The organism is Stenotrophomonas sp. YJH_SMC_133 (assembly GCF_059370655.1).
On the sequence record NZ_JCAFTW010000003.1, the window covers coordinates 111,663 to 165,794 of the forward strand.

The 54,132-nt window shown below is 67.4% G+C and carries 62 protein-coding genes (2 of these 62 running past the window's edge); 47 read left to right on the top strand and 15 right to left on the bottom strand.

Annotation, left to right across the window (positions count from 1 at the left end):
* Positions 1–567 carry the 3' portion of a YceB family lipoprotein gene (locus AC5P78_RS04940; protein ID WP_005408439.1) on the top strand. The gene continues 30 nt to the left of window position 1, outside the view, so the window shows 567 of its 597 coding nt (coding positions 31–597); its start codon lies off the left edge, out of view; its stop codon occupies positions 565–567.
* A 38-nt stretch (positions 568–605) separates the two neighbouring features.
* On the opposite strand, the gene AC5P78_RS04945 is transcribed toward AC5P78_RS04940, so the two are convergent.
* Both AC5P78_RS04945 and AC5P78_RS04950 read right to left on the bottom strand, forming a co-directional pair.
* Entirely contained in the window at positions 606–1,148 is a 543-nt protein-coding gene (locus tag AC5P78_RS04945; RefSeq protein WP_012479370.1) for a type 1 glutamine amidotransferase domain-containing protein, read from the bottom strand.
* Positions 1,149–1,310: 162 nt separating this feature from the next.
* Entirely contained in the window at positions 1,311–1,778 is a 468-nt protein-coding gene (locus tag AC5P78_RS04950; protein ID WP_012479369.1) for an SET domain-containing protein, read from the bottom strand.
* A gap of 208 nt (positions 1,779–1,986) precedes the next feature.
* Here AC5P78_RS04950 and AC5P78_RS04955 point away from each other — a divergent pair, with 208 nt between their 5' ends.
* The 6 genes from AC5P78_RS04955 to AC5P78_RS04980 are packed head-to-tail and all read left to right on the top strand — an operon-like array spanning position 1,987 to position 7,618.
* The gene (locus AC5P78_RS04955; protein WP_005408436.1) at positions 1,987–2,442 is read left to right on the top strand and encodes an SUF system Fe-S cluster assembly regulator; all 456 of its coding nucleotides are present in this window, start codon (positions 1,987–1,989) and stop codon (positions 2,440–2,442) included.
* A gap of 17 nt (positions 2,443–2,459) precedes the next feature.
* Positions 2,460–3,935: a Fe-S cluster assembly protein SufB gene (gene sufB, locus AC5P78_RS04960; protein WP_005408435.1), complete on the top strand. Its 1,476-nt coding sequence runs from the start codon at positions 2,460–2,462 to the stop codon at positions 3,933–3,935.
* Positions 3,932–4,336 (top strand): hypothetical protein, encoded by a 405-nt coding sequence (locus AC5P78_RS04965; RefSeq protein ID WP_495201285.1) that lies wholly within the window; start codon positions 3,932–3,934, stop codon positions 4,334–4,336. Before sufB ends, AC5P78_RS04965 begins: the two co-directional genes overlap by 4 nt.
* A gap of 2 nt (positions 4,337–4,338) precedes the next feature.
* Entirely contained in the window at positions 4,339–5,103 is a 765-nt protein-coding gene (gene sufC, locus AC5P78_RS04970; RefSeq protein WP_012479368.1) for a Fe-S cluster assembly ATPase SufC, read from the top strand.
* Positions 5,103–6,365: a Fe-S cluster assembly protein SufD gene (gene sufD / locus AC5P78_RS04975; RefSeq protein WP_414498236.1), complete on the top strand. Its 1,263-nt coding sequence runs from the start codon at positions 5,103–5,105 to the stop codon at positions 6,363–6,365. The genes sufC and sufD overlap by 1 nt, the downstream gene beginning before the upstream one ends.
* Complete coding sequence (locus tag AC5P78_RS04980; RefSeq protein ID WP_010483557.1) at positions 6,362–7,618, top strand: cysteine desulfurase; 1,257 nt, start codon at positions 6,362–6,364, stop codon at positions 7,616–7,618. The genes sufD and AC5P78_RS04980 overlap by 4 nt, the downstream gene beginning before the upstream one ends.
* A gap of 15 nt (positions 7,619–7,633) precedes the next feature.
* Here the strand turns inward: AC5P78_RS04980 and AC5P78_RS04985 are convergent, their stop codons facing one another.
* The gene (locus AC5P78_RS04985) at positions 7,634–8,284 is read right to left on the bottom strand and encodes a transposase (RefSeq protein ID WP_227415302.1); all 651 of its coding nucleotides are present in this window, start codon (positions 8,282–8,284) and stop codon (positions 7,634–7,636) included.
* 207 nt (positions 8,285–8,491) lie between these two features.
* On the opposite strand from AC5P78_RS04985, the gene AC5P78_RS04990 reads away from it, so the two are divergent.
* From AC5P78_RS04990 to AC5P78_RS05050, 13 genes are all read left to right on the top strand, one after another.
* Positions 8,492–9,031, top strand: a complete 540-nt coding sequence (locus AC5P78_RS04990; protein WP_054171175.1) for a GNAT family N-acetyltransferase — start codon at positions 8,492–8,494, stop codon at positions 9,029–9,031.
* A complete protein-coding gene (locus tag AC5P78_RS04995; RefSeq protein ID WP_012479365.1) occupies positions 9,028–9,360 on the top strand; it encodes a non-heme iron oxygenase ferredoxin subunit in 333 nt (110 codons plus the stop codon). The genes AC5P78_RS04990 and AC5P78_RS04995 overlap by 4 nt, the downstream gene beginning before the upstream one ends.
* Positions 9,361–9,562: 202 nt before the next feature.
* Positions 9,563–9,967 (top strand): hypothetical protein, encoded by a 405-nt coding sequence (locus tag AC5P78_RS05000; protein WP_111197988.1) that lies wholly within the window; start codon positions 9,563–9,565, stop codon positions 9,965–9,967.
* Positions 9,968–10,119: 152 nt separating this feature from the next.
* On the top strand, positions 10,120–12,426 hold the full coding sequence (locus AC5P78_RS05005; RefSeq protein ID WP_241876071.1) for a TonB-dependent receptor: 2,307 nt from the start codon (positions 10,120–10,122) through the stop codon (positions 12,424–12,426).
* Positions 12,427–12,494: 68 nt separating this feature from the next.
* Positions 12,495–13,214, top strand: coding sequence for a tetratricopeptide repeat protein (locus tag AC5P78_RS05010; protein ID WP_012479363.1), 720 nt, complete (start codon positions 12,495–12,497; stop codon positions 13,212–13,214).
* 10 nt (positions 13,215–13,224) lie between these two features.
* Positions 13,225–13,902 carry a Fe2+-dependent dioxygenase gene (locus AC5P78_RS05015; protein WP_012510312.1) on the top strand — a complete coding sequence of 226 codons (678 nt, stop codon included), beginning with the start codon at positions 13,225–13,227 and terminating at the stop codon, positions 13,900–13,902.
* 164 nt (positions 13,903–14,066) lie between these two features.
* Positions 14,067–14,468 carry a hypothetical protein gene (locus AC5P78_RS05020; protein WP_044569619.1) on the top strand — a complete coding sequence of 134 codons (402 nt, stop codon included), beginning with the start codon at positions 14,067–14,069 and terminating at the stop codon, positions 14,466–14,468.
* 146 nt (positions 14,469–14,614) lie between these two features.
* Positions 14,615–17,035 (top strand): TonB-dependent receptor domain-containing protein, encoded by a 2,421-nt coding sequence (locus tag AC5P78_RS05025; protein WP_099498040.1) that lies wholly within the window; start codon positions 14,615–14,617, stop codon positions 17,033–17,035.
* Positions 17,036–17,234: 199 nt separating this feature from the next.
* Positions 17,235–17,873, top strand: a complete 639-nt coding sequence (locus AC5P78_RS05030; RefSeq protein ID WP_323157102.1) for a PepSY-associated TM helix domain-containing protein — start codon at positions 17,235–17,237, stop codon at positions 17,871–17,873.
* A gap of 26 nt (positions 17,874–17,899) precedes the next feature.
* Positions 17,900–18,418 (top strand): DUF2271 domain-containing protein, encoded by a 519-nt coding sequence (locus AC5P78_RS05035; protein ID WP_005408420.1) that lies wholly within the window; start codon positions 17,900–17,902, stop codon positions 18,416–18,418.
* Between the two features lie 122 nt (positions 18,419–18,540).
* Positions 18,541–19,344, top strand: a complete 804-nt coding sequence (locus AC5P78_RS05040) for a DUF4198 domain-containing protein (protein ID WP_005408419.1) — start codon at positions 18,541–18,543, stop codon at positions 19,342–19,344.
* Between the two features lie 53 nt (positions 19,345–19,397).
* Positions 19,398–20,369 carry an FAD:protein FMN transferase gene (locus AC5P78_RS05045; protein ID WP_414498234.1) on the top strand — a complete coding sequence of 324 codons (972 nt, stop codon included), beginning with the start codon at positions 19,398–19,400 and terminating at the stop codon, positions 20,367–20,369.
* Positions 20,366–21,970: a sulfite reductase subunit alpha gene (locus AC5P78_RS05050; protein WP_323157103.1), complete on the top strand. Its 1,605-nt coding sequence runs from the start codon at positions 20,366–20,368 to the stop codon at positions 21,968–21,970. The genes AC5P78_RS05045 and AC5P78_RS05050 overlap by 4 nt, the downstream gene beginning before the upstream one ends.
* Before the next feature lie 147 nt (positions 21,971–22,117).
* Here AC5P78_RS05050 and AC5P78_RS05055 read toward each other — a convergent pair whose 3' ends face one another.
* The 4 genes from AC5P78_RS05055 to AC5P78_RS05070 all read right to left on the bottom strand — a co-directional run bounded on the left by AC5P78_RS05055 (position 22,118) and on the right by AC5P78_RS05070 (position 25,268).
* Complete coding sequence (locus AC5P78_RS05055) at positions 22,118–22,726, bottom strand: HutD/Ves family protein (protein ID WP_005412516.1); 609 nt, start codon at positions 22,724–22,726, stop codon at positions 22,118–22,120.
* A gap of 34 nt (positions 22,727–22,760) precedes the next feature.
* The gene (locus tag AC5P78_RS05060) at positions 22,761–23,486 is read right to left on the bottom strand and encodes a murein L,D-transpeptidase catalytic domain family protein (RefSeq protein WP_005408415.1); all 726 of its coding nucleotides are present in this window, start codon (positions 23,484–23,486) and stop codon (positions 22,761–22,763) included.
* Between the two features lie 17 nt (positions 23,487–23,503).
* Positions 23,504–24,589 (bottom strand): L,D-transpeptidase, encoded by a 1,086-nt coding sequence (locus AC5P78_RS05065; RefSeq protein ID WP_012479357.1) that lies wholly within the window; start codon positions 24,587–24,589, stop codon positions 23,504–23,506.
* Positions 24,590–24,941: 352 nt separating this feature from the next.
* The gene (locus AC5P78_RS05070; protein WP_024958219.1) at positions 24,942–25,268 is read right to left on the bottom strand and encodes a ComEA family DNA-binding protein; all 327 of its coding nucleotides are present in this window, start codon (positions 25,266–25,268) and stop codon (positions 24,942–24,944) included.
* A 199-nt stretch (positions 25,269–25,467) separates the two neighbouring features.
* Between AC5P78_RS05070 and AC5P78_RS05075 the strand changes: the two genes are divergently transcribed.
* The 4 genes from AC5P78_RS05075 to murU all read left to right on the top strand — a co-directional run bounded on the left by AC5P78_RS05075 (position 25,468) and on the right by murU (position 29,096).
* Complete coding sequence (locus AC5P78_RS05075; RefSeq protein WP_005408412.1) at positions 25,468–26,961, top strand: M20 family metallopeptidase; 1,494 nt, start codon at positions 25,468–25,470, stop codon at positions 26,959–26,961.
* Positions 26,962–27,029: 68 nt separating this feature from the next.
* On the top strand, positions 27,030–27,299 hold the full coding sequence (locus AC5P78_RS05080) for a GlsB/YeaQ/YmgE family stress response membrane protein (protein WP_323157104.1): 270 nt from the start codon (positions 27,030–27,032) through the stop codon (positions 27,297–27,299).
* Between the two features lie 64 nt (positions 27,300–27,363).
* Positions 27,364–28,389, top strand: coding sequence for an aminoglycoside phosphotransferase family protein (locus AC5P78_RS05085; protein ID WP_111193266.1), 1,026 nt, complete (start codon positions 27,364–27,366; stop codon positions 28,387–28,389).
* Positions 28,386–29,096, top strand: a complete 711-nt coding sequence (murU, locus tag AC5P78_RS05090) for an N-acetylmuramate alpha-1-phosphate uridylyltransferase MurU (RefSeq protein WP_323157105.1) — start codon at positions 28,386–28,388, stop codon at positions 29,094–29,096. Before AC5P78_RS05085 ends, murU begins: the two co-directional genes overlap by 4 nt.
* Before the next feature lie 529 nt (positions 29,097–29,625).
* Here the strand turns inward: murU and hda are convergent.
* Genes hda through AC5P78_RS05105 form a run of 3 tightly spaced genes read right to left on the bottom strand, consistent with a single transcriptional unit; the run spans position 29,626 to position 32,638 of the window.
* A complete protein-coding gene (hda, locus tag AC5P78_RS05095; RefSeq protein WP_005408408.1) occupies positions 29,626–30,333 on the bottom strand; it encodes a DnaA regulatory inactivator Hda in 708 nt (235 codons plus the stop codon).
* Positions 30,333–31,502: an AI-2E family transporter gene (locus AC5P78_RS05100; RefSeq protein ID WP_005408407.1), complete on the bottom strand. Its 1,170-nt coding sequence runs from the start codon at positions 31,500–31,502 to the stop codon at positions 30,333–30,335. The genes hda and AC5P78_RS05100 overlap by 1 nt, the downstream gene beginning before the upstream one ends.
* Positions 31,499–32,638, bottom strand: coding sequence for a DUF2066 domain-containing protein (locus AC5P78_RS05105; RefSeq protein WP_005412509.1), 1,140 nt, complete (start codon positions 32,636–32,638; stop codon positions 31,499–31,501). The genes AC5P78_RS05100 and AC5P78_RS05105 overlap by 4 nt, the downstream gene beginning before the upstream one ends.
* 99 nt (positions 32,639–32,737) lie before the next feature.
* On the opposite strand from AC5P78_RS05105, the gene purM reads away from it, so the two are divergent.
* The 7 genes from purM to AC5P78_RS05140 all read left to right on the top strand — a co-directional run bounded on the left by purM (position 32,738) and on the right by AC5P78_RS05140 (position 37,662).
* Positions 32,738–33,796, top strand: a complete 1,059-nt coding sequence (gene purM / locus AC5P78_RS05110) for a phosphoribosylformylglycinamidine cyclo-ligase (protein WP_005412508.1) — start codon at positions 32,738–32,740, stop codon at positions 33,794–33,796.
* Between the two features lie 23 nt (positions 33,797–33,819).
* Positions 33,820–34,308, top strand: coding sequence for a hypothetical protein (locus AC5P78_RS05115; protein WP_323157106.1), 489 nt, complete (start codon positions 33,820–33,822; stop codon positions 34,306–34,308).
* Positions 34,305–34,727, top strand: a complete 423-nt coding sequence (locus AC5P78_RS05120) for a hypothetical protein (RefSeq protein ID WP_049397534.1) — start codon at positions 34,305–34,307, stop codon at positions 34,725–34,727. The genes AC5P78_RS05115 and AC5P78_RS05120 overlap by 4 nt, the downstream gene beginning before the upstream one ends.
* A gap of 41 nt (positions 34,728–34,768) precedes the next feature.
* Positions 34,769–35,431, top strand: a complete 663-nt coding sequence (locus AC5P78_RS05125) for a DUF2238 domain-containing protein (RefSeq protein WP_049451050.1) — start codon at positions 34,769–34,771, stop codon at positions 35,429–35,431.
* A complete protein-coding gene (gene purN / locus AC5P78_RS05130) occupies positions 35,428–36,087 on the top strand; it encodes a phosphoribosylglycinamide formyltransferase (RefSeq protein WP_005412505.1) in 660 nt (219 codons plus the stop codon). The genes AC5P78_RS05125 and purN overlap by 4 nt, the downstream gene beginning before the upstream one ends.
* 67 nt (positions 36,088–36,154) lie before the next feature.
* A complete protein-coding gene (locus AC5P78_RS05135) occupies positions 36,155–36,976 on the top strand; it encodes a DUF3108 domain-containing protein (RefSeq protein WP_076739869.1) in 822 nt (273 codons plus the stop codon).
* Between the two features lie 2 nt (positions 36,977–36,978).
* Complete coding sequence (locus AC5P78_RS05140) at positions 36,979–37,662, top strand: DUF3108 domain-containing protein (protein ID WP_323157107.1); 684 nt, start codon at positions 36,979–36,981, stop codon at positions 37,660–37,662.
* A 113-nt stretch (positions 37,663–37,775) separates the two neighbouring features.
* On the opposite strand, the gene AC5P78_RS05145 is transcribed toward AC5P78_RS05140, so the two are convergent.
* From AC5P78_RS05145 to AC5P78_RS05155, 3 genes are read right to left on the bottom strand one after another with little or no spacing between them, the layout of a single operon-like run.
* A complete protein-coding gene (locus AC5P78_RS05145) occupies positions 37,776–38,102 on the bottom strand; it encodes a hypothetical protein (RefSeq protein WP_049459898.1) in 327 nt (108 codons plus the stop codon).
* Positions 38,099–39,370: a UDP-N-acetylglucosamine 1-carboxyvinyltransferase gene (gene murA, locus AC5P78_RS05150; RefSeq protein ID WP_049459899.1), complete on the bottom strand. Its 1,272-nt coding sequence runs from the start codon at positions 39,368–39,370 to the stop codon at positions 38,099–38,101. Before murA ends, AC5P78_RS05145 begins: the two co-directional genes overlap by 4 nt.
* 21 nt (positions 39,371–39,391) lie before the next feature.
* Positions 39,392–39,622 carry a BolA family protein gene (locus tag AC5P78_RS05155; RefSeq protein ID WP_005408396.1) on the bottom strand — a complete coding sequence of 77 codons (231 nt, stop codon included), beginning with the start codon at positions 39,620–39,622 and terminating at the stop codon, positions 39,392–39,394.
* A gap of 54 nt (positions 39,623–39,676) precedes the next feature.
* Between AC5P78_RS05155 and AC5P78_RS05160 the strand changes: the two genes are divergently transcribed.
* The 16 genes from AC5P78_RS05160 to AC5P78_RS05235 all read left to right on the top strand — a co-directional run bounded on the left by AC5P78_RS05160 (position 39,677) and on the right by AC5P78_RS05235 (position 53,035).
* A complete protein-coding gene (locus tag AC5P78_RS05160) occupies positions 39,677–40,678 on the top strand; it encodes a KpsF/GutQ family sugar-phosphate isomerase (RefSeq protein WP_049459900.1) in 1,002 nt (333 codons plus the stop codon).
* A 66-nt stretch (positions 40,679–40,744) separates the two neighbouring features.
* A complete protein-coding gene (locus tag AC5P78_RS05165; protein ID WP_012479346.1) occupies positions 40,745–41,293 on the top strand; it encodes a KdsC family phosphatase in 549 nt (182 codons plus the stop codon).
* Positions 41,290–41,865, top strand: a complete 576-nt coding sequence (lptC, locus tag AC5P78_RS05170) for an LPS export ABC transporter periplasmic protein LptC (protein WP_012479345.1) — start codon at positions 41,290–41,292, stop codon at positions 41,863–41,865. The genes AC5P78_RS05165 and lptC overlap by 4 nt, the downstream gene beginning before the upstream one ends.
* 103 nt (positions 41,866–41,968) lie before the next feature.
* Positions 41,969–42,520, top strand: a complete 552-nt coding sequence (gene lptA, locus AC5P78_RS05175; RefSeq protein ID WP_005408392.1) for a lipopolysaccharide transport periplasmic protein LptA — start codon at positions 41,969–41,971, stop codon at positions 42,518–42,520.
* Positions 42,520–43,239: an LPS export ABC transporter ATP-binding protein gene (gene lptB, locus AC5P78_RS05180; RefSeq protein ID WP_005408391.1), complete on the top strand. Its 720-nt coding sequence runs from the start codon at positions 42,520–42,522 to the stop codon at positions 43,237–43,239. The genes lptA and lptB overlap by 1 nt, the downstream gene beginning before the upstream one ends.
* A 39-nt stretch (positions 43,240–43,278) precedes the next feature.
* Entirely contained in the window at positions 43,279–44,700 is a 1,422-nt protein-coding gene (locus AC5P78_RS05185) for an RNA polymerase factor sigma-54 (protein ID WP_012479344.1), read from the top strand.
* A 58-nt stretch (positions 44,701–44,758) separates the two neighbouring features.
* Positions 44,759–45,076, top strand: a complete 318-nt coding sequence (gene hpf / locus AC5P78_RS05190; RefSeq protein ID WP_004147311.1) for a ribosome hibernation-promoting factor, HPF/YfiA family — start codon at positions 44,759–44,761, stop codon at positions 45,074–45,076.
* A 21-nt stretch (positions 45,077–45,097) separates the two neighbouring features.
* On the top strand, positions 45,098–45,550 hold the full coding sequence (locus tag AC5P78_RS05195) for a PTS sugar transporter subunit IIA (RefSeq protein ID WP_005408389.1): 453 nt from the start codon (positions 45,098–45,100) through the stop codon (positions 45,548–45,550).
* Positions 45,547–46,497: an HPr(Ser) kinase/phosphatase gene (hprK, locus tag AC5P78_RS05200; RefSeq protein ID WP_005408388.1), complete on the top strand. Its 951-nt coding sequence runs from the start codon at positions 45,547–45,549 to the stop codon at positions 46,495–46,497. Before AC5P78_RS05195 ends, hprK begins: the two co-directional genes overlap by 4 nt.
* Before the next feature lie 27 nt (positions 46,498–46,524).
* Positions 46,525–47,409: an RNase adapter RapZ gene (rapZ, locus tag AC5P78_RS05205; RefSeq protein WP_049459989.1), complete on the top strand. Its 885-nt coding sequence runs from the start codon at positions 46,525–46,527 to the stop codon at positions 47,407–47,409.
* 412 nt (positions 47,410–47,821) lie between these two features.
* The gene (locus AC5P78_RS05210) at positions 47,822–48,214 is read left to right on the top strand and encodes a PTS sugar transporter subunit IIA (protein ID WP_005408386.1); all 393 of its coding nucleotides are present in this window, start codon (positions 47,822–47,824) and stop codon (positions 48,212–48,214) included.
* Positions 48,207–48,476, top strand: a complete 270-nt coding sequence (locus tag AC5P78_RS05215; RefSeq protein WP_005408385.1) for an HPr family phosphocarrier protein — start codon at positions 48,207–48,209, stop codon at positions 48,474–48,476. The genes AC5P78_RS05210 and AC5P78_RS05215 overlap by 8 nt, the downstream gene beginning before the upstream one ends.
* 2 nt (positions 48,477–48,478) lie before the next feature.
* Positions 48,479–50,248, top strand: coding sequence for a phosphoenolpyruvate--protein phosphotransferase (gene ptsP, locus AC5P78_RS05220; RefSeq protein ID WP_012479341.1), 1,770 nt, complete (start codon positions 48,479–48,481; stop codon positions 50,246–50,248).
* A 228-nt stretch (positions 50,249–50,476) separates the two neighbouring features.
* Positions 50,477–51,838 carry a magnesium transporter gene (gene mgtE, locus AC5P78_RS05225; protein ID WP_005408383.1) on the top strand — a complete coding sequence of 454 codons (1,362 nt, stop codon included), beginning with the start codon at positions 50,477–50,479 and terminating at the stop codon, positions 51,836–51,838.
* Between the two features lie 62 nt (positions 51,839–51,900).
* A complete protein-coding gene (locus tag AC5P78_RS05230; protein WP_043034205.1) occupies positions 51,901–52,167 on the top strand; it encodes a hypothetical protein in 267 nt (88 codons plus the stop codon).
* Between the two features lie 70 nt (positions 52,168–52,237).
* The gene (locus AC5P78_RS05235; RefSeq protein ID WP_043034206.1) at positions 52,238–53,035 is read left to right on the top strand and encodes a carboxylesterase family protein; all 798 of its coding nucleotides are present in this window, start codon (positions 52,238–52,240) and stop codon (positions 53,033–53,035) included.
* Between the two features lie 120 nt (positions 53,036–53,155).
* On the opposite strand, the gene AC5P78_RS05240 is transcribed toward AC5P78_RS05235, so the two are convergent.
* Complete coding sequence (locus AC5P78_RS05240; protein WP_235643291.1) at positions 53,156–53,647, bottom strand: REP-associated tyrosine transposase; 492 nt, start codon at positions 53,645–53,647, stop codon at positions 53,156–53,158.
* Positions 53,648–53,944: 297 nt separating this feature from the next.
* On the bottom strand, positions 53,945–54,132 hold the 3' end of the coding sequence (locus AC5P78_RS05245) for an aspartate carbamoyltransferase catalytic subunit (RefSeq protein WP_088431363.1). The gene runs 763 nt beyond the window's last position; only the last 188 of its 951 coding nucleotides appear in the window; its start codon lies off the right edge, out of view — the gene reads right to left on this strand; its stop codon occupies positions 53,945–53,947.

Consider the following 54,132-nt stretch of genomic DNA (forward strand, 5'->3'; position numbering starts at 1 on the left):
GCCGCCTCCACCGTGCTGATCGCCGCCGCGATCGGCGCGCAGGCCGCCCCATCCATTTCCGGCCGCGAACTGTCGGTCGGCGCCAGCGATGTGCAGCAGTATCTCGATGGCAGCTTCCCGCGCACCCAGGACGCGTTGGGCGGACTGATCGCCCTCACCATGAGCCACCCCCAGCTGAGCCTCCCGGCCGGCGAGCGCTTGAACCTTGGCATGGACGTGGCACTGGCCACTGCCGGTGGCAATCCGGCCAAACTGGGTACGGTGAAGCTCAGCAGCGGCCTGCGCTACGACGCGCAGACCCAGGGATTCCACCTGCAGCAGCCGAGCGTGGATGACTTCACACCGGCCAACCAGGGCGGTCGTCTCGACTCCCGTACCCGTGGCCTGCTAAACGCCTGGCTGAGCGACTACGCCCAGCGGGAGCCGATCTACAAGCTGGACCCGGCCGTGGCCGGCGTGCTTGGCGCGCTGCAGGTGCAATCGGCACAGGTGAAGAACGGCAAGCTGGTGGTCACCTTCAACCAGAACCTGGGCAACCTGGTGCCGGCAGGCGTGCTGGGCAAGTAAGGTGGTGCCGGCCAGCGGCCGGCACTACCGGCAGCGCATCAGGCGGCGAGTGCCTTGACCACCGCCTCACTGAAGGCTGGGATGTCGTCCGGCTTGCGGCTGGTGATCACGTTGCCGTCGACCACGACCTCGGCATCGCGCCAGTTCGCCCCCGCATTGGTCAGATCCTGCTGCAGGGACGGCCAGGACGTCAGCTCGCGGCCATCGGCGAGGCCACTGTTGATCAGCAGCCACGGGCCATGGCAGATCGCCGCCACAGGCTTGCCGGCTTCGTCTACTGCGCGGACGAAGCCGAGTACAGCCTCGTCGATACGCAGCGTGTCCGGATTGATGACCCCTCCCGGCAGCACCAGGGCATCGAAGCTGGCCGGATCGGCCTCATCCAGCGGAATATCCACTGCAACGGCGTCGCCCCAGTCCTTCTCTTTCCAGCCCTTGATCGTCGCCTCCTTTGCAGGCGACACGACGCTGACGCGCGCGCCTTCGGCTTCCAGCAGACGCTTGGGTTCGGTCAGTTCGGACTGTTCAAAGCCGTGGGTGGCAAGGATGGCAATCTGCTTGCCCTTCAATCGTTCTGCCATGGGTGCACTCCGGTTGGGGGTGCCGACAGAATGGAAGAACGGCCCTTGCACGGCGGTGACCCTGCCGTGCACGGCAGGTGGAGAGCCTCCGGGTGGTGCCGGCCGCTGGCCGGCACCTGGACTGCGCCTTGCCGGCCAGCGGCCGGCACTACCCGGTACCGGTCAGCGCTTGGGCTGCAGCATGGTGCCGGTGCACTTGGGCGAGCCGCAGCGGCACTCCCAGATCTTCTTCAGCTTGGCGGTGTGACGCTCGGCCAGGGTGATGCCGTAGTTGTAGGTCAGCTCTTCACCGGCCTTGATGTCACGCAGCGCCTCGATGAACACCTTGTCGCCACGGCTGTCACCGTCCTCGTCTTCCTCGATCACCGCCTCGCAGTTCGGATCGCAGCTGTGGTTGATCCAGCGCGCATCGTTGCCCTTGTAGTTGGCATCGATCACCCAGTCATCGTTGAGGGTGAACAGGAAGGTGTGGCCGCTTTCGACGTCGCCGCTGTCATCGGCATCAACGTCGCCGTGGCTGCGCAGCAGGCCCTTGTACTGGATCACGCGCTCGCCCTGCTTGATCGGGGCCACGGCGAACACGCCGTTGCCATGGATGGCGGACTTGCGGGCTTGGATCTTCTTCGGCATCGGCACGGGCTGTTTGCAGCGGATGGAACCGGGATTCTCGCCCATTCCGGGTGATTGCGAAAATCACCCCGTTGGCGCAGCATGGCGCCCCGGCGGTGGCCCCGGTGCGTCGTCCCGGTCCGTCCCAGCGCCGGCTGAATGCCCGGGTTGGATGCCGGCGAATAAAAGCGTACAATTTCAGTCCGCTTTAAGAACCGCTCGCATTCCCATGTTGCGTGTCACCAAGCTCACCGATTACGCCACCGTGGTGCTGACCGTGCTTGCCGCCCGTCCGGGCGAGGTGCTCAGTGCCACCGAGCTGGCCGAATTCACCGGCCTGGAGCCTCCCACCGTCAGCAAGGTGCTCAAGCCGCTGGCGCAGGCCGGCCTGGTCGAAGGCCTGCGCGGTGTCCGTGGCGGCTACCGCCTGACCCGCCCGGCCATCGAGATCTCGCTGTTCGAAGTGGTCGAAGCGATGGAAGGGCCATTGGCCCTGACCGAATGCAGCCACGACCACCACCAGTGCGGCATGGCGCCCAAGTGCGGCGCGCGCAGCAGTTGGCGGCTGATCAACGACGTGGTCTCCGAGGCCCTGCGCGATGTCACCCTCGCCCAGATCCTGCCCCCTCTTCCCCTTGCCGATGACGAACAGCGCCGCACCATCGCTGTCGACGTCGTCTCCTGATCCACAGGCAGCCCCCCATGGCCACCGAAACCATCGAAAACGTCGCCCACGACGACACCCCCAACCGCGAGATCCACGAGCAGCTCGGCCGCAAGTATTCGGCCGGCTTCATCACCGAGATCGAATCGGACTCCCTGCCGCCGGGCCTGGACGAGGACACCATCCGTGCCCTGTCGGCCAAGAAGGACGAGCCGGAGTGGATGACGCAGTGGCGCCTGGACGCCTACCGCCACTTCCTGACCATGCCGATGCCGGACTGGGCCAAGCTGGAGATCGCGCCGATCGACCTGCAGGCGCTCAGCTACTACTCCGCGCCCAAGGGCCCGAAGTACGCCTCGCTGGATGACGTGCCAAAGGAACTGCTCGACACCTACGACAAGCTGGGCGTGCCGCTGCACGAGCGTGCCAAGCTGGCAGGCGTGGCGGTGGACGCGGTGTTCGACTCGGTGTCCGTCGGTACCACGTTCCGCAAGGAACTGGCCGAGAAGGGCATCATCTTCTGCTCGATGTCCGAGGCCATCAAGGAACATCCGGAACTGGTCCGCCAGTACCTGGGCACCGTGGTGCCCGTAGGCGACAACTACTTCGCCGCGCTCAATTCGGCGGTGTTCTCCGATGGCAGCTTCGTGTTCATTCCCAAGGGCGTGCGCTGCCCGATGGAACTGAGCACCTACTTCCGCATCAATGCCGGCCACACCGGCCAGTTCGAGCGCACCCTGATCGTGTGCGAGGACAAGGCCTACGTGTCCTACCTGGAAGGCTGCACCGCGCCGATGCGCGACGAGAACCAGCTGCACGCGGCGGTGGTCGAGCTGGTCGCGCTGGAAGACGCGGAGATCAAGTACTCCACCGTGCAGAACTGGTACCCGGGCGACGAGAACGGCGTCGGCGGCATCTACAACTTCGTCACCAAGCGTGCCGAATGCCGTGGCGCGCGCAGCAAGGTCACCTGGACCCAGGTCGAAACCGGTTCGGCGATCACCTGGAAGTACCCGTCCTGCGTGCTGCTCGGCGACGACTCGGTCGGTGAGTTCCACTCCGTGGCGCTGACCCATCACCGCCAGCAGGCCGACACCGGCACCAAGATGATCCACGTCGGCAAGCGCACCAAGAGCAAGATCGTCAGCAAGGGCATCAGTGCCGGCCGTGGCCAGAACACCTACCGCGGCCTGGTGCGGGTGGACCGCAACGCCGATGGCGCGCGCAACTACACCCAGTGCGATTCGCTGCTGATCGGCAAGCAGTGCGGCGCGCACACCTTCCCCTACATCGAGGTGAAGAACCCGGGCGCCACCGTCGAACACGAGGCCACCACCTCGAAGATTTCCGACGACCAGCTGTTCTACTGCCGCGCCCGTGGCATCAGCCAGGAAGACGCGGTGTCGATGATCGTCGACGGCTTCTGCAAGCAGGTGTTCCGCGAACTGCCGATGGAGTTCGCGGTGGAGGCCAAGAAGCTGCTGGAAGTCTCGCTGGAAGGAAGCGTCGGATGATGCGTACGTCTTTGCCCGCACTGTTGCTGCTGGGCCTTTCGCCCTGGGCCCTGGCCAACGCGTCCTGCCCCCCCGAAGACCTGGTGGGTGCCACCCCGGTCAGATTGCCCGCCAGCACGGTCATCTCCGCGCCGAAAGAATTTTCGATAGTGCTGACAACGGGGCAGGACGGCAGCTTCGGCGCGATCCGGGCTCGCCTGAGCTCGGGCAACCGTGAGCTGGATCGCGCCGCTGCCGAATCCATCCGACAGGCCTCCCTCGCAGTCTCCTGCCTGCAAGAACCCGGTGAAGAGATCATCGTGGTTTTCTCCGCCCTCCCCGCTCAACCTGGGCAGCCCGGCAACGGCACGGTGCAGATCGTCCGCATCGCCCCCGCAGCCCCGAAACCTACCAAGCCATGACCATGCTGAAGATCGAAAACCTCCACGCCCGCATCGGCGACAAGGAAATCCTCAAGGGCCTGTCGCTGGAAGTGAAGCCCGGCCAGGTGCACGCCATCATGGGCCCCAACGGCGCCGGCAAGTCCACCCTGGGCAATGTCCTGGCCGGCCGCGACGGCTATGAAGTCACCGAAGGCAGCGTGCAGTTCGACGGCGTCGGCCTGCTGGAGCAGGACCCGGAAGCGCGCGCCGCCGCCGGTCTTTTCCTCGCGTTCCAGTACCCGGTGGAAATCCCGGGTGTGAACAACACCTACTTCCTGCGCGCCGCGCTGAACGCGCAGCGCAAGGCGCGTGGCGAGGACGAACTGGACTCCATGCAGTTCCTCAAGCTGGTGCGCCAGAAGCTGGCCGTGCTGCACCTGAAGGACGAACTGCTGCACCGTGGCGTCAACGAGGGCTTCTCCGGTGGCGAGAAGAAGCGCAACGAGATCTTCCAGCTGGCCGTGCTGGAGCCGAAGCTGGCGATCCTGGACGAAACCGATTCGGGCCTGGACATCGACGCGCTGAAGAGCGTCGCCGACGGCGTCAACGCGCTTCGCGGCGCCGACCGCTCGTTCCTGGTCATCACCCACTACCAGCGCCTGCTGGACTACATCAAGCCGGACGTGGTGCACGTGCTGGCCGATGGCCGCATCGTCAAGACCGGTGGCCCGGAACTGGCGCTGGAACTGGAAGCGCACGGCTACGATTTCCTCAAGGATCGCGTGGTGCGCGAGGCGGCGGTCTGATGAGCGCCCTGCTCGACTCCATGGCCCAGGCCTTCTGCGGCAGCGACGCGCGCCGCGAAGTGCTGGACGCGGCCCTGCGTGACGGCCTGCCTGCCGCCCGCAACGAAGCCTGGAAGTACACCTCGCTGCGCCAGCTGGAACGCCGTGCGTTCGCGGCTGCACCGCTGCAGGGCCCGGCGCTGGACGCCGCGCTGCTGGAGGACATCCCGGCACCGCGCCTGGTGTTCGTCAACGGCCGCCTGGATGCCGTGCTGAGCGATGTGCAGAGCCTGCCGGCCGGCGTGCAGCTGCAGCCGCTGTCGGCCGCACTGGCCTCCGGCGAAGACGCCGTGCGTTTCCTTGGCCGCCGCTACGAGCGCAGCGAAGAGATCTTCGCCCGCCTGAATGCCGCGCTGGCCGATGAAGGCGTGGTGCTGCGCGTGGAAGAAGGCGTGCAGGTGGAAGCGCCGCTACAGCTGGTGTTCGCCAGCGTCGCCGGCGAGACCGACCTGGCCTGGCACCACCGCCACCTGATCGAACTGCGTGCCGGCGCCAGCCTGGGCGTGGTCGAGCACCGCTTCAGCGTGGGCGATTCGGCGCACCTGGACAACACCGTGCTGCACGCCCATGTCGCCCGCGATGCCGTGCTCAAGCACGCCCGCGTGCAGGCCGGCAGCGCGCGCCAGACCAGCTTCCTGCGTACCGACGCGGTGCTGGCCCGCGACGCGCAGTACCACCGCGTCGACCTGGAACTGGGCGCAGCGCTCAGCCGCCACGAACTGAACGTGCGCCTGGAAGGCGACAGCGCCCAGCTGACCGCCAACGGCGTGCTGCTCGGCAATGGCCGACGCCACGTCGAAACCCGCCTGGGCATCGACCACATCGCACGCGATACGAGTTGCGAGCTGCTGTGGCGTGGCGTTGCCGCCAACCGCAGCCGCGTGGTGTTCCATGGTGGCATCCAGATCCGCGAAGGCGCCGACGGCACCGATGCGAACCTGTCCAACAAGAACCTGCTGCTGTCGGCCGACGCCGAGATCGATACCCAGCCGACGCTGGTCATCGACGCCGATGAAGTGAAGGCCGCGCATGGCGCCACCGTCGGCCAGCTCGATGCCAACGCGCTGTTCTACCTGCGCTCGCGCGGCCTGCCGCAGGCACAGGCGCAGGCACTGCTGAGCGCCGCGTTCTGCCACGAGCCGCTGAAGATCCTGCCGGAAGCCCTGCGCGAGCAGCTGGCACGCCGTTTGGACAAGGCCCTGGCCGAGGCGGGTGTGGCATGAACCTGTCCACCCCGCGCCCGATCGAAGAACGCACCGGCGCGCCCGATTGGGATCGCGTCCGCCTCGACTTCCCGCTGCTGATGCGTGAAGTGCACGGCAAGCCGCTGGTCTATTTCGACAATGCCAACACCGGCCAGAAGCCGGTGCAGGTGATCGGCGCGGTGGACGAGTTCTACCGCCGCTACAACGCCAACGTCAGCCGCGCGGTGCATGCACTGGGCAGCGAAGCCACCGACGCCTACGAAGGCGCGCGCAACACGCTGGCACGCTTCCTCAACGTGCGCCCCAGCGACCTGGTGCTGTGCAGCGGCACTACCTTCGCCATCAACCTGGTGGCGTATTCGTGGGCCCTGCCGCGGTTGAAGGCCGGCGACGTGATCCTGATCACGCGCATGGAACACCACGCCAACATCGTGCCGTGGCAGCTGGTCGCACAGCGTACCGGCGCCACCATCCGCGTGGCCGAGATCACGCCTGACGGCGCACTCGATCTGGATGCGCTGCGCGCGGCAATGACCCCGGAGGTCAAGCTGCTGGCGGTCACCCACGTGTCCAACGTGCTGGGCACGGTCAACCCGGTGCGCGAGATCTGCCGTGAAGCGCGCAAGCGCGGCATCATCACCGTGGTTGATGGCTCGCAGGCCGTGCCGCACCGCAAGGTCGACGTGGCCGCGATCGGCTGTGACTTCTACGCCATCACCGGCCACAAAATGTGTGGTCCGACCGGCACCGGTGCGCTGTGGGCGCGCCGCGAGCACCTGGATGCGATGCCGCCGTTCCTTGGCGGCGGCGAGATGATCAAGGAAGTCAGCTTCGACGGCACCGTGTTCAACGATGCCCCGCACAAGTTCGAAGCCGGCACCCCGAACATCGCCGGCTTCATCGGCCTGGGCGTGGCCGCCGACTACCTGCAGCAGCTTGGCCAGGAGAACGTGGAAGCACGCGAGGCTGAACTGCTGGCGCATTTCACCGAAGAGCTGCGCCGCGTCGACGGTCTGCGCATCATCGGCGAAGCACCGGAGAAGGCCGCCGTGGTCTCGTTCCTGATCGACGGCGCGCATGCCCACGACCTGGCAACCCTGCTCGACCTGGAGGGTGTGGCCGTGCGGTCAGGCCAGCACTGCGCGCACCCGCTGCTGCAGTACTTCGGTGTGGCGGCCACCTGCCGTGCCTCGCTGGCGTTCTACAACACCCACGCCGAGATCGAGCGCTTCATGACCGCGCTTACCAAGGTGCGCAAGCTGCTGGGCTGAGCCGGCACACCGGGGTCAGAGCCCTTTCGCGATGCGAAAGGGCTCTGACCCCACCAGCATTCCCGACAGCCGCCGTTGCGACTGCAATGCCCGCCGGATCGCCAGCAGATCCCCCGCCGGAATGCCCGCCTCGATGAACTCCACATAGCGCCTGCGCCGTTCATCCGCATCAGAACCCATCAGCTCGAATGCCGAATGCGGCTCGAGCAGCGCATTGGGCCTGCCACGCGCATTGGCGCGATAGCTGGACCAACGATAGTCGCCGGGATGCGCCACCTTCCCCGCCCGAACCGGGTTGAGCTCTATGTAGCGCTGGCAGGCCAGCAGATAGCGATCCGAATCCACCACCGTGGAGTGGAAGCGCCCCTCCCATAACGTGCCGGTGCGGCCCTGCCGATCATTCACCCGACGTACGTAGGCCCGGCTCACGGCCTGCATCATCCGGGACAACCCGCCGGATGCATCAGGCGTTGCCAGAAGATGGACGTGGTTGCCCATCAACACATAGGCGTGAACCCGGCAATGCTGCTGGTGCGCGTGATGACACAGCAGGCGAAGGTAGGCGGCGCGGTCGCCATCGGTGAAGAACACGGGCTGGCGATTGTTGCCGCGCTGGACGACATGTTGCGGGTATCCGGGCGCATCGACCCGTCGTGGCCTCGGCATGGGCAGCTCCTGGTAACAGAGGGTCAGAGCCCTTCGCTGCGCAAAGGGATCTGACCCCGAGCATCTGCCGATTCCGCGCCCGTGCCAGTCGGTCCATGGCCTGCCGTTGGGTCAGTAGACGCCGGGGGCAGAGCTCCTCCGCGTTGCGAAAGGGATCTGCCCCCTCCCCCCATTTGCGCCCGCCCACGCCCCACCTAGAATGGGGCCATGAGCACCCTGACCTTCCGCGCCGCCACGCCGGCCGACATCCCCGCCCTGATCGCCCTCGTCACCTCGGCCTACCGTGGCGACGCCAGCCGCGTTGGCTGGACCACCGAAGCCGACCTGCTGGATGGCGCCCGCATCGACGCCGAAGGCATCCAGGCCGACCTTGACCGCCCGCGCTCCACCATCCTGCTGGCCGAGCGCGGGGACCAGCTGGTGGCCTGCGCCCACGTCGCCGATGTCGACGGCAAGGGCTACTTCGGCATGTTCTCGGTCGATCCGGCCCAGCAGGGCGGCGGCGTCGGCAAGCAGCTGATGGATGCCGCCGAAGCACACGCCGCGCGCGAATGGAACGTACCGGTGATGCAGATGACCGTCATTGACGTGCGCGACGAGCTGATCGCCTTCTACGAGCGCCGCGGCTACAGCCGTACCGGCATCAAGAAGCCGTTCCCGTATGGCGACGAACGCTTCGGCATCCCCAAGCGCGACGACCTGCGCTTCGAGATCCTGGAAAAGCCGCTGGCCGGAGCCGCCGCGTGAGCGAGGCCTGGACCTTTGTCTGTGCCGGCAACGAGCTGCTGCCGGGCGAAATGAAGAGCGTGTTCGACGAAGTGACCGGCACGCCGATCGTGGTATTCAACCTCGACGGCGAGCTGTACGCACTGGAAGACCAGTGCACGCATGAAGAGTTCGAACTGTCCTCGGGCGAGTTCAACACGACCGAAGGCAGCGTGGAGTGCGTGCTGCACGGCGCGCGCTTCGACGTGCGCGATGGCCGCGCCCTGTGTGCCCCGGCCTATACGCCGGTGCCCAAGTTCCCGGTGAAGCGCGAGCACGACGCGGTCTGGACCCGCGACGACCGGGATTGAGGCGGCGCTCGGCCCGGAGAGCCCCGCAGAGGGCGCCTCGCGGGAGAGCATCCAACCATGGGGCGGATCCACTGAAGTGCACTGAGGGGCCCTCCAAGGCCCTTCCAGGCCATCCAGATCGGCAACCCGATTGCGCATATGCGAATCATTATCGTTGATGTTATTCTACGTAACATCTTCGTAACGACATCGACCCTGCGCCATGGCTTCGCCCGCGCCCACCGCCACGCTGTGCCAGCTCGCCCGCCAAGGGTGGCCACTGCTCGTGGCCGTGCTGCTGACGTTGCTGCTGGGCTGGTCGGCCTTGCACGAAGGGCGTGGCGGCGATCCGGCCGCGCACGGCTGGCAGGCACACGCTGAAGATCTGCTGCAGGCGATGCCGCTACCGCAACCGCCAGCCGACGAATGCCCGCAGCACGCCGCACCAGCACCGGAGCCTCCGTTCGATGGCGAGGGCACCTCGCCCTGCACCGGTCTGGTCCCTGCACGCGCCGCTCTGGTCGCGCGTATCCCGCTGTGGCGCTCCGATGCCCTGCGCTGGCAGTTGCATGATCCCGCGCTGCGGTTGAACCCCGGCCACGCACCGCCCGAACCGCACGCTAGCTGAGGCGCCCTGCGGCCGTTGCCGTGCGCCTGATTGCGTTTCCCGCCAGCCGAGCCTGGCTCGGCTCTACAGCACCCACTTCCCGCCTGTCGCCGCATGCCCATCTGCGCCGGCTCGCGCTCGCCCTTTCCCGATCCAAGCCACTACCCACAGTCATGACCCACATCACGTCCCGCAAGCACGCCCCGCGCGTTTCCCTGCTCGCCACCGCCACCCTGGCCGCGGGCTTTGCTCCGCTGGCTGCGCAGGCTGCCGACGGCGCCGACGCCGGTTCCCGCAACGCCACCGAGCTGGACAAGGTGCAGGTGCGCGGCAGCTGGTTCAACCCGTCCTCGCCGAAGTTCACCGCCGAGCTGCTGGACACCCCGAAGTCGGTGTCGATCGTGTCGGAGAAGCTGATCGCCGAAACCGGTGCGACCAACCTGCAGGATGCGCTGCGCATGGTGCCGGGCATCACCTTCGGTGCCGGCGAAGGCGGCAACCCGACCGGTGACCGCCCCTTCATCCGTGGCTTCGATTCGCAGAGCAACGTGTTCGTCGACGGACTGCGCGACGTCGGCTCGCAGACCCGGGAGATCTTCGACCTGGAGCAGGTGGAAGTGGTCAAGGGCCCGAGCTCGGCCTACGGCGGCCGTGACTCCGGTGGTGGCAGCCTGAACCTGGTGAGCAAGACGCCGAAGCTGAAGAACGAGACCAGCGCCAGCATGGGCATCGGTACCGACAGCTACGCGCGCGGCACCGTGGACGCCAACTACGTGCTGGGCGATGGCATCGCCGCCCGCCTGAACCTGATGAAGCACGAATCGGACATCGCCGGCCGCGACGCCGCCAACGTCAGCCGCTGGGGCATCGCGCCGTCGATCGCGTTCGGCCTGAACGGCCCGGCGCAGCTGATCGCCAGCCACTACCACATGCAGAGCGATGACCTGCCGGACGCGGGTGGCTTCCCCTACAGCAATCCGTTCTCCAGCGGCCCGAACGTGGCCAAGAACGGCGATGGCCGCCCGATGGTGCCGGACCGCAACAACTACTACGGCCTGGTCGACCGTGATTTCCAGCGCACCCGCGCCGACATCAGCACCCTGGATGCCAGCTACGACTTCGGTGGCCACAAGCTGCGCAACATCGCGCGCCTGGGCAACACCAGCAACGACTACCTGTGGACCCAGCCGGACGACAGCAAGGGCAACCCCAACCTGTACGGCACCTTGTGGCGTCGCACCAACACCCGTGCGGTCGACGTCAAGAGCTTCGCCGACCAGCTGGGCCTGACCGGTGCGTTCCAGACCGGCGCGCTCAAGCACAGCTACAGCGCGGGCGTGGAGTACAGCGACGAGAAGATGACCCGTGGCAGCTACCTGATGTCGCCGGGCACCGCCAATCCCCTTGAAAACAGCGCCAACAGCACTCGCTGCCAGGTGTCCGGCGCGGCCACCGGCTACAACTGCACCGACTTCAACAATCCGAACCCGAACGATCCGTGGGCGGCCGGTCAGATCGTCTATCGCAGCGACAAGGCACTGGACGTCGAGCAGCGCACCAAGACCACCTCGGCCTACGTGTTCGACACCATCGAGCTCAATGAGCAGTGGATGATCAACCTCGGCCTGCGCTACGACGACTTCCGTACCACCCTGACCACTCCGGTGGCCGGCAAGGCACCGACCCGCGTGCGCAACAGCAACGACTTCCTGAACTACCAGGCCGGCGTGGTGTTCAAGCCGGCCGCCAACGGCAGCATCTACCTGTCCTGGGGCACCTCCTCGACCCCGCCGGGCATGGACGGTGGCGACGGTTCGGACGGCCTGAGCGCCGCCGTGGCCGACCTCAAGCCGCAGGACACCAGGAACCTCGAGCTGGGCACCAAGTGGGACCTGTTCGACAAGCGCCTGAACCTGACTGCCGCGATCTTCCACACCGTGATGAACAACGCACGCGTGACCATCGACAATGGCACCAGCCAGAACGCCGGCAAGAAGGAAATCAACGGCTTCGAGCTGGGCTTCACCGGCCAGCTGACCGATGCCTGGAGCCTGTACGGCGGCTACACCTACCTGGACTCGGAACTGAAGGACAACGGTTTCGTCTGTGGCGCACCGGTGGGCCGCACCTGTCCGTCCAACGTCTACGTGCCGTCGCCGAACAACGGCAACGTGTTCCCGAACACCGCCAAGCACAGCGCCAACCTGTGGACCACCTACCGCTTCCCGATCGGCCTGACCATCGGCGCCGGTGCGTTCTACTCGGACAAGCAGTACGGTGACGTCGCCAACACCAAGTGGATTGCCAGCTACACCCGCTTCGACGCGATGGCCAGCTACGCGATCCAGGACAACATCAGCCTGCAGCTCAACGTGCAGAACCTGACCGACAAGACCTACTTCACCAAGGCCTATGCCTCGCACTACGCGAGCATCGCCCCGGGTCGCTCGGCCAGCCTGGCACTGAACGTGAAGTTCTGATGTAACTGCATTCCACCACGGCGGCAGGCTCTCCTGCCGCCGTTTTTGTTTCCGGCGATACTCACCCCATGGCAACCCGTACCCCCATCGACAGCGACGCTCTTGCCGCGCTGCTGCAGCACGATCCGCAGGCTGCCTTCGCACGCGTGCGCGACGCCGCGCAGGCCGGACAGGTCGAGGCACAACTGCTGCTCGCGCAGATGCACATGGAAGGCAAAGGCACCGCACAGGACGCCTCGGCGGCACGGCTCTGGTACGAGACCGCCGCCAACAACGGCGCGCCGATGGCGATGAACATGCTGGGCCGCTGCCACGAACTGGGCCAGGGCACCGCACCCGACCCGGTGCTGGCCGCGGTGTGGTACCGGCGCGCGGCCGACACCGGCCTGGACTGGGGCCTGTACAACCTGGCCAACCTGCTGGCCACCGGCCGCGGCGTGACCCAGGACCGCGCACAGGCACTGACCCTGTACACCCGTGCCGCACACCTGGGCCATGCCAAATCGATGAACCTGCTGGCCCGCCACCTCGAAGACGGGCTGGATACCGCACCCGATCCGCAGGCAGCGCTGGCCTGGTACCAGCGCGCGGCCGAAGCCGGTGATTTCCGCGGCCAGGCGAACTACGCCTCGATCCTGCTGCAGGCCGGACAGGTCGAGCAGGCCGTGCACTGGTTGCGGCTCGCACTGGCCCACGGCAGCCCGGCGTTCATGGCGCACATCGTGCCCGAACTGGCCGCGTCGCCGCATCCACAAGTGCGCGCCCTGGTCGCGCCGCCGTCCCTCTGAGGAGTCCCGCATGCTGCTGCACATCCCCGACATTCTCAGCGCCGACCAGGTGGCCGACTTTCGCCGCCGACTGGATGCCGCCGACTGGACCGATGGCCGCGAAACCGTCGGCCATCTGGGCGCGCAGGCCAAGCACAACCAGCAGCTGCCCGAGGCCTCACCGCTGCGCCGCGAACTGGGCGAGATCATCCTCGTCGCACTGGCCCGGCACCCGCTGTTCTTCAGCGCCGCGCTGCCGCTGAAATACCTGCCGCCGCGCTTCAACCGCTACAGCGGTGGCGGCACCTATGGCTTCCATGTTGATGGCGCGGTGATGAACCTGGCCAACGGCGAACAGCTGCGTTCGGACATTTCCTGCACCCTGTTCCTGTCGGCGCCGGACGAGTACGAGGGCGGCGAACTGATCATCAGCGACACCTACGGCGAGCACGAAGTGAAGCTGCCGGCCGGCGACCTGATCGTGTACCCGTCCAGCAGCCTGCACCAGGTGCGCCCCGTCACCGCCGGCGCGCGCGTGGCCTCGTTCTTCTGGGTGCAGAGCATGGTCCGCGACGATGTGCAGCGCCGCCTGCTATGGGAAATGGACGGCTCGATCGAGCGCCTGCGGCAGACCGGCGGCGACGCCGAGGCGGTGCTGCAGCTGACCGGCGTGTACCACAACCTGCTGCGGCGCTGGAGCGAGGTCTGAGCCCGGTCGGGCTGGCCTGCGACATTTTGGCAATCATTCTCATTTGCAACAGCTAACAGCTCTCATTACAATCACGCCCCGTTGATGCCGGCCGCTGCCGGCAGACCCCTGGGGACCCCTGCTTGCTGCGCCCGCTTCGCCCTCGTCCACTCATCCATCGCAAGATGGGCACCGCAATGCGCGGCCAGCGTCCTGCGCTGGCCAGCCTGCTGGCGTGGGTGGCGATGCTGGCGTTGCTGCTGGGCACCCTGCCGCTGCTGCCACACGGCCAGGCCGGAATGGCCGTGCAGATGCCGCTGGAAGAGCGCGGCGGCGAAGGCGCCTTGCAGGAAGAGGCACCGGCCAAGCTGCGCCGCTGTGCTGCCGCTCCGGTGAAATCAGCCGAGAAGGCACGCCCGCCGTTGCTGCTGGCCAGCCAATGGCTGCGCACCGAGCTTGAACTCATACCCGCCACGCCGGCCATGCCCGGCGTGCGCCCGGACTGGCCGCTGGCCGCTCCGGACACGCCCTGGGCCGATGCGCCCGGGCGCCGCCAGCAACGCGGCCAGGCGCCGCCGCTCGCCTGATTCACGGCCCCGCGTGACCGCCTGCGCGGTCGTGCCCGCGCGCCGCTGCCTGCTTCATCCCTGCCGCCCCTGACCGGGCCTCCCCGTGCATGCCGCGCCGTTCGCGCCTGGCATCGCACCACCCTGCATCCTTCGAGGTTACTGCCATGGCCCAGCGCCATCGTGTCCGTTCGTCCCTGTCCCGTACCCTGCTGACCAGCGCCGTGCTGGCGGCCATGACCGCCCCTGCCTTCGCCCACGGTGACGCTACCGGCGCGCCACAGACGCTGGACAAGGTGGTGGTCACCGCCTCCGGCTTCGAGCAGAAGGTGATCGATGCACCGGCCAGCATCAGCGTGGTCAGCCGCGAAGAACTCAGCAAGCGCCCCTACACCAACCTGGTCGACGCGCTGCGCGACGTCGAAGGCATCGACGTCGGCCTGGAGGCCACCGACAAGAACGGCCGCGCCACCATCTCCATGCGCGGCCTGCCGTCCGAATACACCCTGGTGCTGATCGACGGCCGCCGCCAGAGCAATGTCGGCCAGCTGTACCCGAACAATTTCGGTGGCGGCCAGTTCGCCTACCTGCCGCCGCTGGACGCGATCGAGCGCATCGAAGTCGTGCGCGGCCCGATGTCCACGCTGTATGGCTCGGACGCGATGGGTGGCGTCATCAACATCATCACCCGACGCAACCAGGACCGCTGGCACGGCGCCGTGACCCAGGGCTTCACCGTGCAGCAGGATGACCAGTTCGGTGATGCGCGCACCACCGACCTGTACCTCAGCGGCCCGCTGCTGAAGGACCGCCTCAGCCTGGCGGTGCGCGGCAGCTACTACGACGCCAAGGCCTCCAATCCGGAGTGGGACGCACTGACCCTGCCCGACGGCAGCCTGTGGGAGCGCAGCATCGGCTTCGGCGGCGGTGGCAAGTCGGTGGCCAACACCAACTGGAATACCGGCGTGCGCCTGGACTTCCGGGTCAACGATGACCACGAACTGTGGCTGGACTACGACGTGTCGCGGCAGAAGTACGACAACAGCGAAGGCCAGACCGGCACGCTGGACAGCCTGGCCAGCCTGTGGCGCGTCGGCAATGCGGTCATCCCCAACCCGAACGGCAGCGGCACCGTCACCCGCCGCGTGGTGCAGCCGCGCGTCGGCTACACCGCCTACCAGCGCTACGAGCGCGATCAGCTGTCGCTGACCCACCAGGGCCGCTACAGCTTCGGCACCTGGCAGACCTCACTGACCCACAGCAAGAGCAGCAACCTGGGTCGTTCGCTGCCGCTGACCCTGGACGAGCGCGCCAACCTGCAGACGCTGTGGAATGACGTCTGCCGCCGCACCGGCGCCGCCAACAACTGTGCGGCCGGCCGTGGCAATGCCCTGGCCGCGCTCAACCCGAGCGAGATGGCGCGCCTGCAGGCGTTCCTGCCGCGTCCGCTGCGCACCATGGAACTGGAAGGCTACGTGCTCGACACGATGCTCGACCTCGACTTCGGCGCGCACAAGCTGACCGTCGGCGGCCAGTACAACGACACCGACATGATCGACGGCGTGTTCGGCATGGATGGCGCCGGTTATCGCAGCAACACCAGGCAGAAGCACCGCATGTGGGCGCTGTTCGCCGAGGACAACTGGGCGCTGACCGATACCCTCACCGCTACCTTCGGCCTGCGCTACGACGACCACAACGTGTTCGGCAGCCACGTCAGTCCGCGTGGCTACCTGGTGTGGAACGCCAGCGATGCGTGGACCTTCAAGGGTGGCGTCAGCACCGGCTACAAGACCCCGCGACCGGACCAGTTGTTCCCGGGCATCACCGGCTTTGGTGGCCAGGGCGTGCTGCCGCTGGTCGGTTCCCCGAACCTCAAGCCTGAAACCAGCACCAACTACGAGCTGGCCGCCTACTACGAAGGCCAGCGCTGGGGCTTCAACGTCACCGGCTTCTTCAACACGTTCGAAGACAAGATCGCCAGCGGCGGAACGTTCCCGAACTGCGAAGTGGCGCGCGCCGGCAGCGGCTACTGCGTGGACATCGGCCCAGGCTGGGCAGCACTGGGCTACAGCACCTTCACCCAGAGCGTGAACATCGACAAGGCCGAGACCCGCGGCGCGGAACTGGCCGGTCATGTCGACCTGCTCGACACCCTGCAGCTGCGCGGCAACTACACCTGGACCAGGAGCGAGCAGACCAGCGGCCCCGACAAGGGACGCCCGATCTCAGGCACCACGCCGGCAAAGCACATGGCCAACGCCAGCCTCAACTGGCAGATCAACGAAGCGATCAGCCTGTCGCTGATCGGCGAAGGCCGCTACGACCGCTATCGCGACACCCTCATCGACAGTGCCGGCGCCCGCCACGTGCGCTATTACGAGGACTACACGATCTTCCACCTGGGCGGCAGCTGGAAGGCCACGCCGTGGCTGACGGTCAACGCACGGGTCAACAACCTGTTCGACAAGGACTTCGTTTCGCAGTCGTGCCTGCTGCTCAATCCCAGCGAGTTCAGTTGCGTGGATGACTACGCGACCAAGGACCAGCGCCGCAGCTACTGGATCTCGCTCAACGCGAAGTTCTGATCGCCGCGCCCTGCTGTGGTGGGTGCCGACCTTGGTCGGCACCGCTTCATCCACGCATGGCCTGGATCTACCGATCGGTAGTGCCGGCCGCTGGCCGGCAACCCGCAATGCCTGCTCCCGGGATACAGAACGACACGCAATTGCGAGCTATTCTCATCAATGATGTAATGGGCAGTCCTCGTCCGCCTCGAACCGTGCCGTGAGCCGTCCTGCCTCTTCCACCGTGCAGCAGCAACAGAATCGTGGCTTCTGGCTGCGGACGCTGCACCAGTGGCACTGGATCAGCTCGGCGGTGTGCCTGATCGGCATGCTGCTGTTCGCGGTGACCGGCCTGACCCTCAACCATGCCGCGAAGATCGAAGCCAAGCCCGAGGTACAGAACCAGCATCTGGAACTGCCGGCCGCGCTGCTTGGACAGCTCGGAACGCGCGAAGACGGCAACGCACCGATTCCGCGCCCTGCCCGGCAATGGCTGGACACGCAGCTGGGCATCGCCATCGGCGGACGACCGGCCGAGTGGTCGCCCGAAGAGATCTACCTGTCGCTGCCGCGCCCCGGCGGCGACGCCTGGCTGAACATCGATCGCGAGACCGGCGCGGTGGAATACGAATCGACCTCGCGCGGCGCGGTGTCCTACCTCAACGACCTGCACAAGGGCCGCAACGCGGGCCCGGCGTGGGGCTGGTTCCTGGACCTGTTCGCCGTGGCCTGCCTGGTGTTCTGCATCACCGGCCTGTTCCTGCTGCACCTGCATGCGCGGCAGCGGCGCATGACTTGGCCGCTGGTCGGCCTCGGCCTGATGATCCCGCTGCTGATCGCCCTGTTGCTGATCCACTGACTTTTCCCCGTTTCCGGAGCCGCCCCATGCGCGTCACCCTGACCATCGCCCTCAGCGGCCTGCTGGCCACCTCGCCGGCCTATGCCACCACCCTCGACATCAACGTCGAAGTGCCCAAGCTCAACGTGGCCGAATACCACCGCCCGTATGTGGCCGTGTGGCTGGAAGGCGCCGACCAGAAGGTCGCGGCCAACCTCTCGGTCTGGTACCAGCAGACCAGCAACAGCGAAGGCCACGGCACCAAGTGGCTGCCCGACCTGCGCCAGTGGTGGCGCAAGAGCGGCCGCACCCTGCAGGTGCCGGTGGACGGCGTGACCGGTCCGACCCGCCCGGCTGGCAAGCACGCGCTGTCGTTCAATGACAGGCAGCCGGCACTGAAGCAGCTGGCCCCGGGCAACTACACCCTGGTGGTGGAAGCGGTGCGCGAAGTCGGCGGCCGCGAACTGCTGAAGATCCCCTTCACCTGGCCGGCCACCGCCGCGCAGAACGGCAAGGCGCAGGGCGCCACCGAACTGGGCCAGGTCACCCTCGCCGTCAAACCATAACTGCCTGAGCCGGGGTCGGATCCCTTCCGCAGGAAGGGCTCTGACCCCATCGCCGTATCCCCCGGGGTCAGAGCCCTTTCCGATGGAAAGGGATCCGACCCCTTCCAACTGGAGTCTTCCGCATGAAGCGCACGCTCGTCCTCGCCGCCGCCCTGGCCGCTGCCCTTCCCTTCTCCGCCCTGGCCCACAAGGCCTGGCTGCTGCCCTCGCAGACCGTGATCGCCGGCAACGCGCCGTGGATCACCGTCGACGGTGCGGTCTCCAACGACCTGTTCTACTTCAACCACGTGCCGCTGCGCCTGGAATCGCTGGTGATCACCGCACCGGACGGCAGCACCGTGCAGCCGCAGAACGCGTCGACCGGCAAGTACCGCAGCGTGTTCGACATCGAACTGAAGCAGCCGGGCACCTACCGCATCGCGTCGGTCAACGATGGCCTGTTCGCCACCTACGAGCAGAACGGCGAGCGCAAGCGCTGGCGCGGCAGCGTTGCCACCTTCGGCGAACTGCCGAAGGACGCGAAGAAGCTGGAAGTGAGCCAGTCGGTCGGCCGCGTGGAGACCTTCGTCACCAACGGCGCGCCGAACGATACTGCGCTGAAGCCGACCAACCGTGGCATCGAGCTGGTCGCCGTCGGCCACCCGAACGATCTGTTCGCCGGCGAGGAAGCCACCTTCCGCGTGCTCGTCGATGGCAAGCCGGCGGCCGGCCTGGAATTCGAGATCGTGCGTGGTGCCACCCGCTACCGCAACGCACAGGACGAGCTGAAGGTCACCAGCGATGCCAAGGGCGAGATCAAGGTGACCTGGCCGGAAGCCGGCATGTACTGGCTGGAAACCGGCACCGAGGACAACAAGACGTCGGTGAAGCAGGCCGCCAAGCGCCGCCTGAGCTACGTCGCCACGCTGGAAGTGCTGCCGCAGTAATGACGTGGACCGCGATGCCGGGCAGCCCGGCATCGCACCCGCAACGCATCACCATGACCGATTCCCTGCTCGACATCGCCCGCCTCGGCGGCACCACCATGGGCACCACCTGGAGCGTGTCGCTGGTCGCGCCGCGCCAGCGCGACCTGCACCCGCTGCACGCCGGCATCCAGGCGCGGCTGGACGAAGTGGTCGCGCAGATGAGTACCTGGGAGCCCGGTTCGGACCTGAGCCGCTACAACCGCGCCGACGCGGGCCAATGGTGCGTGCTGCCGGCCGAGACCTGCCACGTTGTGGCCTGCGCGCAGGCCATCGCGTCCACCAGTGGCGGCGCCTTCGATCCCACCGTCGGTCCGCTGGTTGCACTGTGGGGCTTCGGTGCACATGCCGGTGAACGCCGCCAGCCCGACGACGCTACCCTGCAGGCCACGCGCGATCGCTGCGGTTGGCAGCGCCTGCAATGGCAGGACGATGCGCTGTTGCAACCGGGTGGGCTGGAACTGGATCTCTCCGCGATCGCCAAGGGCTTTGGCGTCGACCATGTCGCTGCGTGGCTGCGCACACAGGGCATCACTGCCGCGCTGGTCGAAGTCGGCGGCGAACTGGCCGGCTACGGCCGCAAACCGGACGGCCAGCCGTGGCGCGTGCTGGTGGAGTCCGCTCCGGAAGAAGATGCGCACACCAATACCCCGCCGCGGGTGCTGGCGCTGGAGGGCAAGGCGGTGGCCACCTCCGGCGATCGCTGGCACCAGTACCAGGTCGATGGCGAGGCCTACAGTCACAGCCTGGACCCGCGTTCGGGCAGACCGGTGCGCCAGGTTGCCGCGGCAGTCACCGTGGTGGCCGACGACGCCATGCACGCCGATGCCTGGGCCACCGCACTGACCGTGCTGGGCCGCGAACAGGGCATGGCGCTGGCCGAGCGCGAAGGCCTGGCTGCACGCTACCTGCAGCGTGCAGCAGACGGCCCGCAGGAATTCCTCAGCAGCGCCTTCCAGCGCCTGCTCGACGAGCAGAGCCCATGAGTACCCGGCCGTCGCGCGCGTGGCTCGGCAACGCGCTGGTCCTGCTTCTGCTGGCGCTGATCGGCTGGGCGCTGCTGCGCCTGCACCTCGGTGAAGCCTGGTGGCAGGGTGCGCCACCGGCGCGGCAGTCCCAGATCGCGGTACTCGCCACGGCGCTGTATGCGCTGGCCTGCGTTGCACTGTGGTGGCGTGGGCGCCCGCGCGACGATGCCGCAAGCGGAGACTCCGCGCCCATCCTGCTGGCCTGGTCCAGCCAGACCGGCTTCGCCCGCGAACTGGCCGAACGCAGTGCCGAGGCCCTGCGCGGTGCCGGCGTGCCAGCGCGCGTGCGCGGACTGCATGAGGTCGACGCCGCGTTGCTGGCCGGCAGCCAGCGCGCGCTGTTCATCGCCAGCACCACCGGCGAAGGTGATCCGCCCGACCACGCGCTGCCTTTCCTGCGCGGGGTGATGGCCACGCCGCCCTCGCTGCAGCATCTGCACTACGGCGTGCTCGCACTGGGCGACCGCAGCTATGGCCACTTCTGCGGATTCGGTCACCAGCTCGACCAATGGCTGCGCCAGCACGGCGCGCATCCACTGTTCGATGCAATCGAAGTCGACAACGCCGATCCGGCAGCGCTGCGTCATTGGCAACAGCTGCTGGGACAACTCGGCGATAGCGCCAGCGAACTGCCCGACTGGAGTCCGGCCGAGTACCAGCCGTGGACGCTGCTGCAACGCGAGCATCTGAACCCGGGCAGCCCCGGCGGCCCCGTGTATTGGTTGCGCCTGCAGCCCCCAGCCGATGCAGATGCGCAATGGCAGGCCGGTGACATCGCCGAGATCGGCCCACAGCACGCATCGCACACCGTGCGTGCCTGGCTGGACACACAACGCTTTGACGCGGACATCGTGCTGGATGACGGACAGACGTTGCTGGCACGCGTCGCGCGCTCGCACCTGCCCTCATTGGTTCCCCCGGGTGATCTGCCTGCATTGCTGGCGACCCTGCAGCCGCTGCCGCATCGCGAGTACTCGATCGCCTCGGTGATGGCCGACGGTGCGGTGGAGCTGCTGCTGCGCCGCCAACTGCGCGCCGATGGAACACCGGGCATCGGCAGTGGCTGGCTGTGCGAACACGCGGCCATCGACGAACCGGTGCAGCTGCGTCTGCGCCGCAACGACAATTTCCGTGGCGTGCCCGCCGATGTGCCGCTGCTGCTGATCGGCAACGGCACCGGCATCGCCGGCCTGCGCGCGCATCTGCACGAACGTGCCCGGAGTGGCGCGCGCCGCACCTGGCTGCTGTTCGGTGAGCGTACCGCCGCGCACGACTTCCACTTCGGTGAAGAACTGCAGGCGATGCTGGCCGACGGCACGCTGGCGCGGCTGGATGCGGTGTTCAGCCGCGATGGCGGCGCGCATCGCTATGTGCAGGACCGGCTGCTGGCCGAAGCGGCAACGCTGCGGCAGTGGGTGGATGAAGGCACGACGATCCTGGTCTGCGGCAGCCTGCAGGGCATGGCCCCGGCGGTGGATGCGGTGATCGAGCAGGTGTTGGGTACTGCGGGCAAGGAAGCGCTGTTGCTGGCCGGTCGTTACCGGCGCGATGTGTATTGAACGAACCATCGGGGTCGGATCCCTTTCCGCAGGAAAGGGCTCTGACCCCAACCACAGCCGCACCATGACGGCGTGCCCAGGCATGGTGACAACCTCACAGCTGTAGATCCACGCCATGCGTGGATGGCGCCCACCGGCGCCCAGGAATCATCCCGCTGCTGCACTGACCCGTATCGCCAGCAACTCGCCACCGCCCTGCAACGCGTGCCGCTGACGTTCGCCGGCCGCCAACCATGCGGTATCGCCCGCCTGCAACGCCGGCAGCCCGCTGTCGGCACCAAACTCCGCCTGACCGGCCAGCAGATGCAGCGCCCAGGCCACGCCCGGTTCGCAGAAGAAGAACATCGCGCCCACCAGCGGCCGGTGCAGCAGTTCGGCCTGCAGCAGCTCGCGCTTCCACATGAGGTTGAAGTCGTGGGTGGTGCCATCGACCAGTTCCCCGTGCAGTGTCTCCTCACCAGCAAACCGCACTCGTCCGTGTGGCGGCAGCACTTCCGCCACGCGTCCATCGTCGAAGCGCAGGCGCACGCCATTGCCCTGCAGCAACACCAGTTCGCGCTCCACGCCGGGGAAGGCAGAGAACGCGGCATCCTGTTCGATTTCGGCCACCGACAGGCGCAGCGCCCAGTCATCGCCCTGCGCGGGCAGGCGCAGGATCTCGCGGGTCCAGCCCAGGCCGTTGCGCCAACGTTCGCGGCGGTAGTCCAGGCTGGAGATCACCTGGCTCGGAGTGTGCAGCAGGGAGTCGATGTTCATCGGCGTATTGCATCATGCCGCGCGCCGTCGTGCATCACCGCGTGGCGAGCGTGCCCTGGCCACCGCACCCGCCGGCCAGCAGCTGCGAGTGCTTCAGCCAATCCTGGTCGGGGTAGTAAGCGAACACCATCGTGCCGCCACGCAACGCATCGATCAGCGGCCTGGCCACCGACAGGCGCACCGCCGGGCAACCCAGGCTGCGGCCCAGCCGCCCCTGCAGCTGCGCGGCAGCCGGATTCACGTATGGCGCACCATGGATGACGATGGCTCGGTCACGCGCGCGGTCGTTGAAGCCCGGTTCCAGCCCGGCCAGGCGCAGCGAATATCCATTGCCCCCCATGTAGGTCTCCTGCGCGGTGAACGCGCCGAGGCTGGACATGAAACTGCCATCGCGGTTGGAGAAGTGCTCGGTGCGGTTCTCGCCACTGTTGCGGCCATGCGCCACCCACTCCTCGAACAGCAGGCGCTGGTGGGCCAGGTCGAACACCCACAGGCGCGGCTCGGTGGACGGGCGCGAATAGTCGATCACGCTGAGGCGATCACCATTGATGCCCAGTTCCGGCCGCTGCAGCGCACAGCGCATGGCGTGCGCCGCCAACTGCAACACGTGGCGGTCGGCCTTGGGCGCACTGCGCGACAGCAGGGCAGCCAGATCATCGGCGCTGGTGGCAAGGGCGGGCGTCTGTGCCAGCGCCGGGGCGCTGGCCGAGGTCGCCAGCAGGCCGAACGCGGCCAGCCGGCACAGGCGGGATGCAGTCATGGGCACAACGAGGGCACTCAGTTGCCCTTGAGGGTGGACCCTGGCGGCTCGGATTCCAAGACCGGCTGCATTCCGGATTCAGCCGGGCTTGGGCGGACCGCCGGCAGCGAGGTCACCAGCAGGGTCGTGCCCGGCACCAGCACCTGGTACAGCTGGCGGGCGAAATCGGCCGGCAGCGCCATCGGCAGCGAGGGCGTGGCCAGCAGGTCCGGCGTGGCCTGGGCACGGTCCTGGCCCAGCAACGGGTAGGCCGTCCACTGGTGCAGACGCTGGTTCACGTCCAGCGGGCTGGGGGTGTCGCTGTAACCCTGCCCCATCACGAACAGCGTGGTGCCCTGGAACGCCGGCAGGGCGTCAGCCTTCAGCGGCGACTCGCCGATCATCACGCCATCGCGCAGCACGTACAGGCGCTGGTCGTGCAGGCTGACCAGGATGCCGACCTGCCCGGCCGGCGCCGCGCTGTCGTCCCACCAAGCCTGTGCCGGGGCTCCGCCCTCGGCCTCCGGCAGCGCCTGGCCACGCGCGTTCACCGGCGCCAGCACCGACGGATAGGCCAGGGTCATCGGTGAGCTCTTGGCATCGGCCACGACCACGGTATCGCCGCGCTGGGTTTCGCTGAACAGCTTCTGCGCGAAGGCCTGCGGCAGGCGCACGCAGCCGTGCGAGGCGGGATGCCCGGGCAGGCTGCCGCCATGCAGGGCGATGCCGTCCCAGGTCAGCCGCTGCATGTACGGCATCGGCGCGCTGTTGTAGAGGTTGGACCTGTGGTCCTTGTCCTTCTGCAGGATGGTAAACACGCCGGTTGGCGTCTCGTGCCCGGCCTTGCCCGAGCTGATCGTGGTCAGGCCGATGGCAATGCCGTTGCGGTAGACGTAGGCGCGCTGCTCATCGAGGCTGACCACCAGCACGATCGGACCGGTCGGCGAGATTTCCGGATGCCAGAGGTATTCGCCCGGCTTGAGGTCGGTCGGCCCGCGCACTTCAGCGCTGCTGGCTGCGGCAGCCGTGGGCTTGCCAGCCGCTGTCGGCGCAGCGGCATGGGCCAGCAGCGGCAGGGCCAGTGCAAGGGCGAGCATCAGGGTGGTGGGGCGGAGCGGGAGCATCCAGCGGGGGTCCTTTCCATGCGGTGCGGCCACCGTACACCATCGGCCCGTGGTGGCCGCGGCAAAACCAGGCGCCGGAAATGAAACTGCCCGGCGACACAGCCATGTGTCGTACCGGGCAATCGTTACGTCCTTGTCGGCCTGCTGCCGCCCCCTCGCATCCTGCGCTGTGGGGGTAGCGTTGCATCCTGCACGCGGCCGCGTCTGTCCTGTTTGTATCTCAGCCCCTTCCACAGGTCTGTGATGCCACCATCCTGGTGATTGGTGCCGCGTCCTGCGGCGGTCGGTGGTCACGGCCGTCCTGTCCGTGACCGCTGAACCAGCTTCCTGCCGGTTCCGACGATTCCTGCTGTCAGCGCCTCGGTACGGTTCGCACCGGTACCGATCCGGGTACCGGATCCGCCGGCAACAACCTGTTGCCTACGGTGATCCGCTGTCGATTCCGTTCGACGATTGCTTTCCCTATCCCCTTCACCTGCGTCAGGTCCTCGACGCGATGAAACGGGCCATGTCTGCGCCGGTGCTCGACGATCGCCTCGGCCTTGGCGGCTCCGACCATCGTCAATCCCTGCTGCAGCGCCTGGGCATCGGCGCGGTTGATGTCGATCGGTTCGGCGGCATGCGCCCCAGCGATCCCCATGACCAGCACCAGTGCCCTCAACACGACAAACCAAGGCACAACGTGTATCTCCTTGTGATTCTGGCCGCCCCGACCGGCAATCCCGTCGGTAGGAACAGTGTCCGTCACCACATGCACACAGCCTATCGGTTTCCCGGATTTCCGTAAGCCAGCCAAATACCCGACGTGATGTAGGAAAAACCCTACCCGTGGCACAGGCGTAGAATGGCCGGATCAGCCCATGCAACCGGAGTTTCAGATGGACAGCGCCAAGCTCGGCCAATTCGTCAATGACAAGTGGGACAGCGAGATCGTCCCGCAGTTGGTCGACTACATCCGCATTCCCAACAAGTCGCCGATGTTCGACGCCAATTGGGTGCAGAACGGCTACATGGAACAGGCGGTCACGCTGATGGAGAACTGGGCCAGGGCCCAGCAGCTGCCCGGCCTGAAGGTTGAAGTGGTGCGCCTGGAAGGCCGTACCCCGCTGATCTTCCTGGAAATTCCGGCCACCGGCGCCGAGACCGGCGACGACACCATCCTGCTCTACGGCCACCTGGACAAGCAGCCGGAAATGACCGGATGGGACGACGACCTCGGCCCGTGGACCCCGGTCCTGCGCGGCGACAAGCTGTATGGCCGCGGCGGCGCCGATGACGGCTACGCCATCTTCGGCTCGCTGGCCGCCGTGCTGGCGTTGCAGGCCCAAGGCCTGCCGCACGCGCGCTGCGTGGTGCTGATCGAAGCCTGTGAAGAGTCTGGCAGCTACGACCTGCCAGCCTATGTCGACCACCTCGCCGACCGCATCGGCAAGCCGTCGCTGGTGGTCTGCCTGGATTCGGGCTGCGCCAACTACGACCAGTTGTGGTGCACCACCTCGCTGCGCGGCCTGACCGGCGGCAATTTCACCGTGAAGGTGCTCAACGAAGGCGTGCATTCCGGCGATGCCTCCGGCGTGATCCCGTCCAGCTTCCGCCTGCTGCGCCAGATCCTTTCGCGCATCGAAGACCAGGAGACCGGCCGCATCCTGATCGACGGCATGAACGTCGAGATCCCGGCCGAGCGCCTGGAACAGGCCAAGCGCGCCGCCGAAGTGGTGGATACCGAGATCTTCGAGAAGTTCCCGATGGTCGACGGCCTGCGCCCGATGAACGAGGACCTGACCGAGCTGGTGCTCAACCGCACCTGGCGCCCGGCGCTGTCGGTCACCGGCGTCGGTGGCATGCCGCCGCTGGAATCGGCCGGCAACGTGCTGCGCCCGCAGACCTCGGTGAAGCTGTCGCTGCGCCTGCCGCCTACGGCCGATGGCAAGACCTGCGGCGAGCTGCTGAAGGAAGCGCTGCTGCGCGACCCGCCGAATGGCGCGCAGGTCACCCTGGACCTGGAAAAGGCCTCCACCGGCTGGAACGCCCCGGCCATGGCGCCGTGGCTGACCCAGGCCATCGACGACGCCAGCCAGGCCTTCTTCGGCAAGCCGGCGATGTACATGGGCGAAGGCGGCTCGATCCCGTTCATGGGCATGCTGGGCGAGAAGTTCCCGGGTGCCCAGTTCATGATCACCGGCGTGCTCGGCCCGCACTCCAATGCGCACGGCCCGAACGAGTTCCTGCACATCCCGATGGGCAAGAAGGTCACCGCCTGCGTGTCCAAGGTGATCAGCGAGCACTACGCGGCCAGCCTGCGCGGCGAGACCAGCGGTTCGCCGGTGGCTGCCGACAGCGGCACCCGCCACGGCGACCACGGCTGCTGCTGATCCGGCACCCGTGACGGACGCAGCCTGGCCTTGCTAGGCTGCGTCCACCCTTGGCGGAAATCGCGCGCATGAATGATCTGTTCGGCAGCAGCAGCTGGCTCTACATCATCCTGGTCGGCTTCTTCGTCGGCCTGCTCGGGCGTTTCTTCATGCCCGGCAACAACCGCATGGGCTGCCTGCTGACCATCGTGCTGGGCATCCTTGGCGCCCTGGTGGCCGGCTGGTTCGGCCAGTACATGGGCTGGTACGCCCCCGGTGAGCCGGCCGGTTTCCTCGGTGCGGTAGTGGGTGCGGTGGCCGTGCTGGCCGTGCTGCGCCTGTTCAGCGGCCGTCGCTGACCCCGTCCCTCCTTCCCTTCCTGTTCCCGACGTTGGCGCGCCCGGCGCGCCCGGATATGCCTGCATGACCGAACCCGCCTCCGATCCCCAGCGCAGCGCGCAGCGCCTGCAGTGGGCCCGTACCCAGCTCGATGATGCCAACGCGGTGGTCGAACGCGCCTCGGTCGATGCCGGCATGCGCAGCTACTGGCGCACCACCAGCACGCGCGGCAGCCACATCGTGATGGATGCCCCGCCGGGGCTGGAAGATCCGAGGCCGTGGCTGCGCATGCGCGGCCTGCTGCACGACAACGGCCTGCGCGTGCCCATGCTGCTGGCGCAGGATCTGCATGCCGGCTTCCTGCTGCTGGAAGATCTCGGCGGCCCGACCCTGGCCAGGATCCTCGACGAGCGCAATGCCGATGAATGGTTCGGCCGTTCGATCGAACAGCTGCTGCGCCTGCAGGCGATCCCGGTGCCGGCTGACTTCGGCCAGTTTGGCGAGGCGCTGCTGCAGCGCGATGCCGGCCTGTTCGATGAATGGTTCCTGCAGCGCCACCTGAAACTGGAGCTGGACTGCGGCGAGATCGAAGGCCTGCAGCTGGTGCATCGCCGCCTGATGGACAACGCGCTGGGCCAGGCCCAGCTGATGACCCATCGCGACTACATGCCGCGCAACCTGATGCCGGTCGACGATGGCCCCGCAGTCCTGGATTTCCAGGACCTGGTGCGCGGCCCGATCGCCTACGATGCGGTGAGCCTGTTCAAGGACGCCTTCCTGAGCTGGCCACTGCAACGCGTGGACGAATGGCTGGCGCAGTATCACGAGCGCGCCTGCGACGCCGGCCTGCCGGTGCCCGACCGCGCCACCTTCCTGCGCGATGCCGACTGGATGGGCATCCAGCGCCACGTGAAGATCCTGGGCCTGTTCTGCCGGCTGCGTTACCGCGACAACAAGGGCCATTACCTCGACGACGCACCGCGCTTCATCACCTATCTGGATGAAGTGCTGCCGCGCTATCGGGAACTGGCACCGCTGCAGCAGCTGCTGGACGAGCGCATCAAGCCGGCGCTGGCCGAGCTGGGTGCACCAATGCGCGTGGCCCGATGAAGGCGCTGGTCTTTGCCGCCGGCCTCGGCGAACGCATGCGCCCGCTGACCCTGCACACGCCCAAGCCGCTGCTGGAAGTGGCTGGCAAGCCGTTGATCGTCTGGCACCTGGAACGCCTGGCCGCACTCGGCGTGCGCGAGGTGGTGGTCAACACCGCATGGCTGGCCGAACAGTTCCCGGCGACGCTGGGCGATGGCAGCCAATGGGGCCTGCACCTGCATTTCCTGTACGAAGGAGCGACCCCGCTGGAGACCGGCGGTGGCATCCTCAACGCCCTGCCGGTGCTGGGCGATGCCCCGTTCCTTGTGGTGAACGGCGACATCTGGACCGATTTCGATTTCGCCACGCTGCCGCGCGAGCCGCAGGGCCAGGCGCACCTGGTGCTGGTCGACAATCCGGTTCAGCACGCGGACGGTGACTACCGCCTCGATACGCAGGGGGTGCTGCACCACGATCGCGAAGGACCGTGCCTGACCTATGCCGGCATCGGCGTGTACCGTCCTTCGATCGTGGCCGACTGGCGCACGGTGATCGGCGAGGCGCCGGGCAGCGAGCGGCTGCCGCCGAAGTTCTCGGTGGTGCCGCTGCAGAAGCATTTCATGGCGCAGGGGTTGATGACCGGGCAGCACCATCGCGGGCGCTGGACCGATGTCGGCACCGTGGATCGCCTGCGCGCGCTGGATGTGGAGTTGGCGGCGAACGGCTGAGCCCCTCGTGGCCGGTCGCGTAGAGCGGATCGCGTGCTTGGCCGGGCGGGTGGGCCATGCAGGGGACGCTGCAAGTACGTCCCTGTAAGCTCGATGGCGCCATCCATGGCGCCAACGCCCCTGCATGGCCCACCCGACCAGCCTCTGACAGTTTCCGTGGGCGTCCAGCCACGGAAAAGAAAAAAGAAAAGCAAAAGCGGGTCGCTTCGCTGCGCTTGCTCTGGTGACGACCAACGGTCGTCACCCACCACAAGCAAGACACGTGTCGACCAAGGTCGACACCCACCAACAGCAGTCAGCAGTCAGCAGTGCAGTACGCAGTCCCGGCAGATCGCGGGAACCTGTCGAAGGCGGGGTGGATCCGGTTGCGGGGGCGTGAGCCGCATGGATGCGGCGACCGAGCTACATGGACGTACTTGCAGCGTCCCCCGCAACCGGATCCACCCCGCCATCCCCACGGATAGCCAGCTTTTGACGTTGACGTTGCTTCTGCGGGTGCAGGGCGCAGCCCTGCAAACAAACCCCACCCTCAGTAGCGGGGCCGGCCTTCTTCCAACACCTGGCGCAGGAACGGCACGGTGATCCGCCGCTTCGCCGCCAGCGACTCGCGGTCCAGCCAGTCAAGCAGCGTGATCAACCCACCCAGCTCGCGCCCGGTGTGCGACAGCAGCCACTCGATGGATGCCTCGTCGATCGCCAGGCCGCGTCGCAGCGCGCGTTCGCGCAGCACCGCTGCCCGCCCCTCCTCATCCAGCGGCTGCAGCAGCACGCGCACGCACTGGCCCAGCCGTGAACGCAGGTCCGGCAGCACCAGGCCCAGCGCTTCCGGCGCCTTCTGCGCCGTGTACAGCACGGTCACGCCCGCGGCGCGCGCGCGGTTGTGGAAATCGAACAGCGCGATCTCGTCGTCGCGGTTGCCGGCAACCTCGTCCAGGCCGTCCAGCGCCACCAGCTCGCGCGCCTCCAGCCCATCCAGCGCCGCACGCACGCGGCCGGCCGCACTGGCCAGCGGCACATAGGTCGGCAGGCGCCCTGCCTGCTCGGCGCTGGAACACATCGCCAGCGCCTGGTGGGTCTTGCCCGTGCCCGCCGCACCTTCCAGGTAGACCCAATCGTGACTGGCACCCACCGCGATCGCGCGCAGCTGCGCCAGCGCGCCATCCGGCGCGCCGATGAAGGTCTCCAGGCGCTGGTCCCGCGGGTAATGCAGGGCCAGCGGCAGTTGCGGCACACCCATCACTTCAGGTCGGGGCCTTTTTCGTTCGGAACGATGATATGGGGCGCATCGACCACGCCGTCAAGCACGATTGCCGGCTTCTCGCCCACGTACAGCTCGCTCTGGCGGTAACGCTGGTGCGCGTAGCGCAGCAGCACGTTGGTCACCGCCGCCACCGGCAGCGCCAGCAGCATGCCGAGGAAGCCGAACAGCTGGCCGCCGGCCATCACCGCGAAGATCACCGCCACCGGGTGCAGGCCGATCTTGTCGCCGACGATGCGCGGGGTCAGTACGTAGCTCTCCAGCAGCTGGCCCACGGTGAACACCACGCCGACCAGGATCAGCAGCTTCAGGTCGAAGCCCTGTGCCTGCACCAGCGCGGCGATCACCGCCATCAGCACGCCGGTGGTCGCGCCCAGGTACGGGATGAAACTGATCAGACCGGCAATCAGGCCGATCAGCAGCCCCAGCTTGAGGCCGACCAGCGACAGGCCGCCGGCATAGATCACGCCCAGTGCCAGCATCACCAGGAACTGGCCGCGGATGAACGCACCCAGCACCTCGTTGGACTCACGCGCCAACGCGCTGATGGTGCCAATGTGGTTGCGCGGAATCACCGACGCCACGCGCTCGACCAGCTTGTCCCAATCACGCAGGAAGTAGAACGCCAGGATCGGCAGCAACAGGATGTTGACCACCCAGGTCACCATCGCGAAGCCGGAGCGCGAGACGTAGCCCATGAACGTGGTGGCGAAGCCGCCGGCCTGCTGCCAGTGGCTGCGCACCCATTCGATCAGGCGGTCCGGGTCCAGCCACTGCATCACTTCCAGGCCGGTCTTCTGCTCGAACCAGGGAATCCCCTTCTCCATCAGCCACGCCTGTGCCTGCGGGGCAACCGCGATCAGGGTGGTGATCTGGCGCTCGATCATCGGTACCAGCACCAGCAGCAGCGCCACGATCACCAGCACCATCGCCGCAAACACCAGCACTACGCCGGTCATGCGCGAGCGGCCGGTGGCCTCGATGCGGTCCACCAGCGGGTCACCCAGCCAGGCCAGCGCCAGCGCCAGCACGAACGGGGTCAGGATCGGCGCCAGCAGCCACACCACCCAGCCGATCAGGCCGGCGAACAGGATGTATTTCAGGCGGCGCAGGAACTGCGCGATTTCCGCTTCCGGGGTCAGAGTCATCGCAGGCGGTACTCGTTGCTGACCGGGGCGGCCACCGGGGTACCGGTGGTGTCGTCGATCGGAGCGGGCAGGGCCGGCAGCGGAGCGCTCGGCGCCAGCACGCCGTTGTCGCCCAGCATGCGGTTGAAGCCGGCCAGACCGGTGGTCATCTCCAGGTTCAGCTCCAGCTGGCCAGCCGAGGCATGCAGGGGGGTGACATTGCGCACCACCGGCACCTCGCGCAGGCCAGCGGCCAGACGCAGGTAGTCGTCGGCGCTGTTGATGCCGGTGACCACCACACGGTAGGTCCCGGCCTGACCGACGGCGGCGCCGGCCTTGGCATAGCGTTTGACCAGCGCATCGGCGGCGCCGTCGGCACCGGCCGCCATCGCGCGCATGGCGTTGGCGTCCTTGCTGGTCCACTTGTTCAGTTCACGGCCGTTGTCGACGAACACCCAGTCCGCCTGCCAGCCGCCATTGGCGCGGTACAACTTGCCGATCAGCTGCATCGGCGGCGAGTAGCGCGAGGAGGCACGGGCCACGGCGGCACTGTCCTGGCGCCAGATCGCACCCGCCAGCGCCTGTTCGGCGGCGCCACCACTGGGCAGGCCCAGCTTGTAGCCGCGCTCGATGGCGCGGTTCAGCAACGGCCGGGCGGCGTTGGCCTGCTGCACGCTGACCAGGCGCGGGCCACTGCCATCGTCGACGGCCAGCCACAGCACCGGCTTCGGTCGCGGCTGCGGCCACAGCGGCAGGCCCAGCGCCGACACCAGCGAGTCGACATCATCCTCGCGGAAGCGGGCCACCAGCAGGGTACGGAAGCTGGGGGCGCCACTGGCGCCCACGCTCTGATCCTGCTTGTAGTCGTAGCTAGCCACGTAGTCCTTGGCGTTGCGCAGCGCCTGCACCACGCCGGGGCGGGACATCACGCTGCGGTCGCCGGACAGCTTGCCCAGTACCACGCTCAGGGCGCGGGCCAGGGCGCCGTTGCGATCGGCCTCGGCTTGGCTGTTGACGGGCACTTCGGCCTCGTACGCGCCACTGGCGGTGGCGACATCACCCTCGGTGCGAAGGCCGCTCTGGGCCATCGTGGCCACCGGCAGGCTCAGCGCAAGGAGCAGGGTCAGAATCAGGCTGCGGCGCATCAGGACATCCATTGGCTCGACGTATCCGGGGGAATTGTTGCCCGAATACGGCCTTTGCGCCAATGCGGCCTGTTAAAATCGCCCGTTCAACCCCTGCCAGCGCCGACGCCCGTGACCAACACCCCGTCTTCCGCCCCCTCCCCCCTCACCTACCGTGACGCGGGGGTCGACATCGACGCCGGCAATGCGCTGGTCGAGCGGATCAAGCCCCTGGTCAAGCGCAGCTTCCGCCCGGAAGTGATGGGCGGCCTGGGTGGCTTCGGTGCCCTGTTCGACCTGTCCAACAAGTACCGCGAGCCGGTGCTGGTGTCGGGTACCGACGGCGTGGGCACCAAGCTGAAGCTGGCCCACCAGCTGAACCGCCACGATACGATCGGCATCGACCTGGTCGCCATGTGCGTGAACGACGTGCTGGTGCAGGGCGCCGAACCGCTGTTCTTCCTGGACTACTTCGCCACCGGCAAGCTGGACATCGACACCGCCGCAGCGGTCGTGGGCGGCATCGCCAACGGCTGCACCGAGGCCGGCTGTGCGCTGATCGGCGGCGAAACCGCTGAAATGCCCGACATGTACGCCCCCGGCGAATACGACCTGGCCGGCTTCACGGTCGCCGCGGTGGAGAAGAGCGAGCTGAAGGACGGCGCCAGCGTGGCCGCCGGCGACGTGCTGATCGGCATCGCCTCCTCCGGCCCGCACTCCAACGGCTACTCGCTGGTGCGCCGCATCTACGACCGCGCCGGTCGCCCGGCCGATCTGGAGCTGGAAGGCGGCGTGAAGCTGGTCGATGCGCTGATGGCACCGACCCGCCTCTATGTGAAGCCGATCCTGTCGCTGCTGAAGTCGCACGGCGAGGCCATCCATGGCATGGCCCACATCACCGGCGGCGGCCTGACCGAGAACATCATCCGCGTAGTGCCCGACGGCCTCGGCCTGGACATCCAGGCGTCGTCATGGACCCTGCCGCCGGTGTTCCAGTGGCTGCAGAAGGAAGGCGCGGTGGCCGACAGCGAGATGTGGCGCACCTTCAACTGCGGCATAGGCTTCGTGCTGATCGTCGCAGCGGACCAGGTGGCTGCCGTTTCCGATGCAGTCAAGGCGCAGGGCCTGGAGCACTGGACCATCGGCCAGGTGGTCACCGCCGAAGGCGCCGAACGCGTCCACATCGGCTGACGCCGGCAACCCAGGAGCCCCGCATGGACGCAACGCCCCCTTTGTCGCCCGCCCCCGTGCCGCCGCCGCTGGCGACGGTACCGCCGTTCAGCGCGCAGGATGCCGACCACCTGCGCATGCTGGCCATCGCACACTACGTGGTCGGTGGCCTGATCGTGCTGTTCTCGCTGATCTTCATCCTGCACATCGTGATCGGCATCGCCGCGTTGACCGGCAGCCTGCCGATGAAGTCCGGCGGCGGGCCCTCCTCGCTGGAGGAACAGCGCCTGATGGGCTGGGTGTTCACCGTTCTCGGCTGCGTCGTCGTGTTCGGTGGCATCACGCTGGGCGCGTTCGTGGCCTATGCCGGCCGCTGCCTGTCCCGCCGCCGTCGCCATCTGCTGTGCCTGATCGCGGCTGGCCTGGCCTGCCTGTTCACGCCGGTCGGCACGGTGCTGGGGGTGTTCAGCCTGATCACCCTGCTGCGCCCGCAGGTCAAGGCCGCCTTCGACCTTCCCGCCGCGACCGCATGACCGCCTCCGGCAATCCGCCGCCGCTGCCGCATCAGACCCTGGCACAGCTGCAGCTGACCAGCCATCTGCAGACACTGAGAGTGCTGTTCTACGCCTTGGCCGGTTTCCACTGGGTCGCCACAGTGGCGTTCCTCGGCCTCAGCGGCTGGGTGGCCCAGTCGCGCGGGTTGGAGGATGCCTGGATGCTGACCACGGTCTATGCGTCCATGGCCGTGCTGGCCGCCGTGCTGGGGTTCGTGCAGCTGCACACCGCGCGCCAGCTGTCACATCGCACCGGGCTGGCCTGGTGCCAGCGCGCGGCGTGGCTGGGCGTGCTGGCTGGACCACTGGGCATGGCGTTGGCCGCCTATGCCTGGGTGTTCCTGTCCAAGCCGGAGATGGCTGCGCTGTTCGACCGCGGTGATCACCTCAGTGCCTGAACCTGGCGGCAGACGCCGCGCCCTATCCTGATCGATTTCCCATGTCCGCGCCTGCCCTCCCGACGTCTGCTTCGCCCACCACCCGCCGCTTCCCGGGCCCGAAGAAGTGGGCTTTCGCCGCCGTACTGGCGGTCTTCGCGATCAGCTGGATCCACCCGCTGTGGCCCACCGAGCAGGCCCTGCACAGCACGCTGACCGTGGTCGGTCTGGCCGCCCTGCTGTGGGTTGACCGCCGCGGCGGCTGGCTGGGCAACGGCGCCTTCATCGCCATCTGCGGCTTCATCGCCCTGCACTGCGTGGCGGCGCGCTGGCTGTATTCCAACGTGCCCTACGACGCCTGGGCGCAGATGCTGACCGGCTGGTCGCCGAATGCGGCCTTCGGCTGGCAGCGCAACCATTTCGACCGCCTCATCCACTTCCTGTTCGGCGTCTGCTTCACCCCCGCACTGCTGCAGCTGGCCCGTCATGCGTGGCCGGCGCTGCGCCTGGGCCAGGCCTTCACCCTGGCGGTGATGACGGTGATGTGTGCCAGCCTGGTCTACGAATGGTTCGAATGGGCCATCGCGCTGGCGCTGTCGCCGGATGCCGCCGAAGCCTACAACGGCCAGCAGGGTGACATGTGGGATGCGCATGCCGACATGCTGATGGCGACCGTCGGCAGCCTGCTGACCTGGCCTCTGATCCGCCGGAGTTGCCTGCAATGACCGCCCCAACCCGCATCGCTGTGCTCGCCTCGGGCCGCGGCAGCAACCTGCAGGCCATCCTCGACGCGATCGGCAGCGGCCGCCTGCCGGCCGAGGTGGTCGGCGTGTTCTCCGACCGCCCCGCCGCAGAGGCCCTGCTGCGTGTCGATGCCGGCCTGCGCTGGGCGCATGCACCGAAGGAATTCAGCGACCGCGCCAGCTACGAGCAGGCGCTCGGCGATGCGCTTGCCGCGGTACAGCCGGACTGGATCGTCTGTGCCGGCTACATGCGCATCCTTGGTCCGGCCTTCGTGCAGCGTTTCGATGGCCGCCTGGTCAACATCCACCCGTCGCTGCTGCCGCTGCACAAGGGCCTGGACACCCACGCGCGGGCGCTGCAGGCCGGTGACGCCGAGCATGGCGCCAGCGTGCACCTGGTGGTCCCCGAACTGGATGCCGGCGCGGTGCTGGCGCAGGCCCGCGTGCCGGTGCGGCCCGGCGATGACGCGCAGGCGCTGGCCGCACGCGTGCTTGCGGTGGAGCATCCGCTGCTGATCGCCACACTGCAGCTGCTGTGCGAGGGCCGCCTGGCTGAACGGGAGGGTCAGCCCTGGCTGGACGGTCACCCCCTGTTTAGCCCCTTGGCCCTAGATTCCGCCGGAAACCTGAACCGGTAACGCTCTTGCACACGCCCCGCTGACTGCGGGGCTGGCATCCTGCCCCCTCCTGCGGTTCCTGTCCTCCATGAAGACCACGACGCTGCTGTCCACTTCACTGCTGTTGTCGCTTGCCGTGCTTCCCGCTGTGGGCTGGGGCCAGGCGCAGCCGCCTGCGGCTTCACCGCCGCCCACACCCGCTGCGCTGCCACCGAACGAGCCCAGTGTGCCGCTGTTGCCGGCACTGGCCTGGGAGCCGCCGCCGCTGCAGCCGTTCACCGCCACCTACCAGGCCTTCTACAAGGGCAAGGAAGCGGGTGATGCCAGCATGCAGGTCACCCACACCGGCGGCAGCCAGTGGCGCGTGGACATGCAGGTGGTCGGCCGCCGCGGCTTTGCCAGCGTGCTCGGCCTGAATATCGAGCAGAGCACGGTGTTCGAGGAGCGCAGTGGCGTCTACGCACCGCTCAGCCAGAGCACGGTGCGCAAGGGCCTGTTCCTGGGCAAGAAGGCCGTGGGCACTTACAACTGGCAGGCCGGCACCGCGCAATGGACCGGCGACGTCAAGAAGGAGCGCGCGCAGCCGATTCCGCTGCGGGCCGGCGACCAGAGCGCGCTGCTGATCAACCTGGCGATCATGCGCGATGCGCGTCCGGGCGCCACCATGCATTACCGCTACGTGGACATGGGCAAGGTCCGCGAACACGACTACCAGGCCGCGCCGCAGACCGAGAACGTCGAGGTCGGCGACCTGTCCTACAACGCGCTGCGGGTCTACCGGACCAACGGTGGCAGAAGCGAAACCATTCTCTGGATCGCCAACGGTGTCCCCACCCCGGTGCGCATCCTGCAACGCGAAGACGGCGAAGACCGCGTCGACCTGCGCCTGATCGAATACCAAGGAGTCTGAGCATGAATACCCTGACCCGCCCCCTCACCTGGATCGCAGCCGCTGCCCTGACCGTGGCCAGTCTGCCGGCCATGGCGCTGGAACCGTTCAAGGCGGATTACCTGGCCAGCTACATGGGCATGCAGGCCAACGGCACCATGACCCTGGCCAGCGAAGGCAGCAACAGATGGCGCTACAGCCTGCAGGTGAAGAACCAGCTGGCCGACCTCAGCCAGAGCACGGTGTTCGAGGAAGTGCGTGGCCAGCTGCGCCCGCTCAGCAGCCAGGACCGTTCGGCACTGCTGGTGAAGAAGCGCAACGTGCAGGCCAACTACAACTGGACCAGCAACCAGGCCACCTGGACCGGCGACATCAAGCCGGACCGTGCGGGCCCCATCGCGCTGAAAGCAGGCGACATGGACGCGCTGCTGATCAACCTGGCGATCGCCCGTGACCTGGCCGCCGGCAAGCCGCTGACCTATCGCATGGTGGACGAAGGCCGGATCAAGAACATGACCTACCGCGTGATCGGCAAGGAATCGATCACCGTGGCCGGCAAGAGTTATGAGGCGACCAAGGTCTCGCGCGCCGATGGCAACAAGGAGCTGATCGCCTGGATCGTGCCGGACTTCCCGGTGCCGGCGCGCATGCTGCAGCGTGAGAGCGGCCGCGATGCGCTGGACCTGACCATCAAGGCGATGAACTGACTGGAGATCCACGTCATCCACGCATGGCGTGGATCTACTTCACGTTCCAGTAGATCCACGCCATGCGTGGATGCGTGTATCCCAAAAAAACGCCCGCTTTCGCGGGCGTTTTCTTATTTCTTCGCTTCGGCCGGTTTCTCTTCGGCCGCCTTGAACTCGGTGCGGCAGTCCACGCGGATCTGCTCACCGGTGCTGCGCCAGACGAAGGTGCGGCAATGACGGTTGCCGTCCTGGCTGTCGTTCACTGCGACCGCATAGAACGACTCGATGATTTCATCACGCGAGACCGTACCATCGCCGTTCCAGTCCATGTCCTTCTGCTCGATGCCCTGGGTGATGGCGATGTTGGCGTACCAGGCATAGCCCAGCCACGCCAGCACGATCAGCACCAGGGCCAGCAGCGCCTTGCGACGCGGGCTGAACTTGCCGCGCAGGATCATGGCACGCGCCGGATGGTGGCGCCGAGTGAAGACAGCTTCTCTTCGATGTTCTCGTAGCCACGATCAAGGTGGTAGATGCGGTCGATGGTGGTATCGCCGCTGGCCATCAGGCCGGCCAGGATCAGCGAGGCCGACGCACGCAGGTCGGTCGCCATCACCGGTGCGCCGCTCAGGTGCTCGCTGCCACGCACGATGGCGGTGTGGCCTTCGACCTGGATGTCCGCGCCCAGGCGCAGCAGTTCGTTGACGTGCATGAAACGGTTCTCGAAGATCGTTTCGTTGATCACGCCCACGCCATCGGCCACGCAGTTGAGCGCCATGAACTGCGCCTGCATGTCGGTCGGGAATGCCGGGTACGGCGCGGTGGTCAGGTTGACCGCCTTCGGCCGCCTGCCCTGCATGTCCAGGGTGATGCTGTCGTCGGTGGTCTCGATCTTCGCACCGGCCTCGACCAGCTTGGACAGCACCGCGTCCATGGTGTTCGGGCGCGCACGGTTGACCGTGACCTTGCCACCGGTCATCGCTGCGGCCACCAGGAAGGTGCCGGTCTCGATGCGGTCGGGCAGCACTTCGTGGCGGCCACCGGACAGGCGCTCGACGCCCTCGATCACCAGGCGGGCGGTGCCCAGGCCTTCGATCTTCGCGCCCAGCGCGATCAGGCAGTGCGCCAGGTCGGTCACTTCCGGTTCCATCGCGCAGTTGTCGAGGATGGTGGTGCCTTCAGCCAGCACCGCGCCCATCAGCACGTTCTCGGTGCCGGTGACGCTGACCATGTCGAAGGTGAAGTGGCCACCCTTCAGGCGCTTGGCGCTGGCCTTGATGAAGCCGTTCTCGACCACGATCTCGGCGCCCAGCGCCTGCAGGCCCTTGATGTGCTGGTCGACCGGTCGCGAGCCGATCGCGCAGCCGCCCGGCAGCGACACTTCGGCGGCGCCGAAGCGGGCCAGCAGCGGGCCCAGCACCAGGATCGAGGCGCGCATGGTCTTGACCAGCTCATACGGTGCGACGTGCTGGTTGACCGGACGCGGGTCGACCACGATCGCGCTGCCGCGCGACAGCGTGCCCTGGTCGATGGTGACCTTGGCGCCCAGCTCGCCCAGCAGCTTCACCGTGGTGACCACGTCGTGCAGGTGCGGCACGTTGGTGATCTCCACCGGCTCATCGGCCAGCAGGGTCGCGCAGAGAATGGGGAGGACGGCGTTCTTGGCGCCGGAGATGCTCACTTCACCGTGCAGCGCAGCGCCGCCGGTCACAACGATCTTGGCCATGTATTCGGGATCTTCTGCGGTTCAGCCGGCTTCGGCCGGGGTCACGGTTTTCAGCGCCAGCGCGTGGATCGCGCCGCCCATCAGGTCGCCCAGGGTGGCATACACCATGCGGTGGCGGGCCAGCGGCATCTTGCCGGCGAAGGCCTCGCAGACCACGGTCGCTTCGAAATGCACGCCATCGTCGCCCTGCACGTCGGCGCGGGCGCCGGGCAGGCCGGTTTCGATCAGATTGCGGATGGTGTCGGCGTCCAACGGGCTTTCCTAATAAAATGTGGGTCCATTCTACTTCCGCTGCGTGGCGTCCGCATGGCCGAATCCCTGTTGCCCCCCCGTTCCGTCGACCCTGCCGGCCTGGTTGCCAGTGGCCGCCGCGTGTTCGAGATCGAGCGGCAGGCGCTGGATGCCGTGGCCGACCGCCTTGGCGAGGCCTTCCAGCAGGCCTGCCAGGCGATCCTGGCCAGCCGCGGGCGGGTGGTCGCCACCGGCATGGGCAAGTCCGGCCACATCGCCCGCAAGATCGCCGCCACCCTGGCGTCCACCGGTACGCCGGCGTTCTACGTGCACCCCGGTGAAGCCGGCCATGGTGACCTGGGCATGATCACCGAAGACGACGTGGTGCTGGCCCTGTCCTATTCGGGCGAGTCCGACGAGGTGCTGATGCTGCTGCCGGTGCTCAAGCGCCAGGGCAACGTGTTGATTTCCATGACCGGCCGCCCGCAATCGAGCCTGGCCACCGCCGCCGACATCCACCTGGACGTGAGCGTGCCGGCCGAAGCCTGCCCGCTGGCGCTGGCGCCGACCTCCAGCACCACTGCCTCGCTGGCGATGGGCGATGCGCTGGCCGTGGCCCTGCTTGACGCGCGTGGCTTCACCGCCGATGACTTCGCCCGCTCGCACCCGGCCGGCAGCCTCGGCCGTCGCCTGCTGCTGCACATCACCGACGTCATGCACACCGGCGACGACCTGCCCAGCGTGGGCGCCGACGCCAGCCTCAGCGAGGCGCTGGTGGAAATGAGCCGCAAGCGGCTGGGCATGACCGCCGTGGTCGACGCCGACGGCGTGCTGATCGGGCTGTTCACCGATGGCGACCTGCGCCGTGCGCTGGACAGCGCGCTGGACGTGCGCACGGCGAAGATCGCCGATGTGATGACCCGCAACCCGCGCACCATCGGCGCCGACCAGCTGGCGGTCGAGGCCGCCCGCCTGATGGAGACCCACAAGATCACCGGCCTGATCGTGGTTGATGACCAGGGCCGCGCGGTTGGCGCGCTGAACATTCATGACCTGTTGCGGGCCCGGGTGGTTTAACCGACAGTCCGTAGACCCCATTCAGTCTGTAACGCTGCACCCGCCCATAACGAGCCTGCCGCCCTGATGCCCTGGTCCCCCCTGCCCGCCTTCCCCGCCCACCTGCATGCCGCTGCGGCCCAGATCCGCCTGGCCTGCTTCGACGTGGACGGCACCCTCACCGACGGTCGGCTGTACTACGACAAGGACGGCAACGAGAGCAAGGCGTACTTCGTGCAGGATGGCCTGGGCCTGAAACTGCTGCAGCAGCACGGTATCCACCCCGTGCTGATCACCGCGCGCAACAGCCAGTCCGCGCTCAAGCGCGGCGCCGACCTCGGCATCGACACCCAGATCGCCGTGGGCGACAAGCTGGCCAGCGTGCAGGCGCTGTGTGCGCAGCACGGGATCGGCCTGGAACAGGTGGCGTTCATGGGCGATGACCTGCCCGATCTGGCGCCGCTGGGTGCGGTCGGCCTTGCGGTGGCCCCGGCCAATGCCCATCCGTGGATCGCCGAACGCGTGCATTGGCAGACCCGCGCCGAGGGTGGCCGTGGCGCCGCGCGCGAGCTGTGCGACATCCTGCTGGCCGCCCAGGGCCGCACGGATGCGGTGCTGGCGAGGTTTGGCGCATGAACCTGCCCACCTTGAACTGGCGCACCGTGCTCGGCATCAGCCTGCTGCTGGCCGCCCTGCTGAGCAGCTGGGCGGCGCTGCGCAACCGCGACAAGGGTCCAGCCACGGGGGGCCAGGAAATCGGCGTGGATTACATCCTGCATGACTTCCAGATCGTTGCCCTGGATGAGCACGGCAAGGAATCGACCACCCTGCGCGCACCGCGGCTGGAGCGCCAGCGCGGCGACCAGACCATCAACATCGCCACCCCGCTGTTCGAGATGCCGGACAAGGATGGCAAGCACTGGACGCTGCGTGCCGAGACCGGCTGGCTCAGCGCCAAGGGCGACGAGATGAAGCTGCGCGGCAAGGTTGCCGGCGACAGCCCGGCGGGCCCGGGCGTGGTGCCGACCACCTTCCGCACCGACCACCTGGACGTGTTCCCGAAGGAGAACCGCGCCCGTACCGACGCCCTGGTGACCATGACCCGCCCGGGCATGGAACAGTCCGGCGTCGGCTTCGAAGTGGATTCGAAGAACAACACGTATCATTTCCTCAGCCAGTCCAAGGGCCGTTACACGCCCAGACGCTGATTCCGCCGCCAGCCCGCGACGTCTCCGGACAGGCGCAGGGCCGGCAGCCCCACCCTCCGCCCCCGGCCCGCCCGGCAGGCCCCCACCGGTAGAACGGACCCCGATGAAGATTCCCTTTGCCGCCGTACTCGCGCTCGGTCTTCTTGTCCCCAGCGCCGCCTTCGCCAAGTCCACCGACCGCAACGAAGACATGCACATCGATTCCGGCGCCCAGTCCGGCATGCTCACCGGCGACGGCAAGACCGTGCTGTCGCAGGGCGTGATCATCACCCAGGGCACGCTGGACCTGCGTTCGTCCGAGGCCGAGATCTACCTCAAGGACGGCGAGGCCGTGCGCGTGGTGTTCACCGGCAAGCAGGCCAAGATGAAGCAGCAGCTTGATGACGGCACCTGGATGGATGCGCTGGCTGATCGCATCGACTACGACATCAAGACCGAGATCATCACCCTGACCGGCAACTACAAGGTCACCAGCGCGCGCGGCACCAATGCCGGCCAGCGCATGGTCTACAACACCCGCACCGGCGAGATGAACTCCGGTGGTGACGGCAGCCGCGTGCGTACCGTCATCCCGCCGAAGAACAAGACCCCGGCCGCGCCTGCGGCACAGCCCAAGGCCACCACGCCGGCACAGCCGGCCGGGAGCAGGAAGTAATGCTCGTCGCCAAGGGCCTGCGCAAAAAGTACAAGCAGCGCGAAGTGGTCAAGGACTTCGGGCTGACCCTCGATGCGGGTGAAGTGGTCGGCCTGCTCGGCCCCAACGGTGCCGGCAAGACCACCTGTTTCTACATGATCGTCGGTCTGGTGGCCGCCGATGCCGGCAGCATCGTGCTCGACGGCAAGGACATCACCGGCGACCCGATGTACACCCGCGCCAAGCAGGGGGTGGGCTACCTGCCGCAGGAACCGTCGGTGTTCCGCAAGCTTACCGTGGCCGACAACATCCGCCTGGTGCTGGAACTGCGCGAGGACCTGGACTCGGCCGGCCGCGAGCGCGAATTGAACGGCCTGCTCGACGAACTGCAGCTGGGCCATGTCGCCGACCAGCTCGGCGCCAGCCTGTCCGGTGGCGAACGCCGCCGCTGCGAGATCGCCCGCGCACTGGCCGCACAACCGCGCCTGATCCTGCTCGACGAACCGTTCGCCGGTGTCGACCCGATTTCGGTCGGCGAGATCCAGCGCATCGTCACCCACCTCAAGCAGCGTGGCATCGGCGTACTGATCACCGACCACAACGTGCGCGAGACCTTGGGTATCTGCGACCGCGCGTATATCCTCGCCGAGGGCAGCGTGCTGGCCCAGGGTTCGCCGGAGGCGATCCTGGACAACGCCGATGTACGCCGCGTCTACCTCGGGGATTCCTTCAAGCTGTGAAGCAGTCGCCGGGTCCCTTTCCTTCCTTTCGGCACAGGCATGAAGACTCGGCTGCAGACATCGTTGGGACAGCAACTGGTGCTCACGCCCCAGTTGCAGCAGGCGATCAAGCTGCTGCAGATGTCGGCCACCGAACTGGAGCTGGAGATCGCGCAGGCAGTGGAAAGCAACCCACTGCTGGACTGGGCCGACAGCAACGACAGCAGCGCCGCCAACGAAGGCAGCGATGGCAACGACAACGAAGCGCCTGCAGAGCGCAGCGATGAGGGCGACGACTGGGCGCCGACCGAACTGGACTGGACGACGACCGGCAGCGGTGGCAGCTTCGATGATGACGACGACAACGGCAGCGCTGCCGAGCGCGTAGCCGAAACCGAAACACTGGCCGACCATCTGCTGTGGCAGCTGCATCTGTCGCATCTGTCCTCGCGTGATCGCAGCATCGGTGCCGCACTGATCGATGCACTGGACGACGATGGTTACCTGCGCGAGCCGCTGGCCACCATCGCTGAAACCCTGTTGCCGGCGATCCACGCCGACGAGGACGAGATCCTCGCCGTGCTGCATCGCATCCAGCGCTTCGATCCGGTGGGTGTGGCTGCACGCACGCTGGGCGAATGCCTGCTGCTGCAGCTGGATGTGCTGGCCGGCGACACGCCCGGCCTGCTGCTGGCGCGACAGATTGCCGCAGGACCCCTGGAACGTTTGCCGCGCAGCGGCGTCGCCGGGCTCGCCCATGAGTTGAAGCTGCCGCTGGACGAGGTCGAGACTGCCGTGGCGCTGCTGCGTTCGCTGGACCCGCGCCCGGGCACGCAGATCGCGCCGCTGTCGCAGGACACCTATGTGGTGCCGGATGTGGTGGTGTGGCGGCAGAACGGCGTATGGCGCGCAGCGCTGGCCGCGCATGCCGGGCCGAAGGTGGTGATCCACCGCGGCTACGAACAGCTGATCCGACGTTGTGGCGACGCCGATGCCGGCTACCTGCGTGCCCAGCTGCAGGAAGCGCGCTGGCTGCTGAAAGGGCTGCAGCAGCGTGGTGACACCCTGCTGCGCGTCGTGCGCAGCCTGATCCTGCAGCAGGCCGGCTTCCTCGAATTCGGCGAGCAGGCGCTGCGTCCACTGACCCTGCGCGAGATCGCCGCCGAGCTCGGCCTGCACGAATCCACGGTCTCGCGCGCGATCGCCCGCAAGCACGTGCGTACCCCGCGAGGCACCCTGCCGCTGCGCGCCTTCTTCGCCTCGGGCATCGATACCGAGAGCGGTGGCGAGGCGTCCAGCACCGCCATCCAGGCGATGATCCGGCGCCTGATCGACGACGAGAACCCGCGCAAGCCGCTTTCTGACGCCAAGCTGGCTGACCTGCTCAAATCGTCGGGAATTCCAGTAGCGCGACGCACCGTGGCGAAGTATCGTGAAGCCATGAACATTTCCGCCTCGCACGAAAGGGTCAGAATCGCTTGACGCGCCGCCGCGCCCGGCGGAGAGGTTCATTGGCACATCCGAACACAGGAGAAACCCGATGCGCATCGAAACGTTTGGCAAAGATGTCGAAGTCACCCCGGCCCTGCAGTCCTATGTTGAGGAGAAGCTGGCCCGGATCGGAAAGCACTTCGACCAGCACTGCGAAGCGCGGGTGACCCTCAAGCTGCAGAAGACCGAACACCACGTCGACGCCAGCCTCAACATTCCCGGCCAGACCCTGCACGCCGAGGCCAATGCCCAGACCATGTATGCCGCGATCGACCTGCTTGCGGACAAGCTTGACCGTCTGGTGATCAAGCACAAGGAGAAAAAACAGCAGCACGCACCGCTGCCGGTGGGCGACAATGGTGGCTGATCGCCACCGTTCCCCGCAGACATGCCCCTGACTGACCTCCTGGCGGCCGTGCAGACCCAGCTCTGCACGGCCACCGACCGTGACAGCGTCCTGCAGGCCGCCGCCGGGTTGCTGGCCTGCCGCCAGGCCAACGCCGAACAGATCTATCTGAACCTGTGCCAGCGCGAAGCGCTGGGCAGCACCGCCATCGGCCACGGCATCGCCATTCCCCACGGCCGCGCGCCAACCCTGGACCGCCCCCGCGGCGCCCTGCTGCGGTTGGCCACCCCGGTCGATTTCGGTGGCGAGGAGCCGGTGGACCTGGTGTTCGCGATGGCCGTCCCCGCCCACTACACCCACCAGCACCTGATGCTGCTGTCCGAGCTGGCCGAGCTGTTCTCGGCGCCGGACATCCGCCAGGCCCTGCGCGAAGCGGGCGATGCCCGGGCGCTGCGCGAGGCGCTGGACATGACCCCACCTGCGAGTGCCGCATGAATACCAGCATCACCGCCCGTGAACTGTTCGAACAGCAGCGCGAGCGGCTGGGGCTGCGTTGGGCTGCCGGCAAGTCCGGCGAGAAGCGCGAGCTGGAGGCCGGCAACACGGTCTCGCGGCGTCCGTCGCTGGCCGGCTATCTCAATGCGATCTACCCCAACAAGGTGCAGATCCTGGGCACCGAGGAACTGTCCTGGCTGGATGCGCTGGAACCGCGCCAGCGTTGGGAGACCATCGAAAAGATCATGCAGTCGCACCCGCTGGCGCTGGTGCTGACCCGCAACCAGGCCTGCCCGGAAGACCTGCGCGCTGCCGCGGACGAATCCGGCACGCCGCTGTGGCTGTCGCCCAAGCGTGGCCACGAACTGCTCAACCACCTGTCCTACCACCTGGCGCGTACGCTGGCGCCGCGGGTGATCCTGCACGGCGTGTTCATGGAGATCTACTCCATCGGCGTGCTGATCACCGGCGAAGCGGGATCCGGCAAGAGCGAACTGGCGCTGGAACTGCTCAGCCGTGGCCATCGCCTGGTGGCCGACGATGCCCCCGAATTCACCCAGATCGCGCCCGATGTACTCGATGGCACCTGTCCCGAACTGCTGCAGGACCTGCTGGAAGTGCGCGGCCTGGGCGTGTTGAACGTGCGCGAGATGTTCGGCGACACGGCTGTAAAGAAGAACAAGTACCTTCGGCTGATCGTCCACCTGACCAAGCCGATGACCGAACCCACCCCGCATGGCTACGAGCGCCTGACCGGCGATTCGGGCACCCGCCATGTGCTGGACCTGGACGTACCGCTGATCACCCTGCCGGTGATGCCCGGCCGCAACCTGGCCGTGCTGACCGAGGCGGCCACCCGCCTGCACATCCTGCGCACCAAGGGCATCGACCCGGCAGCCATGTTCATCGCCCGCCACAGCAACCTGCTGGAACGGCGAACACCCTGATTTCCCTGCCCTTCGAAGAGCCTGTCCATGAGCACCGTCACCCCCTCCGCCCCGACCCTGATCATCGTCAGTGGCCTGTCCGGCTCGGGTAAATCCGTCGCCCTGAAGACCTTCGAGGACCAGGATTACTACTGCTCGGACAACCTGCCGATCAATCTGCTCCCCGACTTCGTGCGCAGCCTGCTGGCCAACCACGACGGCAGCGCACCACGGCGTCTGGCCGTAGGCATCGACGTTCGCGGCCAGGCCGACCTGAGCCAGCTGGGCGACTGGCGGCAGCTGGCGGCCGACGCCGGCGTGGACGTGAAGGTGCTGTTCTTCGAGGCCAGCGACGAGGCCGTGCTCAAGCGCTACGCCGACACCCGCCGCCGCCATCCGCTGAGCCAGCTGGGCCTGTCGCTGCCTGAAGCCATCGCCCGCGAACGCGAGTTGACCGCACCGCTGCGCCGCGAGGCCGATGCGGTGATCGACACCAGCAGCCTCAACGTGCATCAGCTGCGGCGGCGGATCATCACCGAGTTCACGATGGACCATGCCACCGGCCTGTCGCTGCTGTTCGAATCGTTCGCCTACAAGCGCGGCGTGCCGGCCGAGGCGGACTTCGTGTTCGATGCGCGGGTGCTGCCCAATCCGCACTGGGACCCGGACCTGCGCGCGCTCAGCGGTCGCGAACCGGGTGTACGCGACTATCTGGAAGCGCAGCCGGACGTGCAGCGCTACCTGGCCCAGCTGATGGACTTCCTCGATACCTGGCTGCCGAAGCTGAGTGATGGCACCCGCAGCTATGTGACCGTGGCGTTCGGCTGCACCGGCGGCAAGCACCGGTCGGTGTTCCTGGCCGAGCGTCTGGCCCGGCATGCCCGCGAGATGGGCTGGGAAGACGTGGCGACGTACCACCGCGAACAGGATTGAGGGGGGGCGGCCGGGCTGCGCCCGGCACCCGCCGGTAGTGCCGGCCGCTGGCCGGCAACAGCAACAGCAGAAGCGGCATTCCGTGGGATGGCGGGGCGGTGTGGGTAGGCATGACACGCCGTGAACCCGTCCATGGGGGCTCGATGGCGCCATCCATGGCGCCAACGGTCCTGCCTACCCACACCGCCCCGCCTCTGACAGATTCCGTGCGCTGTTGGTAGGTGTCGACCTTGGTCGACACGATGGATCCACGCCATGCGTGGATGAATCGCTGCCAGGCATCGAAAAACGCATGGGGTCGGATCCCTTTTTCAATGAAAAAGGGCCCCGACCCGAGCAACGCTGAATACGGGACACAGTGCCCCTCTCCTGCTGCTATCGCCAATTCACCTTGACCTGTTAACGTGCAGTAATGACCTGTGGCATTCTCCTCGTAACACATCCTGGGGTCGGGACCGCCCTGCTTGACGTGGCGACCCGGCTCCTGCGGCAGTTGCCGCTGAAAACCGAAGCTTTCGAAGTACCGTTCGACGCAGACCTGGACGCCCTGCTCCCGCTCGCCTCGGCCGCCCTGCGGCGGGTTGACGGGGGTGATGGTGTGCTGATCCTGACCGACCTGTACGGCGCCAGCCCTGCCAACCTTGCCGGGCAGCTGGCCCGGCTGGGGACCCCGGTTCGCCGGGTGTCGGCGCTGAGCCTGCCGATGTTGCTGCGGGTGATGAATTATCCGGAACAGGGACTGGATCAACTGCCCGCCACAGCCGCGGCGGGTACCCGTAATGGAGCGATAGTCGACGATGCTTGAACGAGAACTCACCGTGAGCAACCGCCTGGGCCTGCACGCCCGGGCCACCGCCAAGCTGGTGCAGACCCTGGCGCCGTTCCGCTGCAACGTGACCATGGCCGCCAAGGGCCGTGAGATCAACGCCAAGAGCATCATGGGCGTGATGCTGCTGGCCGCCGGCCAGGGCACCCCGGTCACCGTGCGCATCAACGGCGAGGACGAAGCCGCCGCGATGGAGGCGGTGGTCGGCCTGTTCGAACGCCGTTTCGACGAGGACAGCTGAGCGTGCCACGCGCACGCGCCGGCCAGCCCCCTTCCGGCCAACGGCCGGTACTGCTGCTGGCCGGCCATGGTGCCGCCCGCGGCACGGCAATGGGGCGCGCCCGCGTGCGCCTGCCGCATGCATTGGAAGTGGCCGAGCAGCGCGTTGCCGCCAACCAGGTCGAGGCCGAACTGGCCCGCCTGCACCGTGCGCTGGATGCCGCACGCACGGAGATGCACGAGCTGCGCCAGCGCCTGCATGGAGCGCTGAACCAGGAAGTGGGTGAGTTCCTCGACCTGCATGCGCTGCTGCTGGACGATCCCGAGCTGCTGTATGGGCTGGACGAACTGATCCGCAGCGGACCGTACAGTGCCGGCTATGCGTTGCGCCTGCAGCGCGACCGCCTGGCCAAGGTCTTCGACGGCATGGACGATGCTTACCTGAAGAGCCGCATGGACGACCTCGACCATGTGATCGGCCGCATCCATGCCTTCCTGCAGCCCGAACGCCCGCCAGCGGTGAAAGGCCTGGCCGGCGAGATCCTGGTCTGCGACAACATCGCGCCCTCCGAACTGGCACAGCTGCAGGCGCAAGGCGTGGTCGGCATCGTCACCGCCGCCGGCAGCGCGCTGTCGCACAGCGCGATCCTGGCACGCAGCCTGCACCTGCCACTGATCGTCAACGTGCCGCAGCTGCTCAGCCGCATCGCCGATGGCGATGTGCTGATCATCGATGGCGCCGACGGCAGCATCACCGCCAACCCGCAGGCCGACAACCTGCGGGACTACCGCGTACGGCTGAAAGAGCATGCGCGCGAGCAGCGCGAGCTCGGCCGCCTGCGCAGCAAACCCAGCCGTACCCGCGACCAGGTCGACATCGCCCTGCTGGCCAATGCCGAATCGCTGGAAGACGTGACCCAGGCGCATGCGCTGGGCGCGCAGGGGCTGGGCCTGTACCGCACCGAATTCCTGTTCCTGCAGCGCAATGAGCTGCCGGACGAAGAAGAGCAGTTCCAGACCTACCGCGATGCCGCGCTGGGCATGAGCGGGCGACCGGTGACCATCCGCACGCTCGATCTGGGCGCGGACAAGGCCGACCGCACCGGCTTGACCCTGAGCAACGAAGAAAACCCGGCGCTCGGCCTTCGCGGCGTACGCCTGTCGCTGGCACGGCCGAAGGTAGCCGACACCCAGCTGCGCGCGATCCTGCGCGCCTCGGCCTACGGCAAGCTGCGGGTGCTGGTGCCGATGGTCAGCACCCGGGAGGAACTGCTGGCAGTGCGCCGCCGCATGCTCAAGCTGACCGAACAGCTGCGCGGCGAAGGCCACATGGTGTCCGACCACGTGCCACTGGGCGCGATGATCGAAGTCCCTGCTGCGGCGCTGGCGCTGGAGAGCTTCATCGACCTGGTCGATTTCCTGTCGATCGGCACCAATGACCTGGTGCAGTACCTGCTGGCGGCCGACCGCAACAATGAAGCACTGGGCGAGCTGTATTCGCCGTTGCACCCGGCGGTGCTGCGGCTGCTGCAGATGGTGATCGAGACCGGCGCGCGCCACCGCATCCCGGTGGCGGTCTGTGGCGAGATGGCCGGCGATGCGCGGATGACCCCACTGCTGCTGGCACTGGGCCTGACCGAGTTCAGCCTGCACCCGGGCACGCTGCTGGAAGTACGCCGCGCGGTCCGCGAGGCCGACCTGGCCATGCTGCGCGCGCGCGCACCGAAGCTGCTGGCCGCGCGCGACCGCCGCGCGATCGAACGCTGGCTGGCACTGGTGGCCGAAACGGCCTGATACCCCCCGCTCGCCGGGCATGCACGCCTGGGGTCAGATCCTTTTCCGCGGGAAAAGGGATCTGACCCCGTCTCGTTGAAGGCCAATACGTTGCCGGCCAGCGGCCGGCACTCCCGCCACCCGGCGGCTATGCGTTGAAACATCGCCTTGCGATAATGACGCGCTGAACACCCCTGTTGCCGCATCCTTGCCGGGATCGCGGCTTTTCTTATCCCCGCGGGAGCTGCGATGGCTGAAGCTGTACGCCACGACAAGACTGCGCGCCAACTGCGGATGCTGTCCGATGCACTGGACAGCGGCCGGCTGGGCCCGGTGCGTCGCCTGGTCAACACCCTGGCCCCGGCCGAGATCGGCAATCTGCTCGAATCGTTGCCGCCGGGCAAGCGCGAGGTGGTGTGGGGACTGGTTGATCCGGAAGACGACGGCGAGGTGCTGGTCCACGTCGGCGACGACGTGCGCGAAAGCCTGCTCGCGGACATGGACCCGGACGAGATCATCGCCGCGGTCGAAGACCTGGACATCGACGATCTGGCCGACCTGGTCGAAGACCTGCCGGACACGGTCATCGACGAAGTCCTCAAGTCGATGGACCGCGAGAACCGCGAGCGCCTGGAACAGGTCCTGTCCTATCCCGAGGACAGCGCCGGTCGCCTGATGAATCCGGACGTGGTGACCGTGCGCGCCGACGTCAATGTCGACGTCGTGCTGCGCTACCTGCGCCTGCGCGGTGAACTGCCCGACCACACCGACCACCTGTTCGTGGTCAGCCGCCGCCATCAGTACCTCGGCCGCGTGTCGCTGGCGGCACTGGTGACCCACGAGGACACCACCCCGATCAATCGCCTGATCGACGACGAGCAGCCAGCCATCGACGTCGGCGAGAGCGACCAGGAAGTCGCCCGCCAGTTCTCCGACCATGACTGGATCTCCGCGCCAGTGGTGGATGACAACAACATCCTGATCGGTCGCATCACCATCGATGACGTGGTCGACATCATCCGCGGCCAGGCCGAGCACCAGGCGCTGGGCGCCGCCGGTCTGGACGAGGACGAAGATCTGTTCAGCCCGGTCTGGCGCGCGATGCGCCGCCGCCTGATGTGGCTGTCGGTGAACCTGTGCACGGCCTTCCTGGCCTCCAGCGTGGTCGGCCACTTCGAAGGCACCATCGACAAACTGGTGGCGCTGGCGGTGCTGATGCCGATCGTCGCCGGCCTCGGCGGCAACGCCGGTACCCAGGTGCTGGCACTGATGGTGCGCGGCCTGGCGCTGGGCCAGGTGGGCGCCTCCAACGCCCGCACCCTGCTGTGGAAGGAAGTTCGGGTCGCGCTGTTGAACGGCGTGATGCTGGGTTCGGTGCTGGGCCTGATCGTGCTCGCCTGGTTCCACTCGCCCGGGTTGTCGGCAGTGATCGCCATCGCGTTGACCTGCAACCTGTTGTTTGCTGCGTTGGCCGGCGTGCTGGTGCCGTTGACGCTGAAACGCTTCGGCTTCGACCCGGCGCTGGCCAGCGGCATCTTCCTGACCGCCGTGACCGATTCGATGGGCTTCTTCACCTTCCTCGGCCTGGCCACCCTGGTGCTCCTGCACTGACCATCTCGACGGTCGGATCCCCGCTGCGCGGCGCTCTGACCCGATCCCAACTGGATCCCCCCATGGCAACGACAATCGAAAACTACTTCCAGTCCGGCTGGCGCGACCAGCAGCACACCTGCCCGGCCTGCGAATGGAAGGGCAGCTCGCGTGCCATGGAGATGGAGCTGGACGAGGACGCCACCGAGTACGACTGCCCGGTCTGCGAGAACCCACTGCTGGTGGTCCTGCACCCGGACATTGCGCAGGTGCAGGCCGCCGCCGCCGAAGGCAATGCCGAGGCACAGGAGCAGTTGGAGATCATCGCCAGCTTCCCGCGCCCGCAGTGACGCGGCGCACGATGCCGGGCCGACGTCGGCGGACTACGATGCAGGCGATCTCGCCGCTTCGGAAAATCCCATGGTCCGTTTGCTGTCGCGCTGGCTGCCACTGCTGGCCCTTCTGATGATGAGCGGTTGCACTTCGCTGCCGGACAGCGCGCGTGGCCGCTTCGAAGCACGTGCGGTGAAGGTGGACGGGCAAACGGCTTACTACCAGGTGTTCATTCCGGCCGGCGTGCCGGCCGCCGCTCCCACCCACCTTCCGGTCGTCCTGTTCCTGCACGGCTCGGGCGAGCGCGGCGCCGATGGCGTCAAGCAGACCCACGCCGGGCTGGGGCCTTACCTGCGCGCGCATCCCGATTTCCCCGCCCTGGTGGTGTTCCCACAGGTGCCGGGCCACGAGGAATGGAGCGGCCGCAACAACCGTGCGGCAGTGGCCGCGCTGGACGCGACGATCGCCGAATTCGGCGCCGACCCGGCGCGGCAATACCTGACCGGCATGTCGATGGGCGGCTATGGCAGCTGGAACATCGCATTGGATGACCCACGCCGCTTTGCCGCGATCGTCCCCGTGTGCGGCGCGGTGCTCGCCCCGCGTGCGGTACGCCCGACCCTGTTCGTCGAGCAGGTCGCGCACGAAGCGGACCCGTACGCGGTGATTGCCCAGCGCCTGCAGCACACGCCGATCTGGATCTTCCACGGCGCACTGGATGACGTGGTGCCGCCGGACGACGACCGCAGACTGCATGCCGCATTCCAGCGCGCCGCCGCACGCGACGTGCGCTACACCGAATACCCGGAAGGCAACCACAATGCCTGGGACGCCACCTACGCCGACCCGGCAATGTGGGAATGGCTGTTCGCGCAGAAGCGCTGAACCGCAGCTTCTGCTGGGAAACACCTGTTGGTGGATGCCTACCGTTGGTCGGCTTGGGTATTGGTGGGTGCCGACCGTTGGCCGGCTTGGGTATGGGTGGGTGCCGACCGTTGGTCGGCACTACCTCTCCGCTTCGGGGTAATCCATTGCCTGGTACCTCTCATCGATCTCCCATCGGCACCAGGCATACGGATACTCTCCCACGCAGCTCGCCAAGTTCGCCCTGACCGGGTTGGCGACGATGTACATCGCATGGCGAAACAGTGATTCTTCAGAACGAATGGCGTGATCGTGATAGCTCGATTGCCAGAATGGTCCTGTCCTACCCGGCATGCGGTTGATCCGCAATGCACTGCTCGATTTGAAGCGTTGCATGATGTAGTCCAGCGAGAACGCACGGATCTCCACAAGCCAATGGATGTGGTCCGGCATGACCACATAGGCAAGTGAGTGCGTCAGGCCCTCAGCATCAATGCGACGGAACACATCCATCACCTCCTGTGCCGCAGTGGCATCATCGAAGTAGCGTCGACGCTCCTGGATGACGGTGGTCAGGATGTAGGATTGTCCGATCCGGGAATGGCGGCCAAGGCGTAGGCGTGCGCGGCTCATGGGCCCAAGCGTGCGCCTGCCGCTACTCCGGTTCTATCGGGCAATCACGTCAGTACAGGTAGGCCCGGAACCATTCAATGGCTAGGCCCGCACTTCACCGCACTGACGGTTCAGTGCCGACCAACGGTCGGCACCCACCGGATCGGATAAGGACAGATCAACCGTGCCGACCAACGGTCGGCACCCACCGGATCGGATAAGGACAGATCAACCGTGCCCACCAACGGTCGGCACCCACCGGATCGGATGAGGACAGATCAACCGTGCCGACCAACGGTCGGCACCCACCAGGGCAGGTCAGCCCAGCAGGGTTTCCAGCACGGCCATGCGCACGGCGACGCCGTTGGCGACCTGGCGCAGCACCCACGACTGCGGGCCGTCGGCCACCTCGTCGGTCACTTCCACGCCGCGGTTGATCGGGCCCGGGTGCAGCACCGCGGCATCCTTGCCCGCGCGCGCCAGGCGTTCGCTGGTCAGGCCGTACT

Excerpts from the sequence above, each read along its gene's own strand:
- AC5P78_RS05230 (WP_043034205.1), top strand. The coding sequence starts at position 51,901 with ATGGCAACGACAATCGAAAACTACTTCCAGTCCGGCTGGCGCGACCAG.
- AC5P78_RS05195 (WP_005408389.1), top strand. The coding sequence starts at position 45,098 with ATGCCCCTGACTGACCTCCTGGCGGCCGTGCAGACCCAGCTCTGCACG.
- AC5P78_RS05015 (WP_012510312.1), top strand. The coding sequence starts at position 13,225 with ATGCTGCTGCACATCCCCGACATTCTCAGCGCCGACCAGGTGGCCGAC.
- AC5P78_RS05010 (WP_012479363.1), top strand. The coding sequence starts at position 12,495 with ATGGCAACCCGTACCCCCATCGACAGCGACGCTCTTGCCGCGCTGCTG.
- AC5P78_RS05045 (WP_414498234.1), top strand. The coding sequence starts at position 19,398 with ATGACCGATTCCCTGCTCGACATCGCCCGCCTCGGCGGCACCACCATG.
- AC5P78_RS05100 (WP_005408407.1), bottom strand. The coding sequence starts at position 31,502 with ATGACTCTGACCCCGGAAGCGGAAATCGCGCAGTTCCTGCGCCGCCTG.
- AC5P78_RS05165 (WP_012479346.1), top strand. The coding sequence starts at position 40,745 with ATGCCCTGGTCCCCCCTGCCCGCCTTCCCCGCCCACCTGCATGCCGCT.
- AC5P78_RS04965 (WP_495201285.1), top strand. The coding sequence starts at position 3,932 with ATGATGCGTACGTCTTTGCCCGCACTGTTGCTGCTGGGCCTTTCGCCC.
- AC5P78_RS05105 (WP_005412509.1), bottom strand. The coding sequence starts at position 32,638 with ATGGATGTCCTGATGCGCCGCAGCCTGATTCTGACCCTGCTCCTTGCG.
- AC5P78_RS05210 (WP_005408386.1), top strand. The coding sequence starts at position 47,822 with ATGACCTGTGGCATTCTCCTCGTAACACATCCTGGGGTCGGGACCGCC.
- AC5P78_RS04985 (WP_227415302.1), bottom strand. The coding sequence starts at position 8,284 with ATGCCGAGGCCACGACGGGTCGATGCGCCCGGATACCCGCAACATGTC.
- AC5P78_RS05140 (WP_323157107.1), top strand. The coding sequence starts at position 36,979 with ATGAATACCCTGACCCGCCCCCTCACCTGGATCGCAGCCGCTGCCCTG.
- AC5P78_RS04950 (WP_012479369.1), bottom strand. The coding sequence starts at position 1,778 with ATGCCGAAGAAGATCCAAGCCCGCAAGTCCGCCATCCATGGCAACGGC.
- AC5P78_RS05000 (WP_111197988.1), top strand. The coding sequence starts at position 9,563 with ATGGCTTCGCCCGCGCCCACCGCCACGCTGTGCCAGCTCGCCCGCCAA.
- AC5P78_RS05065 (WP_012479357.1), bottom strand. The coding sequence starts at position 24,589 with ATGCTCCCGCTCCGCCCCACCACCCTGATGCTCGCCCTTGCACTGGCC.
- hprK (WP_005408388.1), top strand. The coding sequence starts at position 45,547 with ATGAATACCAGCATCACCGCCCGTGAACTGTTCGAACAGCAGCGCGAG.
- rapZ (WP_049459989.1), top strand. The coding sequence starts at position 46,525 with ATGAGCACCGTCACCCCCTCCGCCCCGACCCTGATCATCGTCAGTGGC.
- AC5P78_RS05085 (WP_111193266.1), top strand. The coding sequence starts at position 27,364 with ATGACCGAACCCGCCTCCGATCCCCAGCGCAGCGCGCAGCGCCTGCAG.
- AC5P78_RS05040 (WP_005408419.1), top strand. The coding sequence starts at position 18,541 with ATGAAGCGCACGCTCGTCCTCGCCGCCGCCCTGGCCGCTGCCCTTCCC.
- AC5P78_RS04980 (WP_010483557.1), top strand. The coding sequence starts at position 6,362 with ATGAACCTGTCCACCCCGCGCCCGATCGAAGAACGCACCGGCGCGCCC.
- AC5P78_RS05235 (WP_043034206.1), top strand. The coding sequence starts at position 52,238 with ATGGTCCGTTTGCTGTCGCGCTGGCTGCCACTGCTGGCCCTTCTGATG.
- AC5P78_RS05055 (WP_005412516.1), bottom strand. The coding sequence starts at position 22,726 with ATGAACATCGACTCCCTGCTGCACACTCCGAGCCAGGTGATCTCCAGC.
- hda (WP_005408408.1), bottom strand. The coding sequence starts at position 30,333 with ATGGGTGTGCCGCAACTGCCGCTGGCCCTGCATTACCCGCGGGACCAG.
- AC5P78_RS05215 (WP_005408385.1), top strand. The coding sequence starts at position 48,207 with ATGCTTGAACGAGAACTCACCGTGAGCAACCGCCTGGGCCTGCACGCC.
- AC5P78_RS05160 (WP_049459900.1), top strand. The coding sequence starts at position 39,677 with ATGGCCGAATCCCTGTTGCCCCCCCGTTCCGTCGACCCTGCCGGCCTG.
- AC5P78_RS05240 (WP_235643291.1), bottom strand. The coding sequence starts at position 53,647 with ATGAGCCGCGCACGCCTACGCCTTGGCCGCCATTCCCGGATCGGACAA.
- AC5P78_RS05080 (WP_323157104.1), top strand. The coding sequence starts at position 27,030 with ATGAATGATCTGTTCGGCAGCAGCAGCTGGCTCTACATCATCCTGGTC.
- lptC (WP_012479345.1), top strand. The coding sequence starts at position 41,290 with ATGAACCTGCCCACCTTGAACTGGCGCACCGTGCTCGGCATCAGCCTG.
- AC5P78_RS05125 (WP_049451050.1), top strand. The coding sequence starts at position 34,769 with ATGTCCGCGCCTGCCCTCCCGACGTCTGCTTCGCCCACCACCCGCCGC.
- AC5P78_RS04955 (WP_005408436.1), top strand. The coding sequence starts at position 1,987 with ATGTTGCGTGTCACCAAGCTCACCGATTACGCCACCGTGGTGCTGACC.
- AC5P78_RS04990 (WP_054171175.1), top strand. The coding sequence starts at position 8,492 with ATGAGCACCCTGACCTTCCGCGCCGCCACGCCGGCCGACATCCCCGCC.
- AC5P78_RS05020 (WP_044569619.1), top strand. The coding sequence starts at position 14,067 with ATGGGCACCGCAATGCGCGGCCAGCGTCCTGCGCTGGCCAGCCTGCTG.
- purN (WP_005412505.1), top strand. The coding sequence starts at position 35,428 with ATGACCGCCCCAACCCGCATCGCTGTGCTCGCCTCGGGCCGCGGCAGC.
- AC5P78_RS05185 (WP_012479344.1), top strand. The coding sequence starts at position 43,279 with ATGAAGACTCGGCTGCAGACATCGTTGGGACAGCAACTGGTGCTCACG.
- murU (WP_323157105.1), top strand. The coding sequence starts at position 28,386 with ATGAAGGCGCTGGTCTTTGCCGCCGGCCTCGGCGAACGCATGCGCCCG.
- AC5P78_RS05115 (WP_323157106.1), top strand. The coding sequence starts at position 33,820 with ATGGACGCAACGCCCCCTTTGTCGCCCGCCCCCGTGCCGCCGCCGCTG.
- lptA (WP_005408392.1), top strand. The coding sequence starts at position 41,969 with ATGAAGATTCCCTTTGCCGCCGTACTCGCGCTCGGTCTTCTTGTCCCC.
- mgtE (WP_005408383.1), top strand. The coding sequence starts at position 50,477 with ATGGCTGAAGCTGTACGCCACGACAAGACTGCGCGCCAACTGCGGATG.
- sufD (WP_414498236.1), top strand. The coding sequence starts at position 5,103 with ATGAGCGCCCTGCTCGACTCCATGGCCCAGGCCTTCTGCGGCAGCGAC.
- AC5P78_RS05135 (WP_076739869.1), top strand. The coding sequence starts at position 36,155 with ATGAAGACCACGACGCTGCTGTCCACTTCACTGCTGTTGTCGCTTGCC.
- AC5P78_RS05050 (WP_323157103.1), top strand. The coding sequence starts at position 20,366 with ATGAGTACCCGGCCGTCGCGCGCGTGGCTCGGCAACGCGCTGGTCCTG.
- AC5P78_RS05060 (WP_005408415.1), bottom strand. The coding sequence starts at position 23,486 with ATGACTGCATCCCGCCTGTGCCGGCTGGCCGCGTTCGGCCTGCTGGCG.
- hpf (WP_004147311.1), top strand. The coding sequence starts at position 44,759 with ATGCGCATCGAAACGTTTGGCAAAGATGTCGAAGTCACCCCGGCCCTG.
- AC5P78_RS05120 (WP_049397534.1), top strand. The coding sequence starts at position 34,305 with ATGACCGCCTCCGGCAATCCGCCGCCGCTGCCGCATCAGACCCTGGCA.
- lptB (WP_005408391.1), top strand. The coding sequence starts at position 42,520 with ATGCTCGTCGCCAAGGGCCTGCGCAAAAAGTACAAGCAGCGCGAAGTG.
- sufB (WP_005408435.1), top strand. The coding sequence starts at position 2,460 with ATGGCCACCGAAACCATCGAAAACGTCGCCCACGACGACACCCCCAAC.
- AC5P78_RS05025 (WP_099498040.1), top strand. The coding sequence starts at position 14,615 with ATGGCCCAGCGCCATCGTGTCCGTTCGTCCCTGTCCCGTACCCTGCTG.
- AC5P78_RS04945 (WP_012479370.1), bottom strand. The coding sequence starts at position 1,148 with ATGGCAGAACGATTGAAGGGCAAGCAGATTGCCATCCTTGCCACCCAC.
- AC5P78_RS05145 (WP_049459898.1), bottom strand. The coding sequence starts at position 38,102 with ATGATCCTGCGCGGCAAGTTCAGCCCGCGTCGCAAGGCGCTGCTGGCC.
- murA (WP_049459899.1), bottom strand. The coding sequence starts at position 39,370 with ATGGCCAAGATCGTTGTGACCGGCGGCGCTGCGCTGCACGGTGAAGTG.
- AC5P78_RS05005 (WP_241876071.1), top strand. The coding sequence starts at position 10,120 with ATGACCCACATCACGTCCCGCAAGCACGCCCCGCGCGTTTCCCTGCTC.
- sufC (WP_012479368.1), top strand. The coding sequence starts at position 4,339 with ATGCTGAAGATCGAAAACCTCCACGCCCGCATCGGCGACAAGGAAATC.
- AC5P78_RS05075 (WP_005408412.1), top strand. The coding sequence starts at position 25,468 with ATGGACAGCGCCAAGCTCGGCCAATTCGTCAATGACAAGTGGGACAGC.
- AC5P78_RS05035 (WP_005408420.1), top strand. The coding sequence starts at position 17,900 with ATGCGCGTCACCCTGACCATCGCCCTCAGCGGCCTGCTGGCCACCTCG.